Source organism: Neisseria chenwenguii (assembly GCF_002216145.1).
In the GTDB taxonomy this organism is placed as follows: Bacteria; Pseudomonadota; Gammaproteobacteria; order Burkholderiales; family Neisseriaceae; genus Neisseria; species Neisseria chenwenguii.
In genome coordinates this window covers 338,033-394,112 of sequence record NZ_CP022278.1, presented here as the reverse complement: position 1 = coordinate 394,112, position 56,080 = coordinate 338,033, and the positions used below count along the sequence as shown (strand labels likewise).

Sequence of the window (56,080 nt, the reverse complement as noted above, 5' to 3'; positions counted from 1 at the left end):
CGCTGTTATGGTAAACCGCAAGCTGGCCGGTGCCCACTACGGCTTGAAAGATTGGGCGATGCAGCGTGTAACCGCTGTGGTAATGCTGCTTTATATTGTGGCGCTGATTGCTTTTCTGCTGCTTTTGCCGGGCGAGTATAGCGAGTGGAAAACATTTTGGAGCAATGCTTGGGTGAAACTCTTTACCCAGCTGACGTTTATCGCGCTGTTTATCCATGCCTGGGTCGGTATCCGCGATTTATGGATGGACTACATCAAACCTTTCGGTCTGCGCCTGTGTTTGCAGGCGGGTACGGTGGTTTGGCTGGTGGCGTGTCTGGTTTATTCGATTAAAGTGATTTGGGGGTGAGTATGGGTTATCCTGTCCGTAAGTTTGATGCCGTGATTGTCGGCGGCGGTGGTGCAGGTCTCCGTGCGGCGCTGCAGTTGTCCAAATCAGGCTTGAATTGTGCCGTATTGTCGAAAGTGTTTCCGACCCGTTCGCACACCGTGGCGGCGCAGGGCGGTATTTCCGCTTCGCTGGGCAATGTTCAGGAAGACCGCTGGGAGTGGCATATGTACGATACCGTGAAAGGTTCGGACTGGCTGGGCGACCAAGATGCGATTGAATTTATGTGCCGCGTCGCGCCCGAAGCGGTCATTGAGTTGGAACACATGGGTATGCCGTTTGACCGCGTGGAAAGCGGCAAAATCTACCAGCGCCCGTTTGGCGGCCATACTGCGGAACACGGCAAACGCGCGGTCGAACGCGCCTGCGCGGTGGCCGACCGTACCGGCCATGCGATGCTGCATACGCTTTACCAGCAAAACGTCCGCGCCAACACGCAGTTTTTCGTCGAATGGACGGCGCTTGACCTGATCCGCAACGAAAACGGCGATGTGGTCGGCGTTACCGCGATGGAAATGGAAAGCGGCGATGTTTATATCTTCCATGCGAAAGCCGTATTGTTCGCTACCGGCGGAGCAGGGCGCATTTATGCCTCTTCCACCAACGCTTTCATGAATACGGGCGACGGCCTGGGCATTTGCGCCCGTGCGGGCATTCCGCTGGAAGACATGGAATTCTGGCAGTTCCATCCCACAGGTGTGGCCGGAGCGGGCGTTTTGATTACCGAAGGCGTGCGCGGCGAAGGCGGCATCCTGCTGAATGCCGACGGCGAACGCTTTATGGAACGTTACGCGCCGACGGTAAAAGACCTGGCTTCCCGCGATGTGGTTTCCCGCGCGATGGCGATGGAAATTTACGAGGGGCGCGGCTGCGGTAAAAACAAAGACCATGTTTTGCTGAAAATCGACCATATCGGTGCGGAAAAAATCATGGAAAAACTGCCGGGCATCCGCGAGATTTCCATTCAGTTTGCCGGTATCGACCCGATTAAAGATCCGATTCCCGTTGTGCCGACCACCCACTACATGATGGGCGGCATTCCGACCAATTACTTGGGCGAAGTGATTGTGCCCGAGGGCGACGACTACGAAGTGCCGGTAAAAGGGCTGTATGCGGCGGGCGAATGCGCCTGCGCGTCGGTGCACGGTGCGAACCGTCTGGGTACGAATTCCCTGCTTGATTTGGTGGTGTTCGGCAAATCAGCCGGCGACAGCATGATTAAGTTCATCAAAGAACAAGAGGGCTGGAAAGCGCTGCCGGAAGACGCGGGCGAACTGACCCGCCGCCGTTTGGAGCGTTTGGACAACCAAACTGACGGCGAAAACGTCGATGTGTTGCGCCGAGATTTGCAGCGTTCCGTACAGCTTCATGCAGGCGTGTTCCGTACCGACGAAATTCTGCGCGAAGGCGTGAAACAGGTGATGGAAATCGCCGAACGTGTGAAGAAAACCGAAATCAAAGACAAGAGCAAAGTCTGGAATACCGCGCGTATCGAGGCTTTGGAATTGGACAATCTGATTGAGGTGGCGAAAGCAACGCTGGTGTCTGCCGAGGCGCGCAAAGAATCGCGCGGCGCACACGCGACCGACGATTACCCCGAGCGCGACGACGAAAACTGGATGAAACACACGCTTTACCATCCGCTTTCCAACACGCTGACCTACAAGCCCGTACACACCAAACCGCTGACCGTCGACTATATCGAACCGGCCAAGCGCGTCTATTAAGCGACGAAGCAGTTTTCAGACGGCCTTATGGCAAAACAGAGACTGAGGCCGTCTGAAAAATATCAGAACAATAAAACCAACGCCCGACGGTCTGCCGGATTGAAACAGGCCGTTGCCGGGATAAAGGAACACTTCCCATGGAAAAAGTAAGTTTTGAAGTTTACCGCTACAACCCCGATGTGGACGACAAGCCGTATATGCAGAAATATGAGCTGGAAATCGAGCCGACCGACGTCAAACTTCTCGACGCGCTGGTCAAACTCAAGGCGCAGGACGATACCCTGTCGTTCCGCCGTTCCTGCCGCGAAGGCATCTGCGGTTCGGACGGCATGAACATCAACGGCAAAAACGGCTTGGCCTGCCTGACCGACATCCGCAGCCTGAAGCAGCCGGTAAAAATCCGCCCGCTGCCCGGCCTGCCGGTGGTGCGCGATTTGATTGTGGACATGACCCAGTTTTTCAAACAATACCATTCCATCAAACCTTACGTCGTCAACGACACGCCGATCGACGCCGATAAAGAGCGCCTGCAAACCCAAGAGGAGCGTAAAGAGCTGGACGGTTTGTACGAATGTATCCTTTGCGCCTGTTGCTCGACCCAATGCCCGTCGTTTTGGTGGAATCCTGATAAATTCGTCGGTCCGTCCGGTTTGCTCAACGCCTACCGCTTCATTGCCGACAGCCGCGACGCCATCACCAACGAGCGTTTGGACAACCTTAATGACCCGTACCGCCTGTTCCGCTGCCACACGATTATGAACTGTGTGGACGTCTGCCCGAAACACTTGAACCCGACCCGTGCCATCGGTAAGATTAAAGAAATCATGTTGAAACGGGCCGTATGAAATGAAAGTGTTCGACGATACGGACAAGCGGAAAATCCGCTTCCAAACCCGCCGCGGATTGCTGGAGTTGGATTTAATCTTCGGCAGGTTTATGGAGCAGGAATTTGACCGTTTGAACGACGAAGAGTTGGCTTTGTTTACCGAGGTTTTGGAATTTCAAGATCAGGAGCTGTTGGCTTTGGTCAACGGACACACCCAAACCGACAAAACCCATCTCGTTCCCATGCTTGAAAAAATCAGGGCGGCTGCGCAGAATGCTTAAGGCCGTCTAAAAAAGTGCCGTCTGAATTTCAGACGGCATCAAATGCAAACTAAGTGCAACCGTTTTTACAAAGGAGTAAGCAGATGTCAACTGTCAAACTTCACGCAGACAATCAAAACGATTTGGAACTGCCGGTATTGGAAGCCACCATCGGCCACAACGTGGTCGATATCCGCGCGCTGACCAAAAATACCGGCCTGTTTTCATTCGACCCGGGCTTCGTTTCCACCGCAAGCTGCGAATCGAAAATTACCTACATCGACGGCGACGAGGGTTTGCTGTATTACCGCGGCTATCCCATCGAGCAGCTGGCCGAAAAATCCGATTATCTGGAAGTCTGCTACCTCTTGATTTACGGAGAACTGCCGATGCCCGAGCAGAAAAAAGAATTTGTCCATATTGTCAGCCACCACACGATGGTGCACGAACAGCTGACTTGGTTCTTCCGCGGTTTCCGCCGCGATGCGCACCCGATGGCGATGATGGTGGGCGTGGTCGGCGCTCTGTCGGCATTTTATCAGGACAGTTTGGATATTACCGATCCGAACCATCGCGAAATCGCCATTTACCGCCTGATTTCCAAAATCCCGACCATTGCGGCGATGTGTTACCGCTATTCAAACGGCCTGCCGTTCAACTATCCGAAAAACAATCTGAGTTATTCGGAAAACTTCATGCACATGATGTTTGCCACGCCGTGCGAAGAATACAGGCCGAATCCGGTATTGGCGCGCGCGCTCGACCGCATCTTCATCCTCCATGCCGACCACGAGCAGAATGCTTCGACTTCCACCGTGCGTCTGGCCGGCTCTTCGGGCGCGAATCCGTTTGCCTGTATCGCCGCGGGCATTGCCTGTCTTTGGGGCGCGTCGCACGGCGGTGCCAATGAAGCCGTACTGAACATGCTGGACGAAATCGGCGACGTATCGCGTGTGCCCGAATACATGGAAGGCGTGAAACAGCGCAAATACCGCCTGATGGGCTTCGGCCACCGCGTTTACCGCAATATGGATCCGCGCGCCAGCATCATGCGCGAAACCTGCTACGAAGTCTTGAAAGAGCTGGGTTTGGAAGACAGTCCGAAATTCAAGCTGGCGATGGAGTTGGAACAAATCGCGCTGAAAGATCCGTTCTTTGTCGAGCGCAAACTGTACCCAAATGTGGATTTTTACTCCGGCATCGTTTTATCGGCGTTGGGTATCCCGACCGAAATGTTTACCGTTATTTTCGCCTTGGCGCGCAGCGTGGGTTGGATTTCGCACTGGCACGAAATGATCGGTGACCCGTCGCTGAAAATCGGCCGTCCGCGCCAGCTTTACACAGGCGAACCGCGCCGTGATTTCGTACCGCTGGACAAGCGCTGATTAAAGCGTATGCTTCCGGAAGCAGGGCGGAACAGGTAGGGTTTTCAGACGGCCTTCCGCTTTGAAACCGCCTGATTCCGCCTTTTAATTTATTTTTACAGAAAAGAGCAACTGCCATGGACGACAAACTCAATTTCTCTTATTTGTTCGGTTCGAATGCCCCTTATATCGAGGAGTTGTACGAGCGCTATTTGGAAAATCCTAATTCGGTCGAAAGCAACTGGAAACAGTATTTCGACGATTTGGCCAAGCAGCCCGGTGTCGTCGCAACCGACGTTGCCCACGCCCCGATTCGCGAATCGTTTGCCAATCTGGCCAAACACAAAGCCGGCGTATCTTCAGGCGGCATGGATGAAGCCATGCTGAAAAAACAGGTCGGCGTGTTGCGCCTGATTTCAGCCTACCGCATCCAAGGCTTTGGCGCGGCGCAGCTTGATCCGCTCAAACGGACGCCGCCGCAGTACCTCGAAGCGCTCGATCCCAAATTTCACGGCTTGAGCGATGCCGATATGGCCGTTCAATTCAGCATGGGCGACGGCGACTTTTCCGGTCGCGAAAAAATGGCGCTCTCCGATATTGTCAATAATCTGAAACAGACTTACTGCGGTCATCTTGCGGTGGAATATATGTACATTCCGAATACGGAAGAACGCCGCTGGATCCGCAATTATTTTGAAAGCGTGCTGTCAACGCCGCAATTCAACGTCGAACAAAAACACCGCCTCCTCAAAGAAATGACCGCTGCCGAAACGCTGGAACGTTATCTGCACACCAAATACGTCGGCCAAAAACGCTTCGGTATCGAAGGCGGCGAAAGCGTGATTGCCGGCCTGAACTACCTGATTCAAAACGCCGGTAAAGACGGCGTGGAAGAAGTCATCATCGGCATGGCACACCGGGGCCGTCTGAATGTTTTGGTCAACACCTTGGGCAAAAAACCGGGTGATCTGTTTGCCGAATTCGAAGGCCGTGCCGAAATCAAACTGCCCAGCGGCGACGTGAAATACCACATGGGCTTCAGTTCCGACATCGCGACGCCCAACGGCCCGATGCACGTTTCACTGGCGTTCAATCCCTCGCATCTGGAAATCGTCAATCCCGTGGTGGAAGGCTCGGCGCGCGCCAAACAGAAACGCCTGGGCGACAACGGCCGCGACAAAGTGCTGCCCGTTTTGATTCACGGCGACTCTGCCTTTGTCGGCTTAGGCGTCAACCAAGCGACGTTCAACCTTTCCAAAACCCGCGGCTACACCACGGGCGGTACTGTTCACATCGTCATCAACAACCAAATCGGTTTTACCACGTCCGACGTGCGCGATACCCGTTCGACCGTACATTGCACTGACGTGGCGAAAATGGTGGCTGCGCCCGTGATTCATGTCAACGGCGACGATCCCGAGCGTGTGTGCTTTGCCATTCAGGCGGCATTGGACTACCGCAAAACCTTCAATAAAGACATCGTGGTGGACGTCGTCTGCTTCCGTCGCTGGGGTCACAACGAGGGTGATGATCCGACCCTGACCCAGCCGATGATGTACAAAAAAGTGGCCAGCCATCCGGGTACCCGCGCCATGTATGCGGAACAACTGGTTGCGCAAGGAGTGGTAACGGCCGAAGAGGCCGACGGCTACGTCCAAGCCTACCGCGATGCGCTGGACAAAGGCGAACACGTCGAGCAAACCACCCTGAGCAACTTCGACCGCACCAGCATCGACTGGAGCAAATACCAAGGCAAAGACTGGCGCGAAGATGTGGAAACCGGTTTGCCGGTGGCCGACATCCGCCGTTTGGCCGACAAATTTACCGCTGTTCCCGAAGGCTTCGCCTTACACCCGACCGCCAAGCGCGTGATTGAAGCGCGCAAAGCGATGGCGGCGGGCGAGCAGCCGATCGACTGGGGCATGGCCGAAACCATCGCTTACGCCAACCTCGTCACCAAAGGTGCGGGAGTGCGCATTTCCGGCGAAGACTCAGGACGCGGTACGTTCTCGCACCGACACGCCGTATTGCACGACCAAAACCGCGAAAAATGGGATGACGGCGCTTATGTTCCCTTAATGAACATGGGTGAGAACACCGGCCTGTTTTTGGTGATTGACTCGATCTTGAACGAAGAAGCCGTGATGGCTTACGAATACGGCTTTGCCTGCTCTGCGCCCGACAAACTGACCATTTGGGAAGCCCAGTTCGGCGACTTTGCCAACGGCGCGCAAGTGGTTATCGACCAGTTTATTTCTTCGGGCGAAACCAAGTGGGGACGCCTGTGCGGCCTGACCACCATCCTGCCGCACGGCTATGACGGACAAGGCCCCGAACACTCTTCAGGCCGCGTGGAACGCTGGTTGCAGCTTTGTTCCGAAAACAATATGCAGGTGATTATGCCGTCTGAAGCCTCGCAGATGTTCCACCTCTTGCAACGTCAGGTTTTGGGCTCATACCGCAAACCGCTGGTGATTTTCATGTCCAAACGCCTCTTGCGTTTCAAAGACGCCATGAGCCCGCTGGAAAACTTCACCGAAGGTTCGCGTTTCCGTCCGCTTATCGGCGACACCGCCACCCGCGCCGACAACGGCAGCGTGAAGCGCGTCATCCTCTGCGCCGGTCAGGTTTATTATGATTTGGCTGCCGGCCGCGCCGAGCGCAAGCTGGAAAACGACGTGGCCATCGTGCGCATCGAACAGCTTTATCCGTTCCCATACGACGAAGTTCAAGCCGAGCTGGCGAAATACCCGAATGCCAAAGAAGTGGTTTGGGCACAGGAAGAGCCGAAGAACCAAGGTGCGTTCTACCAAATCCGCCACCGCATCGAGCGCGTCTTGGGCGATACACAGGAACTTTCCTGCGCCAGCCGTCCGGCCAGCGCATCGCCGGCAGTCGGTTACGCCAGCAAACATGCGGCGCAGTTGAAACAGCTTGTTGAAGACGCTTTGAAATTCTGATTTTCCGAAATTTTTTCAAGAACACATCACAGGCCGTCTGAAAAACGGCGGCCGTTTGGAGACTAAAAATGATTGTTGAAGTAAAAGTACCCATGTTGTCTGAGAGCGTATCCGAAGGTACGCTGCTGGAATGGAAAAAACAGGTTGGTGAAGCGGTTGCCCGCGACGAAATCCTGATCGACATCGAAACCGACAAAGTGGTTTTGGAAGTACCCGCACCGCAAGCCGGCGTATTGGTGGAAATCGTTGCGCAAAACGGCGAAACCGTTGCCGCCGACCAAGTTTTGGCGCGCATCGATACCGCCGCCGCTGCCGAAGCTGCGCCTGCTGCTGCAAACGTATCCGCACAAGCCGGTGTGATGCCTGCGGCTGCCAAACTGGCGGCTGAAAACGGCGTCGATACCGCCAACCTGCAAGGTTCCGGCCGCGGCGGACGCGTGTTGAAAGAAGACGTGCAAAACGCCGGTAAACCGGCCGCAGCCGCCGCTGCGCCGAATCCCGTGTTAAACGGCGACCGCCCCGAACAGCGCGTGCCGATGAGCCGTCTGCGCGCCCGCGTGGCCGAGCGTCTGCTGGCTTCGCAACAGGAAAACGCGATTCTGACGACGTTCAACGAAGTCAACATGAAGCCCGTGATGGACCTGCGCAACAAATACAAAGAAAAATTCGAGAAAGAACACGGTGTGAAGCTGGGCTTTATGTCGTTTTTCGTCAAAGCCGCCGTGGCCGCGCTGAAAAAATTTCCGGTGGTTAACGCTTCCGTCGACGGCAGCGACATCGTTTACCACGGCTACTTCGACATCGGCATCGCCATCGGCAGCCCGCGCGGTTTGGTTGTGCCGATTCTGCGCGACGCCGACCGGATGAGCATTGCCGACATCGAAAAAGCGATTGTGGATTACGCCGTAAAAGCCAAAGACGGCAAAATCGCGCTGGAAGACCTGACCGGCGGTACCTTCAGCATTACCAACGGCGGCACATTCGGCTCAATGATGTCCACCCCGATTATCAACCCGCCCCAATCTGCGATTTTGGGTATGCACGCGACCAAAGAGCGCGCTGTGGTTGAAAACGGCCAAGTGGTCGTCCGCCCGATGATGTATCTGGCGCTGTCTTACGACCACCGCATCATCGACGGCCGTGAAGCCGTGCTGACGCTGGTTACCATCAAAGACCTGCTGGAAGACCCGGCACGTCTGCTGTTGGATTTGTAATACGGTTTTCAGACGGCCTCAAGCCGCTTGAGGCCGTCTGAAAAAACAAACGACGCTGAAGGAAAGGAATCTGCCATGAAAAAATATATCGTCTGCGCCGTCGCATTTTTACTCGCCGCGTGTGCGCTTGAAGGAAAAGAATATTCCGTTGCCGCCTACAATGCCAACGGAAAACAGCTTAATAAGAAAATCGAATTCGACAGCAACAAGGCCGGTATCAAGGTGCTGTGCAGCAGCCTCTGCAAAAACTATCCGCACGCCACGATCCGCGTCCACAACAATCTGACCGGCATGGAAGTGCGCGAATACAGTCCGTACCGCTGCCACCGTTAACCAAACGGCCGTCTGAATTTTTCCAACGCCAAACCGGGCGGATTTTCAGACGGCTTTCCACACCTTAAATCAGGAGAAACAGATAATGTCCCAATTCGACGTAGTCGTTATCGGCGCCGGCCCCGGCGGATACATCGCCGCCATCCGCGCCGCGCAATTAGGCTTCAGAACCGCCTGTATCGACGCAGGCGTCAACAAAGCAGGCGACGCGCCCGCGTTGGGCGGCACCTGCCTCAACGTCGGCTGTATCCCGTCTAAAGCACTGTTGCAGTCGAGCGAACATTTCCACGCCGCGCAGCACGATTTTGCCGAACACGGCATCAGCGTCGGCGAAATCAAATTCGACGCCGCTAAAATGATTGAGCGCAAAGACGGCATCGTCACCAAACTCACCGGCGGGATTAAATTCCTGTTTCAGAAAAACAAAGTCGAAAGCCTGTTCGGGCGCGGCAGTTTCGTCGGTAAAAACGGCGATCTGTACCAAATCCAAGTCGATAACAAAGGCGGAAAAACCGTCGTCGAAGCCAAACACGTCATCGTCGCCACCGGTTCCGTTTCGCGCCCGCTGCCGCAAACTGCAATCGACAATGTGAATGTGCTCGACAACGAAGGTGCGCTGAATCTGACCGAAGTGCCGAAAAAACTCGGCGTCATCGGTTCGGGCGTAATCGGTTTGGAAATGGGTTCGGTATGGAACCGCGTCGGTTCGCAAGTTACCATTCTTGAAGCACTGCCGACCTTCCTCGCCGCCGCCGACCAGCAAATCGCCAAAGAAGCCTTCAAATATTTCACCAAAGAGCAGGGCTTGGACATCCGGCTCGGCGTGAAAATCGGCGATATCGTTTCAGACGGCAAAGGCGTAACCGTCAAATTTGAAACCGACAAAGGCGAAATGAAAAGCGAAACCTTCGACAAACTCATCGTCGCCATCGGCCGTATTCCGAATACAGACGGCCTCAACGCCGAAGCCGTCGGTTTGGAAAAAGACGAACGCGGCTTTATCAAAGTTGACGGCGACTGCAAAACCAACCTGCCCAATGTTTGGGCCATCGGCGACGTGGTGCGCGGCCCGATGCTGGCGCACAAAGCCCGCGACGAGGGAGTGGCTGTGGCCGAGCGCATCGCCGGCCAGAAACCGCACATCGACTTCAACAACATCCCGTTTGTGATTTACACCGACCCCGAAATCGCTTGGGTAGGCAAAACCGAAGAGCAACTCAAAGCCGAAGGCACGGCCTACAAAAAAGGCATTTCCGGCTTCGGCGCCAACGGTCGCGCGCTCGGTTTGGGCAAAGCCAAAGGCACGGTCAAAGTTTTGGCCTGCGCCGAAACCGACCGCATTTTGGGTGTGCACATGGTCGGCCCGATGGTCAGCGAATTGGTCGCCGAAGGCGTTGTCGCGCAGGAATTTTTTGCCAGCAGTGAAGACATCGCCCGTATCGTCCACGCGCATCCGACCCTGTCGGAAGTGTTGCACGAAGCCGCGCTGGCGGTCGAAAAACGCGCGCTGCACGGTTAAATGCCGTTTGGGCCGTCTGAAAAAACAGAGCGTTTTACAGCATCGGTTTCAGACGGTCTCTTCGATGTTTGCAAAAATTTTGCCCTTTTTATATGAGTAAAGAACTTATCGGCCTCATCTTTATTCCCGCGGGAATACTCAGCATGTGCGCGGCGGCGCTGTGGCAGATGTATGTGATGATGTCGGAAACCTACACGTTAAACCGCTTTCAAAACAAAGAGTTGGTTTGGCGCGTTGCCGTTTTGTTTTTCAGTTTCAGCCTGGCCGTTTATTGGCTTTGTCCGAATGCGCGCAAAAAAGGCATCATCTTTCTGCTGCTCGGCGGCGGCGGGGCGCTGATGTATCTGCTGACGCGGATGTGGTTGCCGTTTAAATAAAGCAGCAGTCAGGGCCGCCTGAAAACGGAAAAACATTCCCACCAATCCAAGGAGAAGTTTATGAATCTACACGAATATCAGGCAAAAGCGCTGCTGGCGGGCTACGGCCTGCCTGTGCAGGGCGGTATTTTGGCGGTAAACGGCGAGGAAGCTGCCGCCGCCTACGACAAATTGGGCGGCAAATTTGCTGTTGTCAAAGCCCAGGTTCACGCCGGCGGCCGCGGTAAAGCGGGCGGTGTGAAAGTCGTGAAAAGTCGTGAAGAAGCCAAAGAAGTGGCGGAAAGCCTGATCGGTAAAAACCTGGTTACTTACCAAACCGACGCGCAAGGCCAGCCGGTCAACAGCGTGCTGGTGTGCGAAGACATGTATCCTGTGCAAACCGAGCTGTATTTGGGTGCCGTGGTCGACCGTTCTTCACGCCGCGTGACTTTCATGGCTTCGACCGAAGGCGGCGTGGAAATTGAAAAAGTCGCCGAAGAAACGCCTGAAAAAATCATTAAAGTAACCGTTGATCCGCTGGTCGGCCTGCAACCCTGCCAAGCGCGCGAAACAGCGTTTGCTTTGGGTTTGAAAGACAAGCAAATCAACGAGTTTGTCAAACTGATGGCCGGTGCTTACCGCGCATTTATCGAAAACGATTTTGCGCTGTTTGAAATCAACCCGCTGGCGGTTCGCGAAAACGGCGATTTGGCCTGTGTGGACGGCAAAATCGGCATTGACAGCAATGCGCTGTACCGCCTTCCGGAAATCGCCGAACTGCGCGACAAATCGCAGGAAAACGAGCGTGAGCTGAAAGCATCCGAATTCGACCTCAACTATGTTGCGTTGGAAGGCAACATCGGCTGTATGGTAAACGGCGCGGGCTTGGCGATGGCCACGATGGACATCATCAAACTCTACGGCGGCCAACCGGCCAACTTCCTCGACGTGGGCGGCGGCGCAACCAAAGAGCGCGTGGTTGAGGCCTTCAAACTGATTTTGGAAGACAAATCCGTGCAGGGCGTGTTGATCAACATCTTCGGCGGCATCGTTCGCTGCGACATGATTGCCGAAGCCATTATTGCCGCTGTGAAAGAAGTAAACGTTACCGTACCCGTTGTGGTGCGCCTTGAGGGCAACAACGCCGAACTGGGCGCAAAACTGCTGGAAGAATCTGGCCTCAAACTGACTTCTGCCGACGGCTTGGCCGACGCAGCCCAGAAAATCGTTGCCGCTGTTAAAGTCTAAGGAGAATATGAATGAGCGTTTTAGTAAACAAAGACACTAAAGTATTGGTACAGGGTTTTACCGGTAAAAACGGTACGTTCCATTCCGAGCAGGCGCTGGCTTACGGCACCAAAGTCGTCGGCGGCGTTACCCCGGGTAAAGGCGGCCAAACCCACCTCGGCCTGCCCGTGTTCAACACCATGAAAGAAGCCGTGCGCGAAACCGGCGCGGATGCCTCCGTGATTTATGTTCCTGCGCCGTTTGTCCTCGATTCCATCGTAGAAGCCGTGGATTCGGGTGTCGGCTTGGTGGTGGTGATTACCGAGGGCGTTCCGACGCTGGATATGCTTAAAGCCAAACGTTATCTCGAAACCAACGGAAACGGCACCTGCCTCGTCGGCCCCAATTGCCCGGGCGTGATTACACCGGGCGAGTGCAAAATCGGCATTATGCCCGGCCATATCCACCAGCCCGGCAAAATCGGTATCATTTCCCGCTCCGGTACACTGACTTACGAAGCCGTAGCCCAAACCACCAAACTGGGCTTGGGTCAATCGACCTGTATCGGCATCGGCGGCGACCCGATTCCGGGCATGAACCAAATCGACGCGCTGAAACTTTTCCAAGAAGATCCGCAAACCGAGGCCATCATCCTGATCGGCGAAATCGGCGGTACGGCGGAAGAAGAAGCAGCCGAGTTCATCCAATCCGAAGTGACCAAACCCGTAGTCGGCTACATCGCCGGCGTGACCGCCCCGAAAGGCAAACGCATGGGACACGCAGGCGCCATTATTTCCGGCGGCAAAGGTACGGCGGAAGAAAAATTCGCCGCCTTTGAAAAAGCCGGCGTGGCCTACACCCGCAGTCCGGCCGAATTGGGCACCACTATGCTGGAAGTATTGAAAAGCAAAGGTTTGGCATAACCTTAAGCTGTGAGGCCGTCTGAAAACCGTTAGGGCGTTCAGACGGCCTTTTTCTATTTATCTTTACACGGCAAACCGTTATCTTTAGCCAAAGCCGCTTGAGACGCAGCGGAAATGTTCCTATACTGAAAACGGATTCAAACGAAACGGAAGGCCGTCTGAAAAACGGATTCCGCCCACCGACACCAATCAAGGAGACAAAAATGGACAAACAGGATTTCGAAGCCCGCCGAGATGCTTTGCTGAAAGACATCCGCGAAGTGATGGACGACGTCGAAGCGCTGTATAACAACAGTGCCGATGCCGCCGGCGAGCAGGCTCAGGAAGCCAAAGCCAAATTGCAGGAAAAACTCGAAGCCGCCAAAGGCCGTCTGAACCGTTTTGAAAGCGAAGCCGCTGAGCGTTTCAAACACCATGCGGAGCAGGCGCGCGACAAATATCACGAATTTGAAGAACAGGCCGGCGAAAAATTTCGTCAGGGCAAACGGCGCTTTGCCGAATTTGAAGCCGAAGCGGGCGAGCGCATCAAACACCACGCCAAGCAGGCCGACCAAGCCGTTCACGACAAACCCTATTACGCCATCGGCTTTGCCGCGCTGGCCGGTTTGGTTGTCGGTGTTTTATTAAACCGCCGCTAAAAACGCACCATGCCGTCTGAACTGTTCAGACGGCATCTGTTTCTTCATTTCCCGCCGTTCAAAAATGACCATCAAACAAAATCTCGAATACGCCAAAACTCTGCTCAATCAGGGCACGGATCTGCTGCTTTTGCGCGCGCAGATGCTGCATCTCGATTTGGCCGAACAAGCCGAAGGCGCATTCAAATCCGCCGTCTGGCTGGCCGCCGCCGCAGTGTTGTCACTGGTCGGCCTGATCAGCCTGCTGTTCGGGCTGAACCGCGTATTGGGCGACACCGCTGCCGTATGGGTATTTTTCGGCCTTACCGCCGCCTGCCTGCTGACCGTGTCCGTCACATTGCGCATGGTCGTCACAAACTGGCGCCGCCAAAGCGGGCGCGTCGCCGCCACCCTGCGCGAAATTCAGGACGACATCGCCTGCCTGCGCGGACAAGGCGCGGCAGACAGAGAAGGAGGGCGCGATGAATAAACAGCGCCAACAGGCGCGCGAACTTTTGGCCTTGGAAATCAAGCTGACCCGCCTCAAAATCGCCGCCGCCCACCTCAAACACCGCCGCCTTGCCGCGCAAAAACAAAACGCCGGCCGCCAAACGCTTTATACCCTGCTGGATTTGGGCAGCGAACTGGCCGACTACCGGCTGCTTTCCAAAACAGCTGCGCTGCCGATACGGCGCAAATACCGCTTCGGCGCACTTTTGGCTCTGTTTGCCTTGCGGTTTTGGCGGCAAGGGAACGCGGTGAAAGAATGAATCATAAAGGCCGTCTGAAGTTCAGACGGCCTTTGTTTTGCGGAAAAAACGTACCAACCCTGCCGCTACAAAGCGTTTCCCAACAATTTCTACTTGTCCACCCAAGCGCCATGCCGTCTGAAATGTGTAATTGATTGTAGTTTTGCCGCCCTTTTATTCTTTAGGTAATTTAATATATGACGGGATTTATTATCTTTATTTTACAAACCGTTTCGTCATTTTGTTCGTTCAAATAAGCCGAAAATTCAAAGTGAAATATATGTTCTCCCGTTAAATCAATTGGGCATGATTTTCCTGTTTTTACTTTGGTTTCGATAAAGAAATTAAAGTTCCGAACTATTAAGGGATTTATTGGGTCTTACAAGTGCTTACAACGGAATGTTGCAGGCAGTTGGTTTTTCAGTAAATCATTTTTTAAGGAGATAAAAATGAAAGAGTTGAAACTGTATGAGCTGGAACAGGTCGCCGGTGGCGGCGATGTATATGATTTCGGTAAAGCGGTTGGGCGGGCAACTCGGTCGTGGATCAGTAACTTCCAGTATGTGAACCCCTATGGTTATATTAATGGAAATTACGCTTAAATCAATGCAATATTTAATTGGAGATTGCTATGAAAATTTTAAATCAATCTGACTTGGAAAAAATCAGTGGTGGAGCTGGTCCCGTGGCAGCAATAGTTGCCGTAGCTGGTGTCATTGTTGCAGGTAGCCAAATTTATCAGTTTGGAAGAGGATTTGTAGATGGAATACGGGGTAGATAACTTTGTTGAATCCCGAAAGCTATTTTCAGCAGCAGCAAGTTGACAGCGTAAGCTGCGTTACTCATTTTTAGTGGGTAATTGCGACAGAGGGGCGGATTTGAGGCAGTTTGTTGATATTCAAATCGCAAATATTTGCAGGGGCAGCAAATGCTCGAATGCCTAAATGTGTCCTTTATCTGATATTGCCTGTTGTTGTTGACAACCCGAAAGGCCGTCTGAAAACTCAGCCGCTGATGCTTGGATTGGCCAGTACCGTTTGATGTGAAGACGGCCTGTTTTGGTAGGCGGAATTCCCTGTTGTCGGTATGTCTGTTTTTAAGGAGACGAAAATGAAAGAATTAAATCTGTATGAATTAAACCGGATTGCAGGCGGATATTCCGGCAGCAGTTCTCATTTTGATGACGCGTATAAGCGTGCCGGACGGCTAAAACTTTATGTTGTACCTTTCCGTATCCGTCCGTTTTGGATGTAAGCCCGTATTTGATAATGCCGTCTGAAAATCCGTAACTGCCCGCGATCTGATTGTAATGAAATAGGGTTTTCATTTTTTTACATGGTTTTGATAAAAAAGTTAAAAAAACAAACCATCGCGGGCATGTTCGGTCTTACTTAAGGTCTTGCAGCAAATTGGTGCAGGAATTCTTTAGCGAATCTTTATTTATATTTAAAGGAGGTTGGAAATGAAAGAATTGAATCTGTATGATCTGAAGCAGGTTGGTGGCGGTTCCGTCGGAGATATGCTGAATGCGGTCAAAGATTTCTGGCGGCGGGCTTCCAGACCTCCGGTCTGTTTTTAAGTATATTTTAAAAATTTTAGAATTTTCAGGAAAAAGAGAATGCCGTCTGAAAGTCGTTTCAGACGGCGTTCTCTTTTAATAGTAAACGCTGACGGTTACTCTGTCGGTGTACGTGTCGGGTGTAAAGTCTGCGGAGGGAACGGTGGCATAAACAGTATGCTTTACCGGTTGCCCCGTGCCGATGCCGCCGATGCCGTTACCGGTTGATGAGGCGCTGACGCCGTTGTCGCCCCATACTTTGCCGTTGTCGCCGTGTTCGGAACGCAGTTGGTAGGGGATAAGGTCGTAGTTGTTCCAAGTGCGGGTCGAGGCCATTTTGCCTGCACCGTCGCGGTTGCCGTTGGAAGGGCGCAGGCCGATGTTGTAGGGTGTATTTTTGGTGCAGGTAACGGAAAACTGTGTGCGTTGGGCAAGGTTGGCGGCACCGGCGCGTTGGGTGCCGAAGTCGATGTCCCGCAGGTTGCTGATAGTGCAGCTTTTGATGATGTCGGCTTCCGCTTTGAAAGGAAACTGTGACACGCCTCCTTCATAACCGCCGTCACAACGGTTGGGAACTGCGGTGCCGATGTTATAACGGTATTGTAGTGAAGTAGAGGTTGATGTGAAGGGGTTCCAATATTTGCCGGGGACGGCACCGCTTGCGGCGGATAGGATTTTGCCGTTAACCGGAAAGGTTCGGGTAATGGATTGACCGTAGGGAACGGTCATGGTGGTGGAAATGAAGTTTTTGTGGCTTCTGTCCGGATTTGTCGTTCCCCAAATGGATTGGCCGGAAGCATCGGTATAGAGGTTGAAGTCGATGAGGTTGTCGGTTGGGCTGCATCCTCCTGATTCTCTGGTGCACATTTTACGGGGTTCGAAGTAGAAGTCATTGGCATTTTGGCCGGAAATGGCGCGGCCTGCATCAATGCTGAGACAGATAAAGAAGGTTCTGGCGTTGTTGTTGATGGCGCCGGGAGCGGTTCGGATGCCGCCGTCGTTGGTACAGGTAACGCTCAGCGTTCCCTGCGTAATCAGGCCTGTTCCATTAAGCATATCCACTTGACCGAAATTGATGCCCGGCATGTTTGCCGTGCAAACGGGAAGGGCGAAAGCCTGTGGTGCGGTACACAAAACGGCGGCGGCTAGAGCGGACTGCAGGGGGTGTTTTAAAAAAGTCATGGGTGTTCCTTTTTTCAGACGGCATTAGGGTGTGCAGACGACATCGCCGAACTGTTTGATTTCGCTGCTTTCCGTTTCGGGATAGCTGAGGCTGAAGCGGCAGGTTTGGCCGTCTGAAAGGCTGACGGTAAAGCGGTTTTCGCCGGCGGCGAGGTTTTCGAGGTAGCTTTCGCCGTCGAAGCCGACGATGGTGTTTTCGCCGTTTTCAGCGGTGATGATGCTGCCGCTTTCGATGAATGCGCCGTTTTGGTCTTTCAGGGTCAGGGTGCCGGACTGCACTTTTTTGAGTTTGAATTTGACGTTCATGCCGGCGTGGTCGGCGGGGATAATTTCGGATTGGGTGCGGTCGGCGACGATGTTTTCGGGCAAATCGAGGGTGTCGATGCCGATTTGGTTTTTCTGATGGGCAAACAGGTTGGGCACGAGCAGCAGGCCTTTGCGGTTGGTTTTGCCGACGGTGTTGTTGGCGGCGGTTACGGTAACGTCGGGCATGCCGGTATCGACGACGGCAAAGCTGTCGCTGACGGTGCGGGCGGGGAAAAGGCCGCCGCTCATGAGGACGAGGCCGCCGCGGGCGCCGGCGCTCCATTGGGTGTTGTCGGCGGCGTTGTGCAGGCTGGCCCAGGTGTCGGCGTATTGGGTGTTGTATTGGATGTTGGCGGTTAGGTTGCTGCTGCTTTGGCCGTCTGAACGGGTTTGCTGCTGCCAGCCGATGTTCCAATACGGGCTGTTCAGGCCGTTGCTGCTTTTGCTGAGGGAAATCTGTTTGCTGTTGCCTTCGCCGCTGTTGCGGCTGCCGCTGATGCCGAAGGCGTAACCGCGGTCGAGGCTGATGTGCAGCCCGCCGTAGATGCTGTTTTGTTTGCGTTCGCCGAAGTTGGTGCTGCCGCCTGCGGAGAGGCTGACGCGGCGGCCGAAGCTGCGGCTCCAGCTTAAGGTGCCGATTTTTTCGGCTGATTCTCCGCCGCCTTCGCTAAAGAGATAGGAAAGGCTGAAGTAGCCGAGGGTTTGGTTGTTCCAGCCGAGCGAGGCGGAGGCGGTGCGGTTGCGGTTGCCTTCGGGTTGGTAGGATTCGGGGCTCAACACGGCGGAAAGAGAGGTGAAGCGGTCGTCGGAGCGGCTGGCACCGAAGCCGACCGACCAATCGCCGAGGTTTTTGTTGTAATAGGCCGTCTGAAAACGGCCGGTTTGGCCTTGGAAACGGCTTTGCTGGTGGGTCAGGTTGAGCTGGCCAGCGCGGCCGAGCAGGATGTTGGCGCCTGCACCGGCTTTGGCGTAGCCGCGCGCGCCTTCGGCGTGGGCGGAGACGGTAACAAAGTTGCTCAGGCCGTAGCGGATGTTGCCCGATGCGGCGGCTTCGGAGGCGTAGTCAAATGATTTGACGCCGTAGTTGCGGCGCAATGCGCCGGCTTCTATCGACCATTCGTTCAGCCCTTTGGCTAAGAGGCCGTTGCCGTTTCCGTAGAGCGGCAGATCGACGACGACGGTTCGGCCGAGGATGTCGGTGGCGACGACTTGCGCGGTGCCGTCGGTGCCGATGCCGGTGGGCAGGGGTAGGGAATATTGGCCGGCATCGATTTGGCGGCTTTGCTGTTTGACGCCGTCAATGTATAAATCGACGGTACCCGGCAGGGTGGTTTCGCCCAGATAGGCGCGCAGCGGCGCGGTGTTGCGCCAGGGTTGGACGGAATAGGTTTTTGCCAGTTTGACGCCGCCCATCAGCGTGTTGCCGCTGCCGCCGAGCGCGGACACGGAAATGTCGCCGAGCGTGAGTTGCAGCCCTTTTTCGGGAAACGTGGTGCGCCAGTAGGTTTCCAGCGCGGCGCTATTGTTGCTGTTTTGTCCGTTGCCGCTGCTGCGGTTCCAAAAGCGGGTATGGTTGAGGTAGCCCCACGGCGTGGTCAGGCGGGCTTCTCCGACCAAACCTTGCGTGAAGCCGCCGTTGTTGTTGCGGGTAAAGTTGGTGTCGTAGTTGAACACGCCGGCAAAACCCGGCCGCGTGATGCGGTAGGCCGCTTCGGGCGCATTGCCGAGCTGTTGCAGCGGCAGGTTGAGCCAAGAAAGCGGCGCGGTCAGCAGCAGGGTTTGTTCGGCGGAATCATAGGCCGTCTGAAGATTGCCGATGCTGGCCAAATCCAGCCATTCTTCTTTGGCTTGCGGCGTGTCGGGTTCGGTTTTTTCAGACGGCATTCGGAGGTTGGGCACGGGCGAAGCGTCGGCCAGCGGCGCTTCTTTCGCTTCCACGCGCGCGGCCTGCGCCATCACTTCCGCCGGAATGCGGATGCCCAAGGCGTGCAAATCCGCTGCGCGAACGAGCAGACGCTTGTCTTGTTCGAGCAGTTTGACGGGCAGGTCGGCGCTTCTGCCGTTTACTGAAATCTGCGGGTAAACGGGCAGCCAGTCGGCGGCGGCCGCGACGGCAGCGGGCGCATCTTCCGCCCAAGCGGGCATCGTAAAGCCCGCCAGCCATACCGCTGCAACAATCCGCTTGAGCGCAAATCCGTTAACGGGTTGCAAAACCTACCTCCGGTTTTACCAAGCGGCCGTTGACCGTTGCGCTGATTTTGCCGGCGCGCAGTTGGGCGGGGCTGTAAGACAGCGCGCGCTGCCAGGTTTTGCCCGGCAAAACATAGCCCGCCAGCCCGTTTGCCAGCGCTTCTTCTTTTTTTGCCCCCTGCGGCAGCAACGCAATATTGCTCAACTGCGCACGCGATTTGCCGCTGTTGGTCACGCGCAAAAAGGTTTTGCCGCCCGTTTGCTCCACGCGCCATTGCAGCGTCGGCTCGGGGTTTTCCTCGCCATTGAGGAATACGGGAACGGAATAGCGCATAACAAACTGCAAACCTTTCAACGGCTTGGTGCTCGGCTGCGGCAGCTCGTCCACAATCAGGCGGTAGGCTTCTTCCACACCGCTCGAAGGTTTGGTACGGATTACACGGAACTGCTGCTTGCCGCCTGCTGCAATTTTCACCATCGGCGGGCTGGCGAGTACGTCTTTACTCGGCGTCAAAACCTCTTCGCCTTTGTCGTTCTGCTCCCAACGGAACACGCGTACCTGCGCCGTCAGCGGCCGGCTGCCCGTATTGCTCAGATGAAACATCCCCGCCCGCTGTTTGGCGGGAATGGAAAGGCTGATGGGGGAAATCTGTAAACCAGCAGAAAAAGCAGGCGCGGCGGCGAGGAGGGCGGAAGAAAGAAGAATAAAATGACGCATGGGTGAATCCGTAGGGTTAAAAATGGGAATGCCGTCTGAAAACTGCTTCAGACGGCTTTTCGGTAGTGTTTTTATGTTTATGGAAAGACCTGCAAGGTCATATCGACATCTTTGTCCGCAGAAAACCCCGCAGAACGGTCAGGGAGGGCCGCTCTGCGGGGCAGGGCGGATTAGTAGGTCAGGGTAACTTTTACGCGGTCTTGGTAGCGGTCAACATATTTGTCGATAGAGTTTGCACCGCTGATTTTTGCCCATACTGGGATTTGAATCGGTGTGTTCAAACCTTTACCGGTCAGAGCGAGTGTGTTCGTGCCGATTTGATCGCCCCAAACGTTTGTTGAAGCTGTATTTTGAATGCTTTCAGTCAGGCCGCTGCCATTTACGGTAGGTTTGTACAGTTGGTAAATAACGGTATCGCTATTACCGCTTGCCAAACCGTTCATTGTGCCTTGACCGGTTGTGCTGTTTACATTCAGCGGTGTCAGGCCAACGTTAAAGGGAGTATTTTTGCTGCAATGAACTTGAATACCTGCTGCTGCACCTTTGTTGCCTTGGGTCAGAGCAGGATCTGCGGATTTGGCGTCATGCGTACCGAAGTCAATGTCGGCACCGGCCATTGCAGCAACTTCACCTTCAGATGCAATATTGCCGGTTGTTTTACCGCCATTGGTTTGCAATACTTCGCACATGCCTTCCAATTTGATAGTAACGTTGAAGTGGTCTTCTTTAGTACCGTTGGCAGCCTGAGCTTGGGCACCTGCAAACGCGGTAAACAAACCAAACGCGATGGCGGCAATTTTGAACTGTTTTTTCATTTTGAATTTCCTTAAGTAATGTGTTTGGCATGGTTTTTTTATACGCCGGATTGGGTGAGTATATGTGTCGGCCAGTGCTTATCTGACCGTTTGTCATATTAAGCAACCGTTTGATTGCAGGCAACTTATTTTTAAGTTTTGTAAGAAAATAGCAGGATTGTGTGTATGGGAAACAACAGTCGGTCATTTTTTTAGATAAACGGTTGGGTCGGATGCTTATATCCGACGTGGTTGGGCAGGTGTGATGTCGGATTCGGGAATCCGAACTATGGGGGGGAGCGGCGGGTTTGTATCATTTGTATGGTATGGTTTGCGTGATGAAGTTGTACGGTTACGCCGCCTTTGGGCGGCTAACCGTACCTACTGCCGCTTTGTATGGCGGTTTGGAATATTTGATGCCGTCTGAAAGGCGGTGCGGTTGAATTTTTGTAGGAGTTTAATATGACGGACGTCGTTGAAACCCATCCGTTTCCGCCTGTTTTGCCGTCCCATGCGACGGTAATGATGATGGGGACGTTCCCGCCCAAAAGTGAAAAGCGGGCGATGCAGTTTCATTACCCGAATTTCCAAAATGATATGTGGCGGATTTTCGGGATGGTGTTTTTTGATAACCCCGATTATTTCAAGAGGCCGTCTGAAAAGGCGTTTGACGGCGGACGGATTAAGGCGTTTCTGAACGAACGGGGAATTGCATCCTGTCCGACGGTGTGGAAGGCTGTGCGCGGGCGGGACAATGCGTCTGATAAATTTCTTGAAGTTGTCGAGGCGGTGCCTCTGGCGGAAGTGTTGGCGAAAATGCCCGATTGCCGCCATATCTGTACGACGGGAGGAAAAGCGACGGAGATTCTGCTGGAGATGCCGTCTGAAAAAATCAGAATGCCGAAAACGGGGGAAACGGTGGCTTTCCCTTTTGCCGGCCGTGATTTGACGCTGACCCGCCTGCCTTCCACTTCCCGAGCGTATCCGTTAGCGCTTGCGAAAAAGGCGGCGGCATATCGGACGTTTTTTGAAATGACGGGATTGGTGTGAGGGACGGGGCCGTGTCAGATGCCGTTTCCGTTTGGTGCTGATGTTTTGGCGGGCATAAAACCTGCATCTGCAAACAGGTAGAGACCTGTGCAAAAATCAGAAAGGCCGTCTGAAAAACGTGATGTTTTCAGATGGCCTTTTACTGTCGGGCAATGCGGACGGTTTATTCCTCGGGGCGTTCGCCGTCGGTTTCGTCGAGACTGCCTTCGGTGATGTCCATATTCACGCCGACGGCGGCGCGGATTTTGGCGTCGATTTCGTTGGCGGTATCGGGATTTTCTTTCAGCCACAGGCGCACGTTGTCTTTGCCTTGGCCGATTTTGGCACCGTTATAGCTGTACCACGCGCCCGATTTTTCGACGATGTTGTGTTTGACGCCGATGTCGATCAGTTCGCCTTCCCAACTGATGCCTTCGCCGTAGAGGATGTCGAATTCGGCTTGGCGGAACGGCGGGGCGACTTTGTTTTTGATGACTTTGACTTTGGTTTCGTTGCCGATGACGTCGTCGCCTTTTTTAATCTGGCCGGTGCGGCGGATGTCGAGGCGGACGGAGGCGTAGAATTTTAGGGCATTGCCGCCGGTGGTGGTTTCGGGGCTGCCGAACATGACGCCGATTTTCATGCGGATCTGGTTGATGAAGACGACAAGGGTGTTGGTGCGCTTGATGTGGCCGGTGAGTTTGCGCAGCGCCTGGCTCATCAGGCGGGCTTGCAGGCCGACGTGGCTGTCGCCCATTTCGCCTTCGATTTCGGCTTTGGGGACGAGGGCGGCAACGGAATCGACGACGACCATGTCGACACCGCCGGAGCGCACGAGGGTATCGCAGATTTCCAGCGCCTGTTCGCCGGTGTCGGGTTGGGAGAGGTAAAGCTCTTCGACTTTGACGCCGAGCTTGCGGGCGTAAATCGGGTCGAAGGCGTGTTCGGCATCAATAAAGGCGCAGATGCCGCCGTTTTTCTGGCATTGGGCGATGGATTCGAGGCAGAGTGTGGTTTTGCCTGAGGATTCGGGACCGAAGATTTCGACGACGCGGCCGCGCGGCAGGCCGCCGACGCCCAGCGCCAAGTCAAGGCCGAGCGAGCCGGTGGAGATGACGTCGAGGTTTTCTTCCTGCTGGCTGCCGTCCATCTTCATGATGGAACCTTTGCCGAAGTTTTTTTCGATTTGGGCAAGGGCGGCGGCGAGGGCTTTGCTTTTTTCGTCTGACATGGAGGGCTTCCTACTAAAGTGTTGCGAAGTTGAACTAAGAAAATATTTAGTCATTATCGCATAAATTAAGAAAAAGTATAGTTTTATTTGGTTTTGTTTTCAGACGGCCTGCGGTAAATTTGAGCACGGGCCGTCTGAAAACGGCTGATGTGGAAGTATATAGTAAGTTTTTTACCCCTCCAAACCTTGAGCGGGCTGCGGAGTGCGGGCGTGGTAAAAAGGTCTGCGGGCGGAGGGGGGTGAGGTGGTTTTTAGGATTTTTGGCCGTCTGAAAAGTGATTTCAGACAAAATAATTTCCGAGTGTTTGGCATTTCCACAGGATACAGCCGTCGACAGCCGTCGGATGCACATATTTTCAGGCGGATTCGGTTGATATTTTGTTCATTTGCACGATGATGAAACGCTTGGAACTATCTTAGACTGACGAAAATTTCAAAAAGGAGCCGTAACATGAACGAGAAATATGTCCCGAATACGCTGCGCAGCCGTTTGAAAGCGGGCGAGCTGACAATCGGCTGCTGGAGCGCGCTGGGCAGTCCGATTGCTACGGAAGTTTTGGGTTTGGCGGGTTTTGACTGGCTGCTGCTCGACGGCGAACACGCGCCGAATGATGTTTTGTCTTTTATTCCGCAACTGATGGCTTTGAAAGACAGCGCGAGTATGCCGATTGTGCGCCCGCCTAAAAACGACCCCGTGGTTATCAAGCGGCTGCTGGACATCGGTTTTTACAATATTCTTGTCCCGTATGTAGAGAGTGAGGAAGATGCTTTGCAGGCGGTGGCTTCAACCCGTTATCCACCCGTCGGCATCCGTGGTGTTTCGGTTTCGCATCGCAACAACGGCTACGCGACGATTCCCGATTATTTCAAAGTGATCAACGACAATATCGGCGTGATGGTCCAGGTTGAAAGCCGGAAAGGCGTTGAAAACGTGGAAAAAATCGCTGCGGTTGACGGCGTGGATGTGGTGTTTGTTGGCCCGGGCGATTTGTCGGCGGCGCTGGGTTATCTCGGCCAGCCCAACCATCCCGAAGTGCAGAAAGTGATTAAGGATATTTTTGCCGTTGCGAAAAAATACGGCAAAGCCAGCGGTATCCTCGCGCCTGTGGAAGAAGATGCGCGCTGCTATATCGAATGGGGTGCGACTTTTGTTGCCGTCGGCAGCGACTTGGGCGTATTCCGCGGTGCAACGCAGCAGTTGCGCAATAAATTTAAGGCTTAAGGGTAGATTCCGGACGGCTTCCGTATCAGGAAAAGGCCGTCTGAAAAAATCTGCCGGTTTGATGATTTGGTTTTATAACGAAAGGATTTATCTATGAAAATCGGTTTTATCGGCTTAGGCATTATGGGCAAACCCATGAGCAAAAACCTGCTCAAAGCAGGCTACGAACTCGTGGTGCTCGACTTCAACCAAGACGCGGTCAAAGAAGTGGTTGACGCAGGCGCAACCGCCGCCGCCACGCCCAAAGAAGTCGCACAGCAGGTCGATGTCGTCATCACCATGCTGCCCAACTCGCCCCATGTCAAACAGGTCGCATTGGGCGAAAACGGCATTGCCGAAGGCGCAAAAGCAGGCTTGGGCTTTATCGACATGAGTTCCATCGCACCGCTGGCCAGCCGCGAAATTCATGAAGAACTGGCCAAAAAAGGCATCGAAATGCTCGACGCGCCCGTGAGCGGCGGCGAACCCAAAGCCATCGACGGCACCCTGTCCGTCATGGTCGGCGGCAGCAAAGCCGTGTTCGACAAATACTACGACGTAATGAAAGCCATGGCAGGCTCCGTGGTGTACACAGGCGAAATCGGCGCAGGCAATGTCACCAAACTCGCCAACCAAGTGATTGTCGCGCTCAACATCGCCGCCATGTCCGAAGCCCTCGTGCTCGCGACCAAAGCCGGCGTCGATCCCGAACTCGTTTACCAAGCCATCCGCGGCGGCCTGGCCGGCAGCACCGTACTCGACGCCAAAGCCCCGATGGTGCTCGACCGCAACTTCAAACCCGGCTTCCGCATCGACCTGCACATCAAAGACCTGTCCAACGCGCTCGACACGTCCCACGGCGTAGGCGCCAGCCTGCCGCTGACCGCCGCCGTGATGGAAATGATGCAGGTGCTGAAACTCGACGGCCACGGCCAGTCCGACCACAGCGCGTTGGCACGGTATTATGAAAAACTGACCAATACCGAAGTCAAACGCGGCGGCTGATTTCAGACCGTATCCGCACGAAAACCAAAGGCCGTCTGAAAACCGTTTTCAGACGGCCTGTTGTTCCATACAGAACGCCGCAAACGCCTGCAACAGGGCGGAGGGGTGTTTGTGGGCGGGGTAGATGAGGTGCACGGGGTAGTCGTGTTTCGGTTCGTCGGGCAGGACTTCGGTAAGGCTGCCGTTTTGCAGGGCTTCGGCGGCGCAGTAAGGGGGCAGTATGGCGATGGAGCGGCCTTGCAGGGCGTGGTGCAGTACGGCGTGCAGGTCGTTGCTGCTGAACACGGTGTTCAGGGGCGGCGGTGTGCGGCGGAAGATGCGGCCGAAGTCGGGGGCGCCGCCGTCCGACCAAGTGGCGCAGGGAAAGCGGGCGAGTTGGCCGAGGGTTTGCGGTATGCCGTGCTGCTGCACGAATTGCGGTGAGGCGGCCAGTATGCTGCCGAAGCGGGCGACGGGTTTGGCGATGACGTTGTCGGTGTGCAGGTCGCCGAAGCGGAAGGCGGTGTCGATGCCGTCTGAAAAGAAGTCCATCAGCCGTGCGCTGACGGTGCAGTGGATCTGCACGTTGGGGTAGCGTTGCTGGAATTGCGCCATCCAGTCCCATGCGGGCAGGAAGGACGGCGGGGTGGCGATGCGCAGTTTGCCGCTGAACTGCTGTTCGTCCTGACGGAGATGGCGTTCGGCTTCGAGCAGGCTGTCGATGCCCAGACAGCTCTGTTCGTAAAATTTCTGCCCGGTCAGGGTGGGGGCGACGCCGGTTTTGGCGCGTTCGAGCAATTGGATGCCGAGCGATTTTTCCAGGGCGGCGATGTTGCGGCTGAGGGTGGCCAGCGGGATGTTCAGGCGTTCCGATGCTTTGGAAAAGCTGCCCGCCTGCACGACGCCGACAAACATTCTGACTGCGTTCAAGTCCATTTTCTGCGTTCCGTATTCGGGATTGACGGGGTGATTTTACCTGTTTTGCTTTCGGTTTTGGAATGTTTCGGGAGAGGAATGCCTGTCTGAAAATGGGTTTCAGATAGGCATTTTGTTCGGTTTCTGCTTTTCATATCTGGAAAATATCTTCCCGTTTTTCGGTATTCTGTTTTGAATACGAGATGACTAAAATGACCTCATTCCGTTTTTAATGACGGACAACACCATGAAACTGCAATTCCGTATTCCCGAGATTTTAGGCAACGGCATCACGCAGATTAAGGAAATCCGCAGCGTGCAGGTGTTGATTGATGATGTGATGCAGGATTTCGCCGCCTGAGTTTTTCAGACGGCCTGAATGCAGTTTGATAAACAGTTGATAAAATTAAGGAATATGAATATGTTGGATTTTGAAACCACCGTAAAAACCCGCCAGTCCATCCGCCAGTTTCTGCCCACGCCGATGAGCCGGAGCGAAATCGAGCGGGTGTTGGCCGATGCGCAAAACGCACCGTCCGCCTGCAATACCCAGCCCTGGCACGTCCACATCGTCTCGGGCGAAACCCTGCGGCGCGTGGGCAAAGTGATTGCCGAAAAGTTTGCCAAACAGGAATTCACGCCCGATTTCGAATTCGACCAAAGTAAATTCGGCGGCATTTACGAACCGCGCTGGCGCAACCAGTACAAACACGTTTTTACCGACAGTTTCGGTGTGGCGCGTGAGGACAAAGAGGGACGTGCGGCGGTTATCCAAAGAAACGCGGAATTTTACGGCGCGCCGCATGTGGCGTTTCTGTTTATGCCTAGTATTGACAATCACGATGTGAACGTTGCCGCCGACATGGGCATGTATTCGCAAACCTTCATGCTGTCTTTGACGGCGCGCGGTTTCGGCAGCATCCCGATGCTGTTCTTAGGACTGTTTGCCGATGACATCCGCTGCGAGCTGGGCGTTTCCGATGAGTTCAAACTGCTGCACGGCATTTCGTTCGGACATCCGGACTGGGATGCGATGCCTAATCAAAAACATCTGGGGCGTGTGCCGGTGAACGAAAGCGCGGTGTTGCACTGGTAAAACCGCGAAAGTTTCAGGCTGCCTGTTTTCAGACGGCCTGAAAACCATTCCTTGACTTGCAATCTCAAAGAGAGACAGTATGAATAATTTATTTAAAGTCAGTTTGTTATCATTGAGTTTGGTGTTTTCCGTACCAACGGTACGGGCGGATAATGCGGTTCACACCACCCAAACCATCAAAACCCAAGACCGCCTGTCTTTGTTTCTGCAAAAAGACATGCCAGTCGGCAAACCCAAAGCGGTTCTCGTGATTTCGCACGGGCTGGCGAGCCATTCGGGCGTGTTCGGTGACATGGCAAAAACCATGAACGACAATGGCATCGCCGTTTACCGCTTTGACCACCGTGGACACGGCAAATCGGACGGACGAGACAGCATTCACATCAAAAGCTATTTTGAAATGGTCGAAGATTTACGCCTTGTCGTAGAAAAAGCCAAACGTGAAAACCCGAACACGCCTGTCTTTGTGCTGGGACACAGCATGGGCGGACACATCTCGGCACTGTACGGCACCAAATACCCGCAAGGGGCGGACGGCTTTATTTTGGCGGCGGGCGTACTGCGTTATCATCAAATGAATTTCGGCTATTTGCCACGCCCCGAGCCAAAGGACAGCTTTGTCAGCGGTTCAGTCGCCTTGACCACGTTGAATTTACCCATGCCAAAGTCCGATGAGTCAGGCTTGTCTTTGCCGAACGACCCCTTAATGTTGGAGAAATTCTCGGTATCCTTTGCCAACAGCTTCAAAGAAGGGCTTGAATACTTAAAAGACAATGGCCGCAAATTTACCGCCCCCGTGATGCTTATTAGCGGTAATGACGACTTGTATGTCGTGCCGCAAGATGCCATTGATTTTTATAATGAAACCAACTCAGCCGATAAAAGTTTGGTGCTGTATCCCAATTTTGGGCATTTGCTCATGCTTGAAAAAGGCGGACAAAAAATCAATGATGATGTCGCAGAATGGATTGGCGAACGAGTAAAATAAATAACAAACCACCGCTTATCGTGATGATGAGCGGTGGTTTTTATTACTTTTTAGTTGAGTACACAACAATAAATTGTAATAAGAATGCCGTCTGAAAATTTCAGACGGCATTCTTGTTTTTAGCCGCCCTGAAAATACCCCAAAATCAACGCCACGACTGCACGCACACACCGCCGGTTTTTGCTGTGTTCCTGATAATAAAGCGATACAGGCGGAAACGTACGCCAGTGTTGGGGCAACACTGCCACAAAATCCGCCCTGTCTTCACGCTCATCAAAAATCGGGGCAAAAGTCTGACCCAGCCCCAGCCCCATTTTTACCGCATCCATCACCGCATCAATATCATTCATAATCAACGTATTGCGTGTTGTAATCGGCGTGTTGATGCCGTCAATGTCCAAGATCAGCGGCGACAGGCGGTTTGCCGTGCCGAAGCGGTAGGCGATGAAATCATGTGCCGACAATTCATCAGGCGTTTGGGGAAGCCCAAATCGCTGGGTGTAACTTTTTGCGGCATACAGTCCCAGTTGAAACGGCGGCAACACCCGCCGTGCAATCATGCCTTCGTCCAGCGTGTCGGCAAACCGAATGCCCAAATCAAAGCCCTGCTGGACAATGTCCACCGTGGCATCATTCACCGAAATCTCCAATAAAACATCAGGATAGCTCTGGCGGATTTGCGTCAATACAGGACGCAGCACCAGATAATAGGCAAAACGGGACAGCGTGATTTTTACGCTGCCTGAAATTTTATCCGTGCTGTTTTTTAATTCATTGACCGCCGTTTCCAAGGAACGCACGGCGGTGGCGGTCTGCTCGCGTAAGCGTGTACCTTCTTCGGTCAGGCTGATGTGGCGTGTGGTGCGGTAAAACAGCGATACGCCCAAATCCTGCTCCAATAATTTCAACGACTTACTGACGGAGGGTGCGGTCATGCCCAAGCGTTTGGCGGCGGCGGACAGGCTGCCTGTATCGGCAATGGCATGAAAAATGGTCAGTTGGTTAAACAAAATGCTGTTCATAATTATTGCCTTATTGGTTAATAATATTTTAAATAATGATAACCTAAAAAAGAATAATGTGCCACGCTATAATATACCCATCTTTTCACCAAAGGCATCATCATGAAAAACATCGTCATCATTTCGGGACACCCTGATTTAGCCAATTCCGTTGCCAACGCCACGATTTTAAACGAAATTCAGACGGCGTTGCCTGATGCACAAATCCGCAAATTGGACAAACTTTATCCCATTTGGCAATTTGACATCGCCGCCGAACAGGCTGTACTGGAACAAGCCGATGTGATTGTGTGGCAATTTCCGTTTTCGTGGTATTCACTGCCGGCACTCATGAAAAAATGGCTGGACGAAGTGTTTGTGCACGGTTTTGCCCACGGCTCAAAGGCGGTGCTGGGCGGTAAAAAATTCATCGTGTCGTTTACAACAGGGGCTCCGGAAGAGGTTTACCAGCCAGACGGGTTTTTCGGACATGGGGTTGATGACTATCTGCCACAATTTGAAACCACCGCACGGCTGTGCAATTTGGATTATCAGGGGGCGGTTTACACCTGCGGTATCGGCTATACCTCCCGTGATGACGAAGCGGCGGTTGCTGCCCAGCGTGAAGAAGCCAAAAATCATGCCATGCGGTTAGTTAAAAAAATCAAAGAGTTATCATAAATGAAAAAATTATCGGTTTTAATGATGGCGATGTTGTTGAACGCGTGTGCCACGCTGCCAGAACCCCCGCAATCGTTGATGGTGCGTTTGTTTGAATTGCAAACGCCCACACAGCAAATCCAGCGTTTTAGCGATACGGTACACCAAACGATGTTATTTTCCCATGCACATGAACCTGACACGTTGGCAATGTATTCTTTACGCAAAACCGATGATGCAACATTTAACTATGTCTTTGAAATTTATCAAGATGGTGATGCCTATCAAGTGCATACGCAATCGGACGCATTCAAGCATTATCGTGCGATTGCACCCGAAATGGTAAATGGCCGCAAAGTCATAGAGACTGCACCGCAATTTTTATATGAACGTGAAGCAGTAAATATTTCAGGCAGCCTGAAAAAACCGTTTGTACGTTTGGCACAAATGCAGGTAAAGCCTGAATATCATGATGATTTCAAACAGGAATTGTTGGGTTTGTTACGCCATGCGGTAGATAATCAATCGGGTATTTTGGCGTTATATGCCGTTACCGCCAAAGATTCGCCAAATGATTGGTATCTGTTTGAAATCTATGATAATGCCGGTGTTCATCAGGCGGTGCAGGCATTGCCTGAGTTTTCACGGTATCGTGCCAAAGTGTCGCCGATGTTGGCAAACGCACATTCTCAAGCGCTAGACGGTGTGGTTTTGACCAGTAAAGGGCGGTTGAAATAGGAACAAATATGGGCTTAACTCGCCGAAAATTATTGGGTGCGGCGGCTATACTGACAGTAGCAAACAAGGTATCGGCTGTGCCTGTTTTTGGACAGCCTGCCGAAAAACTCAAATTGATTTGCGTAGAAGAGCATATCAACGAGTTGCCGATTATCCGCAACAGCATGGCTCAGGTTTTGCAACAAGCCCCTTATTTGGCGGATTGGGGCAAAGACGTGGCGGACGTATTTGGCGAACAGGACACGAGCCGGCCACGCATCAATTTGGCAGCAGAAACAAACCGTAAGTTATTGGATTTTGGTAAAAACCGCATTGCCGAAATGGACAAGCAGGGTATTGATACACAGATTTTGTCATTGGCAGGTGCTCCGCAGTTTATTTTGGACGGTAAGGGCGTGGCATTGATTCGCACGCACAATGATCAACTGGCGGCAGCGATTCGTACCTATCCGCAACGTTTTGGCGGGTTTGCTTCCTTACCGTGGCAAGACCCGAAGGCAGCCGTTGATGAAGCCAGACGCTGTGTAAACGAATTGGGGCTGAACGGCTTTTTGATTAACGGCCGCCCAAGCGGAGTTTTTTTAGATGATGCACGCTATCTGCCTGTTTTAAAGGCAATCAGTGATTTGGGTAAGCCGCTTTTCCTGCACCCCGGCATTCCGATACCGACCGTACAGCAAGCCTATTACACAGGCTTTAATCGGGAAGTCAATGCACGATTGTCCATGTTTGCATGGGGCTGGCATCACGAAGTGGGCGTACAGACCATTCGTTTGATTTTGGCAGGTGTATTTGAAAAATACCCAAATTTACAAGTAATCAGCGGACATTGGGGCGAGCTTGTGCCATTTTATCTGCAACGCTTGGACGATGGTTTGCCACAAGCGGCAACAGGTTTGTCGCGTGGTATTACCGAAACGTATCGTGAGCACGTCTATCTGACACCAAGCGGTATGCTCAGTTTGCCGCATTTGCAATTTGCCCAGTCGGTGGTGGGCGTGGACAGGATTTTGTTTTCGGTGGACTATCCTTACTTGTCGCTCAATGGTGCACGCAATTGGTTGGAAAATTTACCAATTCCTTATGCAGACAAAGCCAAAATCGCCCATCAAAATGCTGAAAAACTGTTTGGAACATCGTTTTAACCCTATTTCATTTCTCTTATTTTTTACTTAAAGGAAAAGGCTCATGTATTTAATCAACATCACCCTAAACATGAACGAAATCCCAGCCGACCGTGCCGAAGCCATGTTCGCCGAACACCGTGCGTGGTTCGTCCGGTATTTTGACGCAGGAAAATTTTTGGTGCTGGGCCCTTATTTGGACGCACAGCACGCAGGCGTGATTATCGCCAAAACCGACAGCCGTGCCGAATTGGACGACATTTTGGCCGCCGATGTGTATTGGCAAAACGGTGCGGACTATGAAATCCGTGAATTTAAAGCAGCGATGGCGGCAGACGTTTCTGTCCATCAAGGAGAATAAGTATGAAAAACTTACCCAAAATCGCCCTAGGCACTTGGTCGTGGGGCACAGGATTTGCAGGCGGTGATGCCGTATTCGGCAACCATCTGAGCGATGAACAGATGCAACAGGTCTTTGACACCGCCATGCAAAACGGCTTGAATTTGTGGGACACCGCCGCCGTGTACGGCATGGGGTCGTCTGAAAACGCACTGGGCAAAGCCATCGGCAACCGCCGTGCGGACGTGGTTTTGTCCACCAAATTCACCCCGCAAATCGCCAACGAACAGGCACAAAATGCGGCGGTAGAAATGATTTTGGGTAGTCTAAACCGCCTAAACACGGATTTTATTGACATTTATTGGATTCACAATCCGCACGACGTGGAACGCTGGACACCGATGCTGATTGAGCTTTTGCAGACAGGCAAAGTAAAGCGTGTCGGCGTGTCCAATCACAATCTGGCACAAATCAAGCGTGCCAACGAGATTTTAAAGACCGCAGGCTTTGCCGTCTCCGCCGTGCAAAACCATTACAGCCTGCTGTACCGCAACTCGGAAGAAGCGGGCATTTTGGATTATTGCCGTGAACAGGGCATCACGTTTTTTGCCTATATGGTGCTGGAACAAGGGGCGTTGAGCGGTCGTTATTCTCCCCAAAATCCCTTGCCGGACGGCAGCCAACGCGCCCAAACGTACAACAAACTCTTGCCCGAATTAAGCGTGCTGACGCAAAAAATGGCACAAATCGGCGAAACCCATCACGCCGACACCGCACAAATCGCCATTGCCTATGCCATCGCCAAAGGTGCGTTGCCGATTATCGGAGCAACCAAACCGCAACACGTTACCGATGCCGCAGCCGCCGCAAAAATTGTGCTGACTGACGAACAGGTCGGCGAACTGGAAGCCTTGGCACAAAGCATCAACGTCAATACCCGTGGCGGATGGGAAAACGATATGCTGGCGTAGGTTTTTACAAATGAAAAACGCCGTCTGAAAAATAAATTTCAGACGGCATTTTGCTTTTTAAACCACAGTGCATTTACCCAAAAGCAGTGTTCTTATCCACATCGTCCCTTGGGCTGACCCCAAAGGCTCTTTTGTATTCACGGCTAAACTGGCTGAGACTTTCATAGCCCACGGCAAATGCCGTTTCGGAGACAGACCGTTTTTCTGTCAAAATCAGAAAATTGGCGTGATTTAACCGCAGTTGTTTTTGGTATTGCAAGGGGCTAAATCCCGTTACCGCCTTGAAATGATGATAAAAAGAAGACTCGCCCATGCCCGATAAGTCAGCGAGCTGTGCCACGGTGATTTTATCGGCAAAATGGGCATACAGATGGTCGCTTGCTTTTTTGATTTTGTGCAGATGACTGTCTTGGCTGACAAAAGCCGTCAGGCTTGCCCCTAACGGTGTGGACAGCAAATGCACCATCAGCTCTTGTTTGTAGAGTTCTGCTAAGGCAAGGTTGGGGTCGTCAAGCTGGTCAATGAGACGGGCAAGACAGTTTTGGACAGGGTCGGTCATCTTGGTTACCGCCACGCCTGATGAAGATGCGTGATGGTTTATGGTTTGGATTTTTTGGATAATCTCGCCCAGCCATTTTTCGTCCAACGCCAAATTCAAACTGACAAATTGCGGTCTTTTATCCAGTTTGAATTGCACTTTGATGGGCATATTAAACGGCACAAAAAGCACATCGCCCGCCTGCACCGTATAACACTGTTCACCCAAAAATATCTCTTGCTCGCCCGACAGGATAAAGGCAAGCAAAGTATGCTCGGCTAAGGTGTCCACCAAAATGGGGGGCTTTGCCACATTGATGCTGATGTGTTCAATCGCACTTGGTTTTAGCTTGTCATGTTGTCCGGCATGGCGTAACAGCGTATTTAGGGTGTTTGGGGTCATGGCGTATCCTTTTTTGATGAGTTTAGCATATTTGGACTTTTGGGCAAATATTTTGGAGCATTTGGCAAGATAAATTTCTTAAAACATCTATAATAAACATCATCAACTTGACACATTCAATTTGAAATTTCCCCCCCCCCCTGATATAGGAGTATTTGTGATGAAACGCAATATTATCGCCACACTGTTTAACAACCAACCCCAAGCCTTTCAGGCGTTTAGCGAGCTAAAAGCCTACAAGCAGACATCGGATACCGTCATCGTCCAAGCCTTACTGCTCAAAAAAGAAAACGGCGTGATTACGCAGATTGACAACCATGATTTTGATGCCGAAATCAGCAACAAAGCCTTAGCAGGCGGGCTGATTGGCTCGGCGGTCGGTGTTTTGGGCGGCCCTTTTGGCATGTTGCTCGGCGGTTCTTTGGGAGCATTGTTCGGCACGCAGATTGGGGCAACCGAGACACTGGGTGAAGTTGGACTTTTGTACAGCACCGTTGAAAAAATGCAAGATGGCGATACCGTGATTTTGGTGTTGGCACTTGAAAAAGACGAAAGCACTTTGGACGCATTTTTCGGGCAATACGACACCGTTACCGCACGTTGGGATTTGCAGGCGGTGCAAGATACGGTAGCCGATAAGCTAAAAGCTGAAATTGACGCTCAAAACATTGAGCAGTCTGCCGAAAAAGCCAAAAAAGCCCAAGAACGGGCGGACAAGTTCAATGAATTTAAAGCAGACGTGCAAAGCAAACTTGATGCGTTTGCCAAGAAATTCAAATCGTAGTCGGATAAGATAAAAAACAAACACCGTTTTTTAAAATAAAAGCGGTGTTTTTTATTGGGATTTTGCAAAAGGCTGTATGCCGTCTGAAAAATAAATTTCAGACGGCATGCTTGTTTTCAGACGACCTAAAAACCACCTTTCCAAATCCGAAAACCAACTTTCCGTTTTTCGCCATTCCCTACCAAATATAAAATCATTAAAATAACCCCATTCCCTGATTTCAAAGGGAAAAACCATGCAAAACCGCATCACCCAAATCCTAAACATCAAATACCCCATCGTCCAAGCCCCGATGAGCTGGATGACCGATGCCAAATTGGTTGCCGCCGTTGCCGAAGCAGGCGGTGTGGCGGACGTGCGTGGCGTGCGGGCGGCATTCGCCCTTGGTGCAGAAGGCGTATGGGTCGGCACGGCGTTTCTTGCCACGACCGAGAGCCGTATGGCGGACAACGTCAAAGAACTGCTGGTCAAAATGACCGCCAACGACCTGCACATCTACCGCACCAACCCTGCTTACTACCGCTCTGTGCCGACAGCGTTGAGTGCCAGATTGGTCGCCATGGACGCACAAGGGGTGAGCCGTGATGAGATAGAAAAGGCGAGCAAAGCAGGCACGGGTATGTGTCTGGGAATGCTGGAAGGCGACCTGGAAAACGGCTATATCTCGGTGGGCAACGGCGTATCGCTCATCAAAGAAATCCGCCCTGTCAAGGCACTCATTGATGATTTGATGCAGGATTTTAAGGCGTAGCTTGCAGGGGGCGAAGCCACCGCTTTTCAGACGGCATCAAACGGTGGGGCGCATCCACCTTACGGCGCGGGAATGTTTTCAGACAAGCTTTCTGTTTTGAGGCTGCCTGGAAAGGTAAACAAAAAAGGCCGTCTGAAACTTTTCAGACGGCCTTCACCGTATGTATCCGTATCCGTCCTATTTCCCCAGCCGATACAGCCTGCCCACGTTTTGGGCGGCGGAAATCAGGTTTTCGCGTCCTTGTTTCAGGATTTCTTCCAAGGAGGCGGTGTGGCGGATGATGGGGAACACAGCGTCGATGCCGGCTTGGTAGACGACTTCGTAGTCTTCGCGCAGGCAGCCGACGAGGGCGATGACGGGTTTGCCGAAGCGTTTGGCGGTTTTGGCTACGCCGACGGGGGTTTTGCCATGGACGCTTTGCGCGTCCATGCGGCCTTCGCCGGTAATGACGAGGTCGGCGTCGTGCACTTTGTCGGCCAGTTTCGCGGCTTCGATGATGATTTCTACGCCTGCTTTGAGTTCTGCTTCGGGCAGGAGCAGCAGGCCGCCGCCCATGCCGCCCGCCGCGCCTGCGCCTGCGTGGTCGCGGATGTTCAGGCCGGTGTCGCGCGATACGGTGGCGGCAAAATGTTCGAGCGCGGCATCCAGCTCGGCGACGGCTTCGGGGCTTGCGCCTTTTTGCGGGCCGAACACGGCGGATGCGCCGTTCTTGCCGCACAGGGGGTTGTCCACGTCGCAGGCGACTTCAAAGGAAACGTTTTTCAGACGGCCGTCGAGTGCGGACAAATCCACTTTGTCGAGTTTCGCCAGGCTGCCGCCGCCGTAGCCGATGTCGAGGCCGCCTGAACCGGTGAGCTTCGCGCCCAAGGCTTGCAGCATACCTGCGCCGCCGTCGTTGGTGGCACTGCCGCCGATGCCGAGGATGATTTTTTCCACGCCTTTGTCGAGCGCGGCTTTGACCAGTTCGCCCGTGCCGTAGCTGGTGGTGATGAGCGGGTTGCGCTGTTCGGGCGGTACGAGGTGCAGGCCGGATGCGGCGGCCATTTCGATGACGGCGGTTTTGCCGTCGCCGGACACGGCGAAGGCGGCGGTAACGCGGTTGCCCAAGGGGGCGGTTACTTCGGTTTCGACGAGTTGTCCGCCAGTGGCGTCGGCCAGCGACTGCACGGTGCCTTCGCCGCCGTCGGCCATCGGCACTTTGACGTATTCGGCATCGGGCAGCACTTTTTTCAAACCGGTTTCGATGGCTTCGGCCACTTCCAGCGCGGTCAGGCTTTCTTTGAAGGAGTCGGGAGCGATGACGATTTTCATGGGTCGTTCCTTTTGATTTTTACGGGGTAGTCTGCGGGCGGTTTCAGACGGCATGGGATATTTCGTGAAAATCCGGCAAGGCCGTCTGAAAACGGGTTTTAAAATTTGAATACGCCGAATATCAGGGTCGAAATCACGGTCATCATCAGGCCGATGGCGCTCTCGTAGGGAATCAGTTTCAGGCGTTCGTTGATGTCCATGTTGACGCTGCCGCCGGTGGCGTGGAAAAACGAGCCGTGCGGCATGTGGTCGGCCACGGTTGCGCCCGCGTGAATCATGGCGGCGGCGGCGATGCCGGTTACGCCCAGCTCGACCAGCGTGCTGCCGAATACGTTGGACGCCACCACCGTACCGGCCGTGGTGGACGCGGTGGCCAGCGACATCAGGATGCCGGACACGGGGGCAAGCAGGTAGGACGGCAGGCCGGAGGAGGTAAGGCCATCGATCAAGACATTTTTCAGCCCCGAATTGGCGATGATTCCGGCCAGCGCCCCCGTTCCCAACAGCATCACGGCCACCGGCGCCATCTTGCCCAGACCGCTGACGGCATAAGTGTTGATCATCCGGATTCTGCCCATCAGCAGTGCACCGGCCAAGCCGCCCACCGGCAGGGCAATCAGCGGATCGACGGCGATGTTTGCCAGCGGGCGCAGCGCGAGCAGCAGAATCGCCACCAGCGGCGCAACCATGGCCGCGGCGAAAGACGGCAGCTTGCCGACGTGTGCTGCGGCGGCTTCGTCCCCGCTCACGCGCGAACCTTTCTTCATCAGCCGTTTGTCCAGAAAATAAGTGCACACCAGCCCGACCAACGCGGGAACGATGCCCGCCGCCATCACGGAAGTGAGCGGCAGTTGGAACGCGTCGGACGCGGCAATCGCGTTGGGGTTGGGCGAAATGATGTTGCCCGCCTTGCCGCCGCCGATCATCGCCAGCAGCACGGCGGGTTTCGACAAATCGACGCGGCGCGCCAAAGCCAGCGCAATCGGCGACACGGTAATCACGGCCACATCGACAAACACGCCCACGGCGGTCAGAATCATCGTGGCGGCGGCCAAAGCCAGCAGCGCGCGGCTCTCGCCCAGTTTTTTCACGATGGTTTCGGCAATGGAAGTCGCCGCGCCCGACTCAATCAGCACGCCCGCCAACACGCCCGCGGCCAAAATCCGCATCACGGCGGTGGTGATACCCTGAGCGCCTTCAATCATCAGCTTGACCGTGGCGGCCAAATCCGCCCCGCCGACCAAACCGCCGGCCAATGCACCCGCAATCATGCCGTAGGCAGGCGGGACTTTTCTCAAAATCAGGAAGATGGCAACAATCAGGGCAACGATTGCGCCGAGTGCGGATACGGCAGGCATGAAACACTCCTAACGGAAGGGAGATGGACAGGTGTTATGATACGGGAGGCCGTCTGAAAAAGACTTGTAAAAAGTTACAAAAAAAACAGGATGAGGCTACAATACTCTGTGTATCCGCACTGTAGTTCCACCAGTTCATTCAGACGGCATCCGCCGCCTTTGCCGAATCCAAAACGGAAACCGCATGACTTCCCTTTATTCCTTCGATTCCAAACTTGCGCAAAAAATCGTCGAGCGCACGATGAGTATCATCGGCTGCAATATCAACATCATGGATGCCAACGGCACCATTATCGCCAGCGGCGACGAAGAGCGCATCGGCCAGATCCACGACGGTGCCTTGCTGGCGTTGTCGCAGGAACGCACAGTCGACATCGACGAACACACCAAAAACCTGCACGGCGTCAGGCCCGGCATCAACCTGCCGCTGCGGCTCGACGGCGAAGCCGTCGGCGTGATCGGACTGACCGGCAATCCGCTGCACCTGAAAGAATTCGGCAAACTCGTGTGCATGACTGCCGAAATGATGCTGGAGCAGGCGCGCTTGTTTGAAATGCTGGCGCAGGATGCGCGGCTGAAAGAGGAACTGATTCTGAACCTGGTTTCCGCCGAGCAGATCACGCCCGCGATGACCGAATGGGCAAACCGCCTCGGAGTGGACATCGCCATGCCGCGCGTGGTGTGCATCATCGAAGTCGATACCGGACATCTGGGCATCGATGCTATCAGCAACGAACTGCATAATCTGCAAAATCTGCTCAACTACCCCGAACGCGACAATCTCGTGGCGATTCTTTCGCTGACCCAAATCGTTATCCTTAAGCCGGCGCTGGATGCTTTCGGCAGGTGGGATGTGAAAAACCACATGGAGCGCGTGCATCTGCTCGTTTCACGCATGAACGAGCAGACTTCGCTCAATATCCGCATCGCTTTGGGCAACTATTTTGCCGAAAGCAGCGGAGGCAACAGCATTGCACTTTCGTATCAGACAGCCAAAACCACGCTCGAAGTCGGCAAAAGCCGCTTTCCCGAGCAGAGGATTTACAATTATCAGGAGCTGGTGCTCCCCGTATTGCTCAACCAGCTCAAAGACGGTTGGCAGCGCCGCGAACTCGAGCGCACGCTGGTCAAGCTCAAACAGGCCGATAAAAACGGCCTTTTGATCAAAACCCTGCTGGCCTGGTTCGACCACAATATGCACGCCGCCGCCACCGCGCAATCGCTGTTTATCCACCGCAATACTCTGGAATACCGCCTCAACAAAATCGCCGAACTGACGCGGCTGGATTTAAACCAGACCGACAGCCGGTTTTTGCTGTATCTGGCGGTGCATATGGTTTGAGGCCGTCTGAAAATGTTGATGCTTCAGGCGCTGCCGTGCACGCGCGGGAACGGCATTGGCGGTTGCCGAGCGTCGCCGAAACGCCAGCACTGAGCGTAGCCGAAGTGTCAGACGGCAGTTCCGATTTGCACAAAAGGTTCAGGCCGTCTGAAAAAATTCCGAAAAACACACGCAAGCCGTGCAAAACCGCGCAAGCTGTGGCATAATCCGTCTGTCTTTTTTAAAGACATTCAGGAGTTTGCGCCGGTTCCGGCTTGCGCAGACTTGTCCGAACCGCAAGGTTCATTTTATTTTTTGGAGTATTCCGTTATGGCATTGTCCGTAGAACAAAAAGCACAAATCGTTAAAGATTTCCAACGCAAAGAAGGCGATACCGGTTCGTCTGAAGTACAGGTTGCATTGTTGACTTTCCGCATCAACGACCTGACCCCGCACTTCAAAACCAACCCGAAAGACCACCACAGCCGCCGCGGCCTGTTGAAAATGGTCAGCGCCCGCCGCCGCCTGTTGGCCTACCTGCGCCGTACCCGACCCGATACTTATCGCGCGTTGATTACCCGCTTGGGTCTGCGTAAATAATTTGTGCAAACGAAAACACCGCTTGGAAAAGCGGTGTTTTTTTATGGTTTGGGTTTTCAGACGGCCTGTTTTGCCGTCCATCCGCCGCCCAGCGCCTTATACAGCCCCAGCAGTGTTTGCGCTTGAGCCAGCTCGGTCTGCAAACGGTTGTCGCGGACTTCGGTTTCGCGCAGGCGGGCAGTGAGGGCGGTGTCTAAGGTTTTTTGGCCGTGTTTGAACAGCTTTTCCGCGTCGTCGGCTTCTTTAGCCGCGAGGCGGTGGGCTTCGGCAAGCTGCCGGTTTTGGCGCACCAGCGCAGCGTGGGTTTGGTAGGCATTGTCGGTTTCGCCCAGAGCTTTGAGCAGGGTTTGGTCGTATTGCAGCAGGGCCGTCTGAAGGCGGGCGTCGGCGGCAGCGACGTTGGCTTTGACGCGGCCGTTGGTGAACAGCGGGATCCGAATGCCGGCGCTAAGCAGGTTGCCCCAGCTTTGCAGCGCGGTGTCGCCGCTGATGCGGATGCCTTGCGACAGAAAATCGATGGAAAAACGCGGCAGCAGGTCGGCTTTGGCGCTGGCAAGTTTCGCGGCGTAAGCGCTGATTTGCGCGGCGTGGGCGCGGAGGTCGGGACGGCGTTCAATCAGCCCTTGCGGCGTTTGCCCCGCGGGCGCCTGCGGCTGGTTGGCGAGGATGTCGGCGCGGCCTGAGGGCAGGCTGAAGTTTTGCGGAACCTGCCCCGTCAGCACCGCCAGATTGCGCACGCGCACGGCGTATTGCGCTTCTAACGCGGGCAGCACGGCCTGCGCCGCGCTCAGGCGGCTGGCGGCCTCGTTGGTTTCGTAAGCCGTGGTCTGCCCTGCGCGGAAACGGGCGTCGGCATACTGTTTCATGCGGCGCAGCACGGCAACGGTGCGCTGCGCGTTTTTCAGACGGCCTTGCGCGGCGCGGGCTTGGAAATAATTGTCAGCGATTTCCGCCGCTACCAAAACCTGCGTGCCGTACACCTGCTCCTGCATCCCGAGCGCCGCATAGCGCGCGGCGTCGGCATCGCTGCGTTTTTTCCCGAAAATATCCGGTTCCCAAGAAGCCGACAGCGCGGCCTGGTAATTATTGCCTGAGAAACTGATGTCGTCGCCTGAAAGTTTGTCCGAGCCGGTAAACCGTGCCGCCGCCGCACGGGTTCCGTTGCTCAAAGGATTATCCGCACGCCCCGAAACCATGCGCCCGGCGGAGGCCTTCGCGCCCGCCGTCGGCCCCAAATCCGCACGCGCCAAATCCGCATTCGACCGCGCCTCGTTCAGACGGCCCTGTGCGATGAGCACGTCGAAATTCTGCTGCAAACCGCGTTCGATCAGCCTGCTCAAAACCGGGTCGTTCCATTGCCGCCACCATTGAGCAATCTCCGCGCTCCCCCGCGCCGCTTCGGCTTGGTCGAATTTCTGCGGCACGGGTAAGGTGCTTTGCGGAACGGCGGTGTGTTGGCAGGCCGCGAGGGAAAGTGCGGTGGCGAGGACGGCGGTTAAGCGGGTGGGGCGGAGCATGGGCGTTCCTTTCGTTTTGGGATGGTGGGTTTTCAGACGGCCTTTGGGGGTTTGTGAGGTTCAGGCCGTCTGGAATACGTTTTGTTTTTTCAAACGGGCGGTAGGTCGGATTCTTGAATCCGACGGATTATTTTCATAACACAGGCGTCGGATACGGGTATCCGATCTACGGCATTGCAGTTTTTCAGACAGCCTACCCCTGCTTCTCCAACATCGTGCGAAACCTCAACAGCGCGAATCCAAGGAAACAGGCGCCGAGGGCGGACATGGCGGCCATCTGCGGCCAGACGATGCCGAAGCCCGCGCCGCGGAACATCACGTCTTGGGAGAGTTTCATAAACTGGGTCAGCGGCCAGTATTCGCTGATGATTTGCGCGGCTTCGGGCATGTTGGTGCGCGGGGAGGCGGAGCCGGAAAACATCAGCATAATGATGTGAACAGGCAGCATCAGTAGGCCGAACTGAGCCATGCTGGGGGCGACGGTGGCGAGCATGACGCCGAGCGAGGCGATGGTGAAGAGAAACAGCATCATGCCTACGGCGTAGAGCCAGAGCGCGCCTTGCAGCGGTACGCCGAGGTAGAGGTGGACGACAAACCATTGCGAGGCGGTGGCGGCGGCGAGGACGACGAGGCCGTTGGCGAGGATTTTCGACATCATCAGTTCGAAAGCGTTTACCGGCATCACCAAGAGATGCTCGATGGTGCCGCGTTCGCGTTCGCGGATAACGGCGGCGCCGACCAAAACGAGCAGAATCAGGCTGGCGTTGTTGCCGACTTGGGAAACGGGCATAAACCACGCGCTTTCGCCGTTGGGGTTGAAACGCTTGCGGATCACGGGTTTGAGCGGTGCGGCGGCAGTCTGGCCGAGAAAGCCGTTGACTTCCTGATTGATAATCCGGGTGAGGTAGGACGAGCCGACGCCTGCCTGCGTCATGGTGGTGGCGTCGATGAGTAGCTGGATTTGCGGGCTGCGGCCGGCGGCAAGGTCGCGCTGGAAGTTGGGCGGGATGTCGAGGATGAAGATGTAGTTGCCCTTGTCCATCGCTTCGTCGGCGTTTTCATGCTTGACGTCTTCGGGCAGTTTGAAAAACGGCGGCTGTACGGCGTCGCGGATGCGCATCGAAAGGGGCGAGCGGTCAAGGTCGATGATGCCGACGGTGGCGTTTTTCACGTCAGTGTTGATGCCTCTGGCCACGCTGATAACCGAGCCGGTAAACATAAAGGCAATCAGCAGCATCAATACGGGATCTCCGAACAGGCTGCGGAACTCTTTCAGCACCAATGTCCAAATATTGCGGATAACGCGCATTTTACCGCTCCTGTTTTTTCAGCAAGAGGCAGGATGCCGTGATACACGCCAGCGCAAACACGGCAATCACGGCGTATTCCTGCCGCAGATCGGCTGCGTTCAGCCCTTTGGTAAACGAACCTATGCTCACGTTCAAGTACCACGAAGCAGGGAAAATCTTGCCGAATACATAGGCGCTGCCGCTCATGGTGGAAAGCGGGTAGAGGAAGCCCGAATAATTGATGGCCGGCAGCAGCGTGCCGATGGCGGCTACGAAAATCGCCGCAAGCTGCGAGCGCACAAACGACGAAATCAGCAAGCCCATCGCGGTTGAGGCCGTTACCATCAGCAGCGTACCGAATGCCAGCCCGAAAAACGAGCCCTTGAGATGCACGCCGAACCACAAATTCATCACCAGCGCCAGCGAGAGGAAGTTCAACATCCCCACCGCAATATAAGGAAGCTGCTTGCCGATTAAATACTGCGGCACGCCCGCGGGCGAAATATAAAGATTCGTAATCGATCCCGTTTCCTTCTCGCGCACTACCCCGATGGCGCTCATCATCGCCGGAATCATCACCAATACCAGCATCATCACGCCCGGCGCAATCGCATTGATGCTGTTGAAATCCTGATTGTAGCGGAAACGCGGCACCACCTGCGCCGGCGCCTGCAACGACACCGGCAGCCCCGTTTCGCGGATTCCGTCCTGCGCATACATCGTCATGATACCGCCGATATAGCCCTGAATATTGGAAGCATTAAACGGCAGCGCCCCGTCGATGTAAAAACTCACTTCGGGCGTTTCACCGCGCATCAGCGCGCGCCCGAAGCCCGCCGGAATGTCCATCACCAACACCGCCTGCGAACTTTTCAACACCGTATCAATCCGGCTTTCGTCATGGATTTCAGGTTGCTGCAAAAAGTAGCGCGAACCCGAAAAATATTCCGCCAACTGCCGGCTCGCCACCGTCTGATCGCGGTCGAACACCGAAAATCTCAAGTTCTGCACATCAAACGAAATCCCCCACGCAATCGCCGACATCATAATCAGCGGTCCGCAGATGGCGAAAAACAGCCGGATTTTGTCGCGCAACAACTCTTTCGTCTCCCTCCGCGCGAACGCCCAAACGGTGGAAAGGGAAGGGCGGCGCGGGGGAGTGGAAGTTGGGTCAGGGTCTGGGCCGTCTGAAAGACGGGGTGTGGGTTGGGGTGGAGGATTTGATGGATCCGTATCGGCGTTTTCAGACAAGCATTTTTCAGACGGCATCGCTTGGACGGATGCCGGGCTGAAGCCTGGCCTACTTGGCTGTGCGGTTTGTTCGGAACCGTGTAGGCCGGGCTTCAGCCCGGCATTTTCATTTTCAACAGGGATGGATTTTTCAGACAGGCATTCATTTTCAGACGGCCTGCGTGGTTCGGCCTGATTCCCCGTCGGCGCGGTTTGCCCATCTTTCTCCGCTCCCTCCGCCTCAACCAGATACGCCACAAACGCCTCTTCCAAATCCGGCGCATTTTGCGCGGCGGTGAGTTGCGGCGGGGTGCCGACGGCGAGCACGCGGCCTTTGTGCATAAAGGAAATGCGGTCGCAGCGTTCGGCCTCGTTCATAAAATGGGTGGACACGAAAATGGTGATTTTGTCTTCGCGCGAGAGTTTCAGCAGATGGCGCCAAAACATATCGCGCGCGGCGGGGTCGACGCCGGAGGTCGGTTCGTCGAGGATGAGCACTTCGGGTTTGTGCAGGCAGGCGGCGGCGAGTTGGAGGCGCTGGCGGATGCCAAGTGGCAGCGCGGCGGGGGCGGTGTCGGCGACGTCGGCGAGCTGGAACTGCGCGAGCGCATCGTTGACGGCGGCTTTGCCCCTGCTGCCCATTTGGTAGAGTTTGGCATGTAAATCAAGGTTTTGCCTAGCGGTCAGCTCTTCATACAGCGAAAAAGCCTGCGACATATAGCCCACGCGCAGCCGCGTCTGCATATTGTCGGCGGCAATCGGTTCGCCCAACAGCTTGGCATCGCCCTCGGTTGCGCGGATCAGGCCGGTGAGCATTTTCATGGTGGTCGATTTGCCGCAGCCGTTGGAACCGAGAAAACCGAAAATTTCGCCTTTCCCGATGGTGAAGCTGACATGATCGACCGCGGTAAAGTCGCCGAAACGCTTGGTCAGGCCGTGCGCCTCCATTGCCGGCGGCTCGTCGGGATCGGGGACGAACGGCGTGATTTCCAGCCCGCCCGCGCCGGTCTGTTTTTCAGACGGCAGCATGGCGATGTAGGCTTCCTCCAGCGTTTTCGTACCGTATTGCGCCATCACTTCGCGGGTGGGGCGGCTGACCAGCAGTCTGCCCGCATCCATCGCCAGCAGGTGCTCGAAACGCTCGGCCTCTTCGATGTAGGCGGTCGCCACAATCACCGTCATCCCCGCGTGTTCCGCGCGCAATTCGTCAACCAGCGCCCAAAACTGGCGGCGCGAGAGCGGATCGACGCCGGTGGTCGGTTCGTCCAAAATCAGCAGGTCGGGCGAATGCACCAGCGCGCAGCAGAGGCTGACCTTCTGCTTCATGCCGCCTGAAAGTTTGCCCGCCGCGCGGTCGGGAAACGGCGCCAAACCCGTCGCGTCCAGCAGCCGTTGAATCCGCGCACGACGCTCGTTTGCCGCCATCCCAAACAGCCGCGCATGAAAATCGATGTTTTCGTACACCGACAAAGTGGGATAAAGATTACGTCCCAAACCCTGCGGCATAAAGGCGATGCGGTGCGACATTTCCTGCCGTACGGCTTTTCCCGCCATGTCGCCGCCGAACACGTTTACCGTGCCTGTCTGAATCTCGCGCGCGCCGGCAACCAGCGAGAGCAGCGTCGATTTGCCCACCCCGTCCGGCCCGATCAAACCGACCGTCGCGCCTTTCGGAATGTCCAGCGACACATCGTCAAGCGCAAGAGTCTTGCCGTAGCGGTGGGAGAGGGCGGAGAGGGAAACGGCGGGGGTTAACTCGGTATTCATGGTTGGGTTCTTGGATTTGGTTTTTCAGACGGCATTTCAGGCCGTCTGAAAGGATTGTAACTTGGGATGCAATTTTGACGAAATAGCTGTTTAGAACATGTTGGATTTTCATTCTAAGCCACACAGCTAAACAGAGTGACAAAAGCAAATTATCAAATAATAGAAAATGAAAATAATGTTATCAATATAATCAACAAATTAAAAAAATAACTCTAAATAATTTTAAACTTTTTCCTTTCCCGGCTGTCACTAATTAGACAAGAAACTCCGCAAAAATAATGCAGATTCCTTGTACTCCTAGTTAATTACCCCAAAGGAATATATTATGTATATTTATTATGTATATTATTTTAGATGAAAATGAAATGAATCAAGTTTCTGGCGGCTGGGTTGCCAATGCAGTAGGCGGGATAGCCGGTGCATACGGTGCAGGGTATGGCTATCTTGCAGGTGGAGGCAAAGACCCAAACAAATTTTTAGGTGCTGTGGCGATTGGCGGCTTAAGTGGGGCATTCAGTCCGGTTAACGGTATCCGCTCGGCGGCGATGACTGCAGGTGGAGCTTTTACTACTAGTGCTGTTGCTACTGCAGTAGGTAGCCCGTATTTCTAGTATGAAAAAAGGGTTTGTGTTACTATTAAGTGTAACGGTAGCCGCCGCTGCAGTAGCAATGGCAATGAAACATCTGTTTCCAGGGAAGGATATGTTTTATTGGCAGATGGCGGTCAGTATGCTGATTACGATTATCCTTATCCGCCTGTTCCGCTGACGCTAAACCTTAAAGCAAGTATTTCTGTTTTTTTATACAGGCCGTCTGAAACTTTTTAGGCGGTGCAAACGGTAGGCTTCGGCCTGCCGTTTTATTTTATGAACACATTGCCACCAAACCCACTTCAGCCGCAGGTCGGACACTTTTTCCCGACATTTCCCGCATATTTCCAAACATGGCGGAAGATTCTAGTAGCGTCGGGCACGAATGCCCGACCTATGCCAGCAAACTCACTTCGGCAGTTTCACCGCCAAATCCGCCGGCCATGCCGCTTTCGCATCGGTTTTCACAAACCCGTTGCCCGTCATGCCGCCTTTGAGCAGGCGGTTGTATTTGAGGGCGGTGTCGGCGGGGATTTTCAGTTTCACTTTAAACATCAGCTTGGCGCGTTCGTCGGCGGTTTCCACCGCTTTGGGCGTGAACTGCGCGTCGGTGGCGATGAAGCTGATTTTGGCGGGGAACACGGCGTTGAGGCTGTCGAGGCGGATGCGTGCGTCGTCGCCGGTTTTCAGACGGCCTGCCTGACCGTTGGGCAGGAAAATGTTCATCGAAACGTCGGCGGGGTCGAGCAGGCTGACGACTTTGCTGCCGGCGGCAATCACGCTGCCGGTTTCGGCGATTTTGTATTCCACCCGCCCCGCTTTCGGGCTGCGGATGGTCATGTCGCCGTCGGCGGAGGCCGCTTCGTTAATCTGCGCCTGCGCGGCGTTGACCGCGGCCTGCGCTTCGGCCTGCGCGGCGCGGGCGGCTTCAACCTGCGCGGCGGCGCTGTCGCGTTCGGCTTTGCGGCGGCGCACTTCGGAATCGGACACCAAATCGTCGCGTTTGAGTTCCAGCGCGTTGTCCCACTCCATCTGCGCCACTTTCTGCCGCTGTGCCAAAGCCTTCATCTCCGCCGCCGCCCGCGTCGCGCTCTCGACCGCCCGCTGTTTCTGCGCTTTGGCGGCTTCGACGCGGCTGCTGCTGGTGTCGGACGAGAGTTTCGCCAACACGTCGCCCGCAGCCACTTCGCTGCCTTCGTCCACAAGCATTTCTTCGACGCGGCCGGGATAGAGGCTGGCGATATCAAAACGGTTCAGCTCCAAGCGGCCGTTGGATTGGGCGATACCGGCTGGCAGGGCGTCGGTGTGCTGTCGGGTGTAGATATAGTAACCGCCCGCGGCAACGGCGGCGGCAAGGGCGAGGGGGACGAGTTTGTTCATAAGGGTTTCCGTTTCGGGTGGCGTAGCGGTCGGATGGTCAGACCGTCTGAAAAAACGGTTTCAATTCGATTCGGGCGCTTGCGCGGCATCGGGGAACAGCGCGGCAAACGCCCAGTCTATGCGCTGTTTGATGGCCTCGTCGCTAAGAATCTGCGGCGCAAACTGCCCTTCGAATTCAGACGGCCAAAGACCGCATCCGATAAGGTGGTCGCCGGTAATCATCGGGCCGTTGACAGACGACATTAAAAAGACAAAACGCTGTATCGGAACGTTTTTTGCTGCCTGCGCCGTTTTATCGGCTTGTCTGATCAATGCGAGCAGGGGTGCGACATGGCGCGTGGCGTGCTGCTTGAGAAAGCGGTTCACCGCCTCGTCACCGTAGGAGCTGTCGTCGAGTACACGGTTGATCCAGTTCAGATTGTCGCGCACAAACACTGCAATAAAAAACACCGCCTGCCGCAGCCGCTCCGGCGCCGTTCCGGTTTCGGCCTACGCCATCATGCCGGCCAGCGCGGTTTCGTATTTCAGCGTCAGAAGTTCGCCGATAAAGGCATCTTTGCTTGCAAAATGGTGGTGGAACATCCCCAAGCTCAGCCCCGTTTCGGCGGCCAGCAGGCGGACGGTCAGCTTTTGGCAGCCGTATTGCGGATACAGGCGCAGACCGGGTTCGAGAAATCGGGTGCGGGTGTTTTCAGTCATTTCAGGATTGGACAGGCGTTCATTGGTCAGGCGTCCAGTATAGGCCGTCTGAAAAATGCGGGCAAGGGGGGAAAGGTAAAACGCAGGTTTTCAGACGGCCTGCAAACGCAAAAAAGCCCCGCATTGATGCGGAGCTTTTCATTCAAAATCTGGCACGCCCACGGGGATTCGAACCCCGGTTGCCGCCGTGAAAGGGCAGTGTCCTAGGCCTCTAGACGATGGGCGCGTACCGGGCGCAACTATACCGAAACGCCGTTGTGCTGTCAATCCCGGCAGCCGGCGGGTTTTTCAGACGGCCTGCGAATCTGTATAATGCTGCGGTTTTCACTCAAGGACGCAATCATGTGGTTTAAGCAGATCAGTTTTTATCCGCTCGACAAAGACAAGCTGCCCGATTTGGACAAGCTTGCCGTCAAACTCGAAGAAGAAAAATTCGCCCGCTGTCAGGGTTTGGACTGGTTCAGCGAGGGGTTTTCCGCACCGGTTTCCTTTTCGCCCGAGCTGGTTTTCCCTGCCGACTACACTTGGCGCGTGGCCTTGAAAAAAGAGGAAAAAGTCTTGCCCGCCGGTGTGATCCGCGATATTTTGGACGAGAAAGTCGCCGAAATTCAGAATAACGAAGCGCGCAATGTCGGCCGCAAGGAAAAACAGGAATTGAAAGAACAGATTACCGACGATCTGCTGCCGCGCGCGTTTACCCGCAGCGGTACGACGCAGGCGGTTTTCGATACGCGCCGCGGTTTTCTGCTGGTCAACAACGCTTCGTCGGCGAAAGCGGAAAACGTGCTGACCAAACTGCGCGAGGCCTTGGGCGGCTTGGAAGCGCGCCTGCCGAACACCAAGCAGTCGCCTTCGTCGCTGATGACGTCGTGGCTGCTCGACGGCGCCTGCGGCGGCGGTTTTGAATTGGACAGCGATTGCGAATTGAAAGGCACGGGTGATGTGGCGCCGGTGGTCAAAGTGTCGAAACAGGATTTGACTGCCGACGAAGTGGTGCAGCACGTTAAAAACGGCAAAACCGTGACCCAGCTTGGGTTGGTGTGGCGCGAGCAGCTGGCGTTTGTGCTGACGCAGGATTTCACCATCAAGCGCGTTCAGTATCTGGATGTGTTGCAGGAAGAGGCCGAAAGCAGCGGCGACGATGCCGCCAGCCTCGAATTTGCTTCGCAGATTCTGATGACCGAGGCAGTGGCGACAATGCTGGAAGAGCTGGTGTCGTTGCTGGGCGGTTGGCAGGAATAAGTTTTTCAGACGGCCTTTTTAAGCAGTCAGGCCGTCTGAAAACATCAGCCGCAAACGTCCATGCCGTCTGAAAAAACGAAAGGAACGAATTATGTTGAAACGCTTTATTTTCCTGCTGCCCGCCTTCGGCCTTGCCTTGCCCGCCGCCGCCGCCGTTATCGAGCCCTTTCAGTCCAAAGGCTGCCGCTACGAGGGCGCAGTCGGCAAAGACGGCATGCCGCAGGGGCAGGGCGCGTGGGCGTGTCAGGACGGGCGCAGCTACAAAGGCGGTTTTAAAAACGGCCGCTTCGACGGCAAAGGCGTGTACAGCGTGAACGTCAACCCCGCGAAAACTATCTTTATTGAGCCGTTCAACGTCAACAGCACCAAACTCAACAAAATGGTTTTGGAAGGCATGTTCAAAAACGGTTATGCACACGGCCATTTCAACGTCAGCCAAAACGGTGAGGCGCTGTTTGTGATGAAATTCGACAAAGGCGTGATGAAGGAGGCCAAGCTGGCAAACGCGAAAAAATAGTGGATTAAAATAAAAAACCTGTTTCGTTGGCTGCGGCCGGGCTCAAGGAGGACGGTTCACTAAGGCGCCGAAGCGCCAAGTTCATCTGTCCCGTACTGTCTGCGCCTTGCCGCCGTGTATCTTTTTTATTTTATTTCACTATAAAATTTCAGACGGCCTCAATGCCGTCTGAAAACCGACCCTAAGGAATCCCAAAATGAGCATCAAATCCGACAAATGGATACGCCGCATGAGCGAAGAATACGGCATGATCGAGCCGTTTGAACCGAACCAGATCAAAGAGGCCGACGGCAAACGCATCATCTCCTACGGCACGTCCAGCTACGGCTACGACATCCGTTGCGCCAACGAATTCAAGATTTTTACCAACATCAACAGCACCATCGTCGATCCGAAAAACTTCGACCCGAAAAACTTCGTTACCGTCGAAGACGACTGCTGCATCATCCCGCCCAATTCCTTCGCGCTCGCACGTACGGTGGAATATTTCCGCATCCCGCGCAACGTGCTGACCGTGTGCCTCGGCAAATCGACCTACGCCCGCTGCGGCATCATCGTCAACGTCACGCCGTTCGAACCCGAATGGGAAGGTTACGTTACGCTGGAGTTTTCCAATACTACCCCGCTGCCCGCCAAAATCTACGCCGGCGAAGGCGTGGCGCAGGTGCTGTTTTTTGAGAGCGACGAAATCTGCGAAACTTCGTATAAAGACCGCAACGGCAAATACATGGGGCAGACGGGCGTGACGCTGCCTAAGACTTGATACGGAACGAAACGGATTTTCAGACGGCCTTTCGGGGTTTCTTTGGGCTGCCGGTTTGTCCGCAAAACCATTAAGGGCAGCGTAATTCCGTCCTTGCCGTCCTTGTCCGTAAAATTGCCGTTTGACAAAAAACAATCAGGCCGTCTGAATTTCAGACGGCCTGATTGTTTTGCCGGACGATTACAAATCCTTAGGCGCGAAGCGTTGCAGGTAGCGGTCGCTCAGTTGGGCGATGTCCATCAGAATCAGCACATCGACGCAGTTGAATGCTTCATCGACGTAGGGTTCGCCGCAAATCCATGCGCCGGCTTTGACGTAGCCGCGGATGAGCGTCGGGCATTCGGCGCCGCGCACAGGGGAGAGCTTGTCCCACTGCATGGGGTTGAGCGATTTGACGCGGAACGGCTCGGGCGCGAGGTGTTTTTCTTTTAAATCCAAATAGATACCTGCGGCGTTGTGGCCGCCGTCGCGGGTGTCGATACTGCCGCAGCCGAGCATGTAGCGCAGGCCGGCGTCTTTCATGAATTTGACCAGACCACTCCAGAGCAGAGTGATGACGGCACCGTTGCGGTAGTCGGGGTGGATGCAGGCGCGGCCGAGTTCGACGGCTTGGGAAAGGATGGGCTGCAAGGGGGTGAGGTCGAACTCGTGGGCGCTGTACCACGAGCCGGCGGCGCGGACGGCTTCTTCGGTAATCAGGCGGTAGCAGCCGATGACTTCGCCGGTAGCGTCGTCGAAGGCGAGCAGGTGGTGGCAGTGGGCGTCGAGTTCGTCGGCGTCTATGCCTTCTTCGTTGTAGATGTCGGCGCCGAGTTCTTCGGCGAACACTTGGTAGCGCAGGCGCTGGGCGGCGCGGATTTCGGCGTCGGTTTCGGCAAGGCGCACGCTTAGGCCGATGCGCGGGGTGCTTTGGTTGAAAGTGGCGGCTGTGGTCATTTTTACTCTTTTCGTTGAAAAGCAGGTAAGGCAAAGGGGGCGTGGTTTTCAGGCGGCCTTTCTGATTTTTGCGGATGTTTCAGGCCGTCTGAAAAGATGTTCAGCCCAGTTCTTTCTGCTTCGCCAACAGCAAAGCATGGACTTCGGCAGCGCTTTCGCGGCGGTCTTCGTGCGGGGAAACGGGCGGGAGGAAGTGCAGTTCGGCTTTGCTTTCGGGCTGGCTGATGATCATGATGATGGACTGCCACAGGCTGATGTCGGTGTGGTAGGCGGAATGCGGGCTGGGCGAAGTGCCGTCGGGGTTGGGATAGCGGCAGAGGGCGGGTACGATGGGTACGCCTGCGTCGTATGCGGCTTGGAAAAAGCTGGTTTTAAACGGCAGGATGCTGCTGCCGCCGGTGCTCGTGCCCTCGGGGAAGAGGGCGACGGTATCGCCGTTTTGCAGGGCTTGGGTGACGGTTCGGATTTTTTCGCCGTTGCCGGCCGTGCCTTTGTTGCGGGCAACGTAAACGGTTTGCGCCTGCGTGGCGAGGTAGCCGATCACCGGCCATCCGGCGACATCGTCTTTGGCGACGAAACGGCCGGGGAACGCGCCGTTGAACGCCATGATGTCCATCCATGAAATATGGTTGGCGACGACAAGCTGGCCGTGGGCGGAAGAGGGCGGAACGCCGAAGGTTTCCAGCTTCATGCCGCAGGAAGCCATCACGCGCAGCGACCAAATCTGAATCGCGCGCAGCTTGCGGGTTTTGCTGTAGAAGGGAAAGAGGAAAAACATTTCGGCCATGCCGTAAAGCAGGCAGAGGACGATGCAGAAGAGGCGGAATGTAATGCGTAAACGGGTGTTCATGGTGTTTCAAGGCCGTCTGAATATTCGGTAACGGAGTATTCAGACGGCCTGTCGGGTTGTTTTTAGCAGTTAAAATCGAAACGGCATTTTAACCCGCTGCGGCGGGCGTGGCAATTTCAAGGCGTTACAAATGGTTGTTTTCAGACGGCTTGTGGGTGGCTGAAAGGTTTATTGCTTTTCAGACGGCATTATCATTCGGACGGTTATGCTTTGCTTGGGACAAAGCTAACCGTCCCTACGCTTGCTTCGGGCTGCATGGTTCAAACTCCTGCGGCAAGTCCGTGTTTCCCGTTTGGAAACGCTTTACAAAATCCCCGCGTTATCCGCCGCATCGGGAATATTCACCGCATCCGCGCAGGCGCTGCTGTAACCGGAAATTTCGCTGATGTTGTGGGTTTTGCCGTTGTCAAAGCGGATTTTTTGCAGTGCGGGGGTGTCGGCTTTGCCGTCGCCGTTACTGTCGGTCAGGCTGATGCTGACGCTGTCGGCACTGTTTTTTAGGCTGACAACGGCGTTTTCGGCGGTTTGGCTGTACACGAGGTCGGAAAGGGTGAGGCCGTCTGAAAAATGTAAGACGGCATTGGGGGTGGCGGATTGGGACTCGACGGTATCGCGGCCGTCGCCTTTGCCGAAGATTATGGTATTGGCGGCTTCCGAGTTGTAGAGGTCGGTGACGGTGTCGTTACCGGCGCCGCCTTCGAATACGGCGGTTTGGCGGTTGGCGGTGAAGACATCGTTGCCCGTGCCGCCGTAAAACGAGACTTCGAAAAAGTCGGACGCGGCAAGCTCGACGGTATCGTTGCCGGCACCGCCGTAAATCAGGCGGTCGGTGTTGTATGGGCTGTTTTCGGTTTGGAAACTGCCTTCGGTCAGGTTTGCGTCGTTTTGCGATGTGCCGTAAACGATTAATTTGCCGTCTGAAAAACTGCTGACGGCGTGGTTGTGCAGGGTGGTAATCTGCCCGGGGTCGGGGTAGAAATGTTGCAGGATTTCGCCTGCGGTGTAGGTTTTGCCGCCGATTTGGAACTGATCGACCGCGCCGTGCAGGGGGCTTTGGTTGAGGATGGTCAGGGTGTCTGCAGTGCCTTTGATGCCGATTTTCCAAGTGTCGCCCTCGAGCAGCGGGGCGCCGGTGTAGCCGTAGATTTCGGGCATATTTTTGATCAAACTGCGGTCGTAGCCGCTGCTGATGTTCAACGTCAGATCATCGAGCGTGAGGCCGTTTGAAAATCTGACGGTGTTGGCGTTGGATTTGTGAAGCAGGAACTCTTCGTCGGGCTGGAAATTGTAGTCGAACAGCGTGTCCTGCCCGTAGTCGCGCCCGAAAAGATAGGTGTCGCTGTGGTCGCCGCCTTCCATATGGTCGCGGCCTGTGCCGCCGTCGAGCAGGTCGTTGCCCGTGGCGGCGTAAAGTTTGTCGTTACCCGCGCCGCCGTAGAGTTTGTCGTCGGGTTCGCTGCCCCAATAAGTCAGGCTTTTTTCGCTGATGACGTCGTCGCTGCCGTTGCCGTAGAGCGTGTCTTGGCCGTCTTTGCCGCCGCTGATGGTGTCGGCGTATTCTGTGCCGCGCAGAACGTCGTCGCCGTCGGTGCCCGTGAGCGTTTTGCCGGTTTTTCCGGCGGCGAGGGCGGCGGCGAAATCATGGGCGGCGTAGATTTTGCCGCTGACTTGGAAGGTGTCGGCAACGGCAGGACCGTCGGCCTGACCGACCAGCGTCATGCTGCCGCCTTTGGCGTCGATAACCCAGTTTTTCCCGACGGTTTTCAGCGTGATGTCTGCCAAACCGATGCCGTCTGAAAAGTGCACGCTGTCGCGGCCGATATTGGAAACGACGGTGTTGTGCCCTTTGCCGAACAGGTAGGTATCGTCACCGTTGCCGCCGTTGAGCATGTTTTGCCCGATGCCGCCGGACAGAATGTCGTTGCCGTTGCCGCCGTAAAGTTTGTCGTTGCCCGCATTGCCGTTTAAGCGATCGTTGCCCGCGAGGCCGAGCATGATTTCGGCGGCGGCGCTGCCGTTGAGCGTGTCGTTTCCTTTGCCGCCGGTAATAAATTTCAGCAGGGTGCCGCCGGTGCTGGCCGCAGGCGTGGCGGGAACGAGATGGTTTTCTGCAACTGTCTGTTTGGTCGTCATTTTGATGTCCGTTCGGTTGGGGCTGAGAATTCGTTATCAGACTGATTTTGGGCGGAATAGTTCGGAAAAATATAAATATAGTGAATTAAAATAAGAAAGATACAAGGCGGCAAGGCGAAGACAGTACGGGGTAGTACGGGACAGATGAACTTGGCGCTTCAGCGCCTTAGTGAATCGTCCTCTTTGAGCTCAGGCGCAGCCAACGCTGTAGATTTTTTATTTTAATTCACTATAAAAACAGGCGTTTTTTGCGGATGGAAACAATCGGTAAAAAAAATCGTCTGAGAATCCGCGCGCGTTCGGCGTTTTCAGACGGCCTGATTAAGAAACCGCCTTACCAGCGGCTGACAAACTGCGTCAAATCGGTATTTTTCGCGCCGCAGGTTTCCTCGCCCGGCGTGCCGACCAGAATCAGGCCGATGATTCTGTCTTTTTCGCCGCAGCCGAAGGCTTCGCGCAGCAGCGGGCTGTTTGTCCAAAGCCCCGTAATCCAAATATTGTCAAAGCCTTGCGCTTTGGCCGCCAGTTGCAGCGCGTAGGCCGAACAGGCGGCGCTGAGCATCTGTTCCCATTCGGGTTTGGGTTTGGGCACTTCCTGATTCGGTGCGAATGT

General features: G+C 54.6%; 59 protein-coding genes and 1 tRNA gene (2 of these 60 cut by a window edge). 39 read left to right on the top strand and 21 right to left on the bottom strand.

What is annotated here, in order from left to right:
- From sdhC to BG910_RS12080, 19 genes are all read left to right on the top strand, one after another.
- Positions 1–14, top strand: partial view of a succinate dehydrogenase, cytochrome b556 subunit gene (gene sdhC / locus BG910_RS01970; RefSeq protein ID WP_089035396.1) — the 3' end only. 364 nt of this gene lie to the left of the window's left edge; only the last 14 of its 378 coding nucleotides appear in the window; the start codon falls outside the window, past its left edge; the stop codon is at positions 12–14.
- Complete coding sequence (gene sdhD, locus BG910_RS01965) at positions 8–349, top strand: succinate dehydrogenase, hydrophobic membrane anchor protein (RefSeq protein ID WP_089035395.1); 342 nt, start codon at positions 8–10, stop codon at positions 347–349. Before sdhC ends, sdhD begins: the two co-directional genes overlap by 7 nt.
- A gap of 2 nt (positions 350–351) precedes the next feature.
- Positions 352–2,115: a succinate dehydrogenase flavoprotein subunit gene (gene sdhA, locus BG910_RS01960; protein ID WP_089035394.1), complete on the top strand. Its 1,764-nt coding sequence runs from the start codon at positions 352–354 to the stop codon at positions 2,113–2,115.
- 137 nt (positions 2,116–2,252) lie between these two features.
- The gene (locus BG910_RS01955) at positions 2,253–2,960 is read left to right on the top strand and encodes a succinate dehydrogenase iron-sulfur subunit (RefSeq protein ID WP_089035393.1); all 708 of its coding nucleotides are present in this window, start codon (positions 2,253–2,255) and stop codon (positions 2,958–2,960) included.
- A 1-nt stretch (position 2,961) separates the two neighbouring features.
- Positions 2,962–3,222, top strand: a complete 261-nt coding sequence (locus BG910_RS01950) for an FAD assembly factor SdhE (protein WP_089035392.1) — start codon at positions 2,962–2,964, stop codon at positions 3,220–3,222.
- 83 nt (positions 3,223–3,305) lie between these two features.
- Entirely contained in the window at positions 3,306–4,586 is a 1,281-nt protein-coding gene (gltA, locus tag BG910_RS01945; protein WP_089035391.1) for a citrate synthase, read from the top strand.
- 116 nt (positions 4,587–4,702) lie between these two features.
- A complete protein-coding gene (locus BG910_RS01940; RefSeq protein WP_089035390.1) occupies positions 4,703–7,525 on the top strand; it encodes a 2-oxoglutarate dehydrogenase E1 component in 2,823 nt (940 codons plus the stop codon).
- A 68-nt stretch (positions 7,526–7,593) separates the two neighbouring features.
- Complete coding sequence (gene odhB, locus BG910_RS01935; protein WP_089035389.1) at positions 7,594–8,739, top strand: 2-oxoglutarate dehydrogenase complex dihydrolipoyllysine-residue succinyltransferase; 1,146 nt, start codon at positions 7,594–7,596, stop codon at positions 8,737–8,739.
- A 75-nt stretch (positions 8,740–8,814) separates the two neighbouring features.
- Positions 8,815–9,072 (top strand): hypothetical protein, encoded by a 258-nt coding sequence (locus BG910_RS01930; RefSeq protein WP_089035388.1) that lies wholly within the window; start codon positions 8,815–8,817, stop codon positions 9,070–9,072.
- 85 nt (positions 9,073–9,157) lie between these two features.
- Positions 9,158–10,591, top strand: a complete 1,434-nt coding sequence (gene lpdA / locus BG910_RS01925) for a dihydrolipoyl dehydrogenase (RefSeq protein ID WP_089035387.1) — start codon at positions 9,158–9,160, stop codon at positions 10,589–10,591.
- A 92-nt stretch (positions 10,592–10,683) separates the two neighbouring features.
- Positions 10,684–10,968 carry a hypothetical protein gene (locus BG910_RS01920; protein ID WP_089037088.1) on the top strand — a complete coding sequence of 95 codons (285 nt, stop codon included), beginning with the start codon at positions 10,684–10,686 and terminating at the stop codon, positions 10,966–10,968.
- A gap of 60 nt (positions 10,969–11,028) precedes the next feature.
- Entirely contained in the window at positions 11,029–12,195 is a 1,167-nt protein-coding gene (gene sucC / locus BG910_RS01915) for an ADP-forming succinate--CoA ligase subunit beta (RefSeq protein WP_089035386.1), read from the top strand.
- 11 nt (positions 12,196–12,206) lie between these two features.
- Entirely contained in the window at positions 12,207–13,097 is an 891-nt protein-coding gene (gene sucD / locus BG910_RS01910; protein ID WP_089035385.1) for a succinate--CoA ligase subunit alpha, read from the top strand.
- Between the two features lie 203 nt (positions 13,098–13,300).
- Positions 13,301–13,735, top strand: coding sequence for a DUF883 family protein (locus BG910_RS01905; protein ID WP_089035384.1), 435 nt, complete (start codon positions 13,301–13,303; stop codon positions 13,733–13,735).
- A gap of 64 nt (positions 13,736–13,799) precedes the next feature.
- Entirely contained in the window at positions 13,800–14,204 is a 405-nt protein-coding gene (locus tag BG910_RS01900; protein WP_089035383.1) for a phage holin family protein, read from the top strand.
- Positions 14,197–14,484, top strand: a complete 288-nt coding sequence (locus BG910_RS01895) for a hypothetical protein (RefSeq protein WP_089035382.1) — start codon at positions 14,197–14,199, stop codon at positions 14,482–14,484. The genes BG910_RS01900 and BG910_RS01895 overlap by 8 nt, the downstream gene beginning before the upstream one ends.
- A 428-nt stretch (positions 14,485–14,912) precedes the next feature.
- Positions 14,913–15,065, top strand: coding sequence for a hypothetical protein (locus BG910_RS12085; RefSeq protein ID WP_157694010.1), 153 nt, complete (start codon positions 14,913–14,915; stop codon positions 15,063–15,065).
- 29 nt (positions 15,066–15,094) lie between these two features.
- Entirely contained in the window at positions 15,095–15,244 is a 150-nt protein-coding gene (locus BG910_RS01885; protein WP_089035380.1) for a class IIb bacteriocin, lactobin A/cerein 7B family, read from the top strand.
- A 329-nt stretch (positions 15,245–15,573) separates the two neighbouring features.
- Entirely contained in the window at positions 15,574–15,717 is a 144-nt protein-coding gene (locus BG910_RS12080; RefSeq protein ID WP_157694009.1) for a hypothetical protein, read from the top strand.
- A 400-nt stretch (positions 15,718–16,117) separates the two neighbouring features.
- Here the strand turns inward: BG910_RS12080 and BG910_RS01880 are convergent, their stop codons facing one another.
- The 4 genes from BG910_RS01880 to BG910_RS01865 all read right to left on the bottom strand — a co-directional run bounded on the left by BG910_RS01880 (position 16,118) and on the right by BG910_RS01865 (position 21,232).
- Positions 16,118–17,203 (bottom strand): Csu type fimbrial protein, encoded by a 1,086-nt coding sequence (locus BG910_RS01880; protein WP_089035379.1) that lies wholly within the window; start codon positions 17,201–17,203, stop codon positions 16,118–16,120.
- 24 nt (positions 17,204–17,227) lie between these two features.
- On the bottom strand, positions 17,228–19,720 hold the full coding sequence (locus BG910_RS01875; RefSeq protein WP_157694008.1) for a fimbria/pilus outer membrane usher protein: 2,493 nt from the start codon (positions 19,718–19,720) through the stop codon (positions 17,228–17,230).
- Entirely contained in the window at positions 19,707–20,417 is a 711-nt protein-coding gene (locus BG910_RS01870) for a fimbrial biogenesis chaperone (RefSeq protein WP_089035377.1), read from the bottom strand. The genes BG910_RS01875 and BG910_RS01870 overlap by 14 nt, the downstream gene beginning before the upstream one ends.
- 170 nt (positions 20,418–20,587) lie before the next feature.
- Positions 20,588–21,232, bottom strand: a complete 645-nt coding sequence (locus tag BG910_RS01865; RefSeq protein ID WP_089035376.1) for a spore coat protein U domain-containing protein — start codon at positions 21,230–21,232, stop codon at positions 20,588–20,590.
- Between the two features lie 441 nt (positions 21,233–21,673).
- On the opposite strand from BG910_RS01865, the gene BG910_RS01860 reads away from it, so the two are divergent.
- Positions 21,674–22,261, top strand: a complete 588-nt coding sequence (locus BG910_RS01860) for a uracil-DNA glycosylase family protein (protein ID WP_089035375.1) — start codon at positions 21,674–21,676, stop codon at positions 22,259–22,261.
- A gap of 163 nt (positions 22,262–22,424) precedes the next feature.
- On the opposite strand, the gene recA is transcribed toward BG910_RS01860, so the two are convergent.
- The gene (gene recA, locus BG910_RS01855) at positions 22,425–23,471 is read right to left on the bottom strand and encodes a recombinase RecA (protein ID WP_089035374.1); all 1,047 of its coding nucleotides are present in this window, start codon (positions 23,469–23,471) and stop codon (positions 22,425–22,427) included.
- Positions 23,472–23,922: 451 nt separating this feature from the next.
- On the opposite strand from recA, the gene garL reads away from it, so the two are divergent.
- Together garL and garR are read left to right on the top strand one after the other, a co-directional pair.
- Complete coding sequence (gene garL / locus BG910_RS01850) at positions 23,923–24,693, top strand: 2-dehydro-3-deoxyglucarate aldolase (protein ID WP_089035373.1); 771 nt, start codon at positions 23,923–23,925, stop codon at positions 24,691–24,693.
- Between the two features lie 93 nt (positions 24,694–24,786).
- Positions 24,787–25,677 (top strand): 2-hydroxy-3-oxopropionate reductase, encoded by an 891-nt coding sequence (garR, locus tag BG910_RS01845; RefSeq protein WP_089035372.1) that lies wholly within the window; start codon positions 24,787–24,789, stop codon positions 25,675–25,677.
- Positions 25,678–25,725: 48 nt separating this feature from the next.
- Here garR and BG910_RS01840 read toward each other — a convergent pair whose 3' ends face one another.
- Complete coding sequence (locus BG910_RS01840; RefSeq protein WP_089035371.1) at positions 25,726–26,592, bottom strand: LysR family transcriptional regulator; 867 nt, start codon at positions 26,590–26,592, stop codon at positions 25,726–25,728.
- 400 nt (positions 26,593–26,992) lie between these two features.
- Between BG910_RS01840 and BG910_RS01835 the strand changes: the two genes are divergently transcribed.
- Positions 26,993–27,667: a nitroreductase gene (locus tag BG910_RS01835; RefSeq protein ID WP_198344813.1), complete on the top strand. Its 675-nt coding sequence runs from the start codon at positions 26,993–26,995 to the stop codon at positions 27,665–27,667.
- Positions 27,668–27,746: 79 nt separating this feature from the next.
- On the top strand, positions 27,747–28,655 hold the full coding sequence (locus BG910_RS01830; protein WP_089035369.1) for an alpha/beta hydrolase: 909 nt from the start codon (positions 27,747–27,749) through the stop codon (positions 28,653–28,655).
- Between the two features lie 119 nt (positions 28,656–28,774).
- Here the strand turns inward: BG910_RS01830 and BG910_RS01825 are convergent, their stop codons facing one another.
- Complete coding sequence (locus tag BG910_RS01825) at positions 28,775–29,677, bottom strand: LysR family transcriptional regulator (protein WP_089035368.1); 903 nt, start codon at positions 29,675–29,677, stop codon at positions 28,775–28,777.
- A gap of 102 nt (positions 29,678–29,779) precedes the next feature.
- On the opposite strand from BG910_RS01825, the gene BG910_RS01820 reads away from it, so the two are divergent.
- Genes BG910_RS01820 through BG910_RS01800 form a run of 5 tightly spaced genes read left to right on the top strand, consistent with a single transcriptional unit; the run spans position 29,780 to position 33,489 of the window.
- Complete coding sequence (locus BG910_RS01820) at positions 29,780–30,337, top strand: NAD(P)H-dependent oxidoreductase (RefSeq protein WP_089035367.1); 558 nt, start codon at positions 29,780–29,782, stop codon at positions 30,335–30,337.
- Complete coding sequence (locus BG910_RS01815) at positions 30,338–31,054, top strand: putative quinol monooxygenase (protein ID WP_089035366.1); 717 nt, start codon at positions 30,338–30,340, stop codon at positions 31,052–31,054.
- 8 nt (positions 31,055–31,062) lie between these two features.
- On the top strand, positions 31,063–32,199 hold the full coding sequence (locus BG910_RS01810) for an amidohydrolase family protein (RefSeq protein WP_198344812.1): 1,137 nt from the start codon (positions 31,063–31,065) through the stop codon (positions 32,197–32,199).
- A 43-nt stretch (positions 32,200–32,242) separates the two neighbouring features.
- A complete protein-coding gene (locus BG910_RS01805; RefSeq protein ID WP_089035365.1) occupies positions 32,243–32,539 on the top strand; it encodes a YciI family protein in 297 nt (98 codons plus the stop codon).
- 2 nt (positions 32,540–32,541) lie between these two features.
- A complete protein-coding gene (locus tag BG910_RS01800; protein ID WP_089035364.1) occupies positions 32,542–33,489 on the top strand; it encodes an aldo/keto reductase in 948 nt (315 codons plus the stop codon).
- A gap of 73 nt (positions 33,490–33,562) precedes the next feature.
- Here BG910_RS01800 and BG910_RS01795 read toward each other — a convergent pair whose 3' ends face one another.
- The gene (locus BG910_RS01795) at positions 33,563–34,429 is read right to left on the bottom strand and encodes an AraC family transcriptional regulator (RefSeq protein ID WP_089035363.1); all 867 of its coding nucleotides are present in this window, start codon (positions 34,427–34,429) and stop codon (positions 33,563–33,565) included.
- Between the two features lie 160 nt (positions 34,430–34,589).
- Between BG910_RS01795 and BG910_RS01790 the strand changes: the two genes are divergently transcribed.
- Positions 34,590–35,213 carry a DUF456 domain-containing protein gene (locus BG910_RS01790; protein ID WP_089035362.1) on the top strand — a complete coding sequence of 208 codons (624 nt, stop codon included), beginning with the start codon at positions 34,590–34,592 and terminating at the stop codon, positions 35,211–35,213.
- 235 nt (positions 35,214–35,448) lie between these two features.
- Entirely contained in the window at positions 35,449–35,964 is a 516-nt protein-coding gene (locus BG910_RS01780) for an NAD(P)H-dependent flavin oxidoreductase (protein WP_089035360.1), read from the top strand.
- A gap of 177 nt (positions 35,965–36,141) precedes the next feature.
- Here the strand turns inward: BG910_RS01780 and BG910_RS01775 are convergent, their stop codons facing one another.
- Together BG910_RS01775 and BG910_RS01770 are read right to left on the bottom strand one after the other, a co-directional pair.
- On the bottom strand, positions 36,142–37,275 hold the full coding sequence (locus BG910_RS01775) for a glycerate kinase (RefSeq protein WP_089037086.1): 1,134 nt from the start codon (positions 37,273–37,275) through the stop codon (positions 36,142–36,144).
- 98 nt (positions 37,276–37,373) lie between these two features.
- Positions 37,374–38,633, bottom strand: a complete 1,260-nt coding sequence (locus BG910_RS01770; RefSeq protein ID WP_089035359.1) for a GntP family permease — start codon at positions 38,631–38,633, stop codon at positions 37,374–37,376.
- A 184-nt stretch (positions 38,634–38,817) separates the two neighbouring features.
- Here BG910_RS01770 and BG910_RS01765 point away from each other — a divergent pair, with 184 nt between their 5' ends.
- The 3 genes from BG910_RS01765 (at position 38,818) to rpsO (ending at position 40,554) form a co-directional block, all read left to right on the top strand.
- Positions 38,818–39,975, top strand: coding sequence for a CdaR family transcriptional regulator (locus tag BG910_RS01765; protein WP_089035358.1), 1,158 nt, complete (start codon positions 38,818–38,820; stop codon positions 39,973–39,975).
- 35 nt (positions 39,976–40,010) lie between these two features.
- A complete protein-coding gene (locus BG910_RS01760) occupies positions 40,011–40,181 on the top strand; it encodes a hypothetical protein (RefSeq protein WP_157694007.1) in 171 nt (56 codons plus the stop codon).
- 103 nt (positions 40,182–40,284) lie between these two features.
- Positions 40,285–40,554, top strand: coding sequence for a 30S ribosomal protein S15 (rpsO, locus tag BG910_RS01755; RefSeq protein WP_089037085.1), 270 nt, complete (start codon positions 40,285–40,287; stop codon positions 40,552–40,554).
- Between the two features lie 56 nt (positions 40,555–40,610).
- Here the strand turns inward: rpsO and BG910_RS01750 are convergent, their stop codons facing one another.
- From BG910_RS01750 to rbbA, 3 genes are all read right to left on the bottom strand, one after another.
- Positions 40,611–42,071: an efflux transporter outer membrane subunit gene (locus BG910_RS01750; protein WP_089035356.1), complete on the bottom strand. Its 1,461-nt coding sequence runs from the start codon at positions 42,069–42,071 to the stop codon at positions 40,611–40,613.
- A gap of 193 nt (positions 42,072–42,264) precedes the next feature.
- Positions 42,265–43,380: an ABC transporter permease gene (locus tag BG910_RS01745; RefSeq protein WP_089035355.1), complete on the bottom strand. Its 1,116-nt coding sequence runs from the start codon at positions 43,378–43,380 to the stop codon at positions 42,265–42,267.
- 1 nt (position 43,381) lies between these two features.
- Entirely contained in the window at positions 43,382–46,357 is a 2,976-nt protein-coding gene (gene rbbA, locus BG910_RS01740; RefSeq protein WP_089035354.1) for a ribosome-associated ATPase/putative transporter RbbA, read from the bottom strand.
- A gap of 338 nt (positions 46,358–46,695) precedes the next feature.
- Between rbbA and BG910_RS01735 the strand changes: the two genes are divergently transcribed.
- Both BG910_RS01735 and BG910_RS12075 read left to right on the top strand, forming a co-directional pair.
- On the top strand, positions 46,696–46,968 hold the full coding sequence (locus tag BG910_RS01735) for a bacteriocin (RefSeq protein WP_089035353.1): 273 nt from the start codon (positions 46,696–46,698) through the stop codon (positions 46,966–46,968).
- A 16-nt stretch (positions 46,969–46,984) separates the two neighbouring features.
- Complete coding sequence (locus BG910_RS12075; RefSeq protein WP_157694006.1) at positions 46,985–47,125, top strand: hypothetical protein; 141 nt, start codon at positions 46,985–46,987, stop codon at positions 47,123–47,125.
- Positions 47,126–47,355: 230 nt separating this feature from the next.
- Here BG910_RS12075 and BG910_RS01730 read toward each other — a convergent pair whose 3' ends face one another.
- The 4 genes from BG910_RS01730 to BG910_RS01715 all read right to left on the bottom strand — a co-directional run bounded on the left by BG910_RS01730 (position 47,356) and on the right by BG910_RS01715 (position 49,252).
- Positions 47,356–48,327: an HlyD family secretion protein gene (locus tag BG910_RS01730; RefSeq protein ID WP_089035352.1), complete on the bottom strand. Its 972-nt coding sequence runs from the start codon at positions 48,325–48,327 to the stop codon at positions 47,356–47,358.
- A gap of 60 nt (positions 48,328–48,387) precedes the next feature.
- Complete coding sequence (locus tag BG910_RS01725; RefSeq protein WP_157694005.1) at positions 48,388–48,777, bottom strand: hypothetical protein; 390 nt, start codon at positions 48,775–48,777, stop codon at positions 48,388–48,390.
- Between the two features lie 39 nt (positions 48,778–48,816).
- Entirely contained in the window at positions 48,817–49,026 is a 210-nt protein-coding gene (locus BG910_RS01720; RefSeq protein ID WP_089035350.1) for a TetR/AcrR family transcriptional regulator, read from the bottom strand.
- Between the two features lie 150 nt (positions 49,027–49,176).
- A tRNA-Glu gene (locus BG910_RS01715) sits at positions 49,177–49,252 on the bottom strand.
- 116 nt (positions 49,253–49,368) lie between these two features.
- Between BG910_RS01715 and BG910_RS01710 the strand changes: the two genes are divergently transcribed.
- The 3 genes from BG910_RS01710 (at position 49,369) to dcd (ending at position 51,548) form a co-directional block, all read left to right on the top strand.
- The gene (locus BG910_RS01710) at positions 49,369–50,268 is read left to right on the top strand and encodes a recombination-associated protein RdgC (RefSeq protein ID WP_089035349.1); all 900 of its coding nucleotides are present in this window, start codon (positions 49,369–49,371) and stop codon (positions 50,266–50,268) included.
- A gap of 91 nt (positions 50,269–50,359) precedes the next feature.
- Positions 50,360–50,785, top strand: coding sequence for an MORN repeat-containing protein (locus tag BG910_RS01705; protein ID WP_089035348.1), 426 nt, complete (start codon positions 50,360–50,362; stop codon positions 50,783–50,785).
- A gap of 196 nt (positions 50,786–50,981) precedes the next feature.
- The gene (gene dcd / locus BG910_RS01700; RefSeq protein WP_089035347.1) at positions 50,982–51,548 is read left to right on the top strand and encodes a dCTP deaminase; all 567 of its coding nucleotides are present in this window, start codon (positions 50,982–50,984) and stop codon (positions 51,546–51,548) included.
- Between the two features lie 180 nt (positions 51,549–51,728).
- Here dcd and BG910_RS01695 read toward each other — a convergent pair whose 3' ends face one another.
- The 4 genes from BG910_RS01695 to BG910_RS01680 all read right to left on the bottom strand — a co-directional run.
- Positions 51,729–52,484: a GNAT family N-acetyltransferase gene (locus BG910_RS01695; RefSeq protein WP_089035346.1), complete on the bottom strand. Its 756-nt coding sequence runs from the start codon at positions 52,482–52,484 to the stop codon at positions 51,729–51,731.
- Positions 52,485–52,584: 100 nt separating this feature from the next.
- Entirely contained in the window at positions 52,585–53,334 is a 750-nt protein-coding gene (locus tag BG910_RS01690; RefSeq protein ID WP_089035345.1) for a lysophospholipid acyltransferase family protein, read from the bottom strand.
- 303 nt (positions 53,335–53,637) lie between these two features.
- On the bottom strand, positions 53,638–55,467 hold the full coding sequence (locus tag BG910_RS01685; protein ID WP_089035344.1) for a calcium-binding protein: 1,830 nt from the start codon (positions 55,465–55,467) through the stop codon (positions 53,638–53,640).
- A gap of 334 nt (positions 55,468–55,801) precedes the next feature.
- A protein-coding gene (locus BG910_RS01680; protein ID WP_089035343.1) for a nitroreductase family protein crosses the window boundary here: on the bottom strand, positions 55,802–56,080 show its 3' end. The gene runs 279 nt beyond the window's last position; 279 of the gene's 558 nt are visible here — the last part of the coding sequence; its start codon lies off the right edge, out of view — the gene reads right to left on this strand; the stop codon is at positions 55,802–55,804.

Coding starts and splice junctions, on each gene's coding strand:
- sdhD (WP_089035395.1), top strand. CDS start 8: ATGGTAAACCGCAAGCTGGCCGGTGCCCACTACGGCTTGAAAGATTGG.
- sdhA (WP_089035394.1), top strand. CDS start 352: ATGGGTTATCCTGTCCGTAAGTTTGATGCCGTGATTGTCGGCGGCGGT.
- BG910_RS01955 (WP_089035393.1), top strand. CDS start 2,253: ATGGAAAAAGTAAGTTTTGAAGTTTACCGCTACAACCCCGATGTGGAC.
- BG910_RS01950 (WP_089035392.1), top strand. CDS start 2,962: ATGAAAGTGTTCGACGATACGGACAAGCGGAAAATCCGCTTCCAAACC.
- gltA (WP_089035391.1), top strand. CDS start 3,306: ATGTCAACTGTCAAACTTCACGCAGACAATCAAAACGATTTGGAACTG.
- BG910_RS01940 (WP_089035390.1), top strand. CDS start 4,703: ATGGACGACAAACTCAATTTCTCTTATTTGTTCGGTTCGAATGCCCCT.
- odhB (WP_089035389.1), top strand. CDS start 7,594: ATGATTGTTGAAGTAAAAGTACCCATGTTGTCTGAGAGCGTATCCGAA.
- BG910_RS01930 (WP_089035388.1), top strand. CDS start 8,815: ATGAAAAAATATATCGTCTGCGCCGTCGCATTTTTACTCGCCGCGTGT.
- lpdA (WP_089035387.1), top strand. CDS start 9,158: ATGTCCCAATTCGACGTAGTCGTTATCGGCGCCGGCCCCGGCGGATAC.
- BG910_RS01920 (WP_089037088.1), top strand. CDS start 10,684: ATGAGTAAAGAACTTATCGGCCTCATCTTTATTCCCGCGGGAATACTC.
- sucC (WP_089035386.1), top strand. CDS start 11,029: ATGAATCTACACGAATATCAGGCAAAAGCGCTGCTGGCGGGCTACGGC.
- sucD (WP_089035385.1), top strand. CDS start 12,207: ATGAGCGTTTTAGTAAACAAAGACACTAAAGTATTGGTACAGGGTTTT.
- BG910_RS01905 (WP_089035384.1), top strand. CDS start 13,301: ATGGACAAACAGGATTTCGAAGCCCGCCGAGATGCTTTGCTGAAAGAC.
- BG910_RS01900 (WP_089035383.1), top strand. CDS start 13,800: ATGACCATCAAACAAAATCTCGAATACGCCAAAACTCTGCTCAATCAG.
- BG910_RS01895 (WP_089035382.1), top strand. CDS start 14,197: ATGAATAAACAGCGCCAACAGGCGCGCGAACTTTTGGCCTTGGAAATC.
- BG910_RS12085 (WP_157694010.1), top strand. CDS start 14,913: ATGAAAGAGTTGAAACTGTATGAGCTGGAACAGGTCGCCGGTGGCGGC.
- BG910_RS01885 (WP_089035380.1), top strand. CDS start 15,095: ATGAAAATTTTAAATCAATCTGACTTGGAAAAAATCAGTGGTGGAGCT.
- BG910_RS12080 (WP_157694009.1), top strand. CDS start 15,574: ATGAAAGAATTAAATCTGTATGAATTAAACCGGATTGCAGGCGGATAT.
- BG910_RS01880 (WP_089035379.1), bottom strand. CDS start 17,203: ATGACTTTTTTAAAACACCCCCTGCAGTCCGCTCTAGCCGCCGCCGTT.
- BG910_RS01870 (WP_089035377.1), bottom strand. CDS start 20,417: ATGCGTCATTTTATTCTTCTTTCTTCCGCCCTCCTCGCCGCCGCGCCT.
- BG910_RS01865 (WP_089035376.1), bottom strand. CDS start 21,232: ATGAAAAAACAGTTCAAAATTGCCGCCATCGCGTTTGGTTTGTTTACC.
- BG910_RS01860 (WP_089035375.1), top strand. CDS start 21,674: ATGACGGACGTCGTTGAAACCCATCCGTTTCCGCCTGTTTTGCCGTCC.
- recA (WP_089035374.1), bottom strand. CDS start 23,471: ATGTCAGACGAAAAAAGCAAAGCCCTCGCCGCCGCCCTTGCCCAAATC.
- garL (WP_089035373.1), top strand. CDS start 23,923: ATGAACGAGAAATATGTCCCGAATACGCTGCGCAGCCGTTTGAAAGCG.
- garR (WP_089035372.1), top strand. CDS start 24,787: ATGAAAATCGGTTTTATCGGCTTAGGCATTATGGGCAAACCCATGAGC.
- BG910_RS01840 (WP_089035371.1), bottom strand. CDS start 26,592: ATGGACTTGAACGCAGTCAGAATGTTTGTCGGCGTCGTGCAGGCGGGC.
- BG910_RS01835 (WP_198344813.1), top strand. CDS start 26,993: ATGTTGGATTTTGAAACCACCGTAAAAACCCGCCAGTCCATCCGCCAG.
- BG910_RS01830 (WP_089035369.1), top strand. CDS start 27,747: ATGAATAATTTATTTAAAGTCAGTTTGTTATCATTGAGTTTGGTGTTT.
- BG910_RS01825 (WP_089035368.1), bottom strand. CDS start 29,677: ATGAACAGCATTTTGTTTAACCAACTGACCATTTTTCATGCCATTGCC.
- BG910_RS01820 (WP_089035367.1), top strand. CDS start 29,780: ATGAAAAACATCGTCATCATTTCGGGACACCCTGATTTAGCCAATTCC.
- BG910_RS01815 (WP_089035366.1), top strand. CDS start 30,338: ATGAAAAAATTATCGGTTTTAATGATGGCGATGTTGTTGAACGCGTGT.
- BG910_RS01810 (WP_198344812.1), top strand. CDS start 31,063: ATGGGCTTAACTCGCCGAAAATTATTGGGTGCGGCGGCTATACTGACA.
- BG910_RS01805 (WP_089035365.1), top strand. CDS start 32,243: ATGTATTTAATCAACATCACCCTAAACATGAACGAAATCCCAGCCGAC.
- BG910_RS01800 (WP_089035364.1), top strand. CDS start 32,542: ATGAAAAACTTACCCAAAATCGCCCTAGGCACTTGGTCGTGGGGCACA.
- BG910_RS01795 (WP_089035363.1), bottom strand. CDS start 34,429: ATGACCCCAAACACCCTAAATACGCTGTTACGCCATGCCGGACAACAT.
- BG910_RS01790 (WP_089035362.1), top strand. CDS start 34,590: ATGAAACGCAATATTATCGCCACACTGTTTAACAACCAACCCCAAGCC.
- BG910_RS01780 (WP_089035360.1), top strand. CDS start 35,449: ATGCAAAACCGCATCACCCAAATCCTAAACATCAAATACCCCATCGTC.
- BG910_RS01775 (WP_089037086.1), bottom strand. CDS start 37,275: ATGAAAATCGTCATCGCTCCCGACTCCTTCAAAGAAAGCCTGACCGCG.
- BG910_RS01770 (WP_089035359.1), bottom strand. CDS start 38,633: ATGCCTGCCGTATCCGCACTCGGCGCAATCGTTGCCCTGATTGTTGCC.
- BG910_RS01765 (WP_089035358.1), top strand. CDS start 38,818: ATGACTTCCCTTTATTCCTTCGATTCCAAACTTGCGCAAAAAATCGTC.
- rpsO (WP_089037085.1), top strand. CDS start 40,285: ATGGCATTGTCCGTAGAACAAAAAGCACAAATCGTTAAAGATTTCCAA.
- BG910_RS01750 (WP_089035356.1), bottom strand. CDS start 42,071: ATGCTCCGCCCCACCCGCTTAACCGCCGTCCTCGCCACCGCACTTTCC.
- BG910_RS01745 (WP_089035355.1), bottom strand. CDS start 43,380: ATGCGCGTTATCCGCAATATTTGGACATTGGTGCTGAAAGAGTTCCGC.
- rbbA (WP_089035354.1), bottom strand. CDS start 46,357: ATGAATACCGAGTTAACCCCCGCCGTTTCCCTCTCCGCCCTCTCCCAC.
- BG910_RS01735 (WP_089035353.1), top strand. CDS start 46,696: ATGTATATTATTTTAGATGAAAATGAAATGAATCAAGTTTCTGGCGGC.
- BG910_RS01730 (WP_089035352.1), bottom strand. CDS start 48,327: ATGAACAAACTCGTCCCCCTCGCCCTTGCCGCCGCCGTTGCCGCGGGC.
- BG910_RS01720 (WP_089035350.1), bottom strand. CDS start 49,026: ATGACTGAAAACACCCGCACCCGATTTCTCGAACCCGGTCTGCGCCTG.
- BG910_RS01710 (WP_089035349.1), top strand. CDS start 49,369: ATGTGGTTTAAGCAGATCAGTTTTTATCCGCTCGACAAAGACAAGCTG.
- BG910_RS01705 (WP_089035348.1), top strand. CDS start 50,360: ATGTTGAAACGCTTTATTTTCCTGCTGCCCGCCTTCGGCCTTGCCTTG.
- dcd (WP_089035347.1), top strand. CDS start 50,982: ATGAGCATCAAATCCGACAAATGGATACGCCGCATGAGCGAAGAATAC.
- BG910_RS01695 (WP_089035346.1), bottom strand. CDS start 52,484: ATGACCACAGCCGCCACTTTCAACCAAAGCACCCCGCGCATCGGCCTA.
- BG910_RS01690 (WP_089035345.1), bottom strand. CDS start 53,334: ATGAACACCCGTTTACGCATTACATTCCGCCTCTTCTGCATCGTCCTC.
- BG910_RS01685 (WP_089035344.1), bottom strand. CDS start 55,467: ATGACGACCAAACAGACAGTTGCAGAAAACCATCTCGTTCCCGCCACG.